The following is a 43,566-nucleotide window of genomic DNA, read 5'->3' on the forward strand; positions in this document are numbered from 1 at the left end:
GGGTACTAAAGGCTCATCGCATGCCGTTTTTTACGGTGCTCCCTATCCTGCGGCCGCCAGTTTCGAAACGGCGGAAATGCAGACTTCCTTTTTAGAAAAAAACCCATCTGCGTTGCAGCGCGGCCAGTTCGCGCTCAAAAGAACAATCGACATTGCAGGGGCGTCCATCGCCCTTGTCGCGCTGGCGCCCGTACTGCTGACGGTTGCGGCGCTGGTGAAATTGGACAGCAAGGGGCCAGTTCTGTTCTCGCAAATCCGCTGGGGCATGAACGGGCGAAAAATCCGGGTCTATAAATTTCGCTCCATGCGGACCGAACTGGGCGACGCCACCGGTGTGGCACAAACGGTGAAGAACGACCCGCGCATAACCCGCATCGGCGCCGTTCTCCGCCGCACCAACATCGATGAATTGCCACAGCTTATCAATGTATTGAAAGGCGATATGTCGCTTGTCGGCCCGCGCTGCCATGCCATCGGCATGCTGGCGGCCGGCCGGCCTTATGAAGAGCTGGTTCCTCATTATCATATGCGGCACCAGATGCGGCCGGGCATTACCGGCCTTGCACAGATGCGCGGGCTGCGCGGCCCGACGGATCGTAGTGACAAGGCGCGGGCACGGATTGTTTCCGATCTCTATTACGTCGACAATTTTTCGGTCTGGCTGGACATCAGGATCATGGTCGGAACCGTGATTTCCGAATTGCGTGGCGGCAAGGGCTTCTGATCGTTTAAGAACTGCCATGCCACAGAATGAAAAAGCCCGGCATCGCTGCCGGGCTTTTTTGTATGAATCAGATTTGCGTCAGTTCGTCGGCGCGGGAGCAGCTGCCGGATCCGGCAGCGGTGCCGGGTTTGCCGACAGCGTACGCAGATAAGCGATCAGATCGGCTCTCTCCGTTTCTTTCTTCACACCCGCAAAACCCATGGCCGTTCCGGGAACGTGTTTCTTCGGAGCTTCGAGAAAGAAGCTGAGATGATCGTAATCCCAATGCACGGAACCGCCCTTGGAGAAATCCTTCATGCCTGCGGAATAGCTGAAACCTTCGTGGCTGGCGATCGGCCGGTTGACGATATCGAAGAGATTGGGGCCGACCTTGTTTGCACCACCACTCTCTCCGGTATGACAGCTCGTACACTTCTTGAAGACCGTTTCGCCCTTGGCAGCGTCGGCGTTCGCAAGCAATTGCGCGATTGGCGTCGCTGCGGCAGCCGTTTCTCCGCCGGCTGCTTCACCGCCGCTTTCTGCAGCAGCAATGGCGTAACCTTCCTTCTCGGGCGTAGGCGCATGAAAAATGCCCTCAGAAGCAATTGACACCGACATCAGGACAAAAACCGTACCCAGCAACGCCCCAACGCCCATATTTACATAAGAATTCATCTATATGCGCTCCCTCGCATCCGCTCCATATAACCGGGCATCTTGAAATTACTCGAAAGCTATGGCTTTTGCACAGCCTGCGCAACTTGAATAATGGTCCCCACTCCGTGACGTTTTGACACTTTTCGGACGGGATTTGAAGGGTGTCGGATGAAGAATCGGGATTTCGAGAAAGCTGTCGTCCTCATACCGGCGCGGATGGCATCCACACGCCTGCCAGGCAAGCCGCTTGCGGATATTGGCGGCAAGCCGATGATCGTTCAGGTGGCGTTGCGTGCGCGAGAAGCAGGTGCGGAACGAATCGTCGTTGCTGTCGATGACGAACAGGTTTTTTCGGCCGTTCAAAATGCCGGTTTCGACGTGATGATGACGCGGGACGACCACCAGTCCGGTTCGGACCGCATCTTCGAAGCGCTGCAAAAGGCCGATCCTCACGGCAACGCCGAATACGTCATCAATGTCCAGGGCGATCTGCCGACCATCGAGGCGGAAACGATCCGCGCCTCTCTGCGCCCGCTGGAGAACCCCGCCGTCGATATCGCCACGCTGACGGTGGAAATCACCGACGAGGATGAAAAAACCAATCCGAACGTCGTGAAAGTCGTGGGCAGCCCGCTCTCCGAAACTCGGCTGCGCGCCCTTTATTTTACGCGTGCGACCGCGCCTTCTGGCGACGGCCCGCTTTATCACCATATCGGGCTTTACACCTATCGCCGCGCCGCACTTGAGACATTCGTGAGCCTTCCGCCCTCGCCGCTGGAAAAGCGCGAGCGGCTGGAACAGCTACGGGCGCTGGAAGCCGGCATGCGCATCGATGCGGAAATCGTCCGCTCCGTGCCGCTCGGCGTCGACACGCCGCACGACCTCGAAAAAGCCCGCAGCATTCTTGCAAGCAGAACTCTCTAACGGATAATGTCATGACCTTGAGCACAAATCGCATTGCCTTTCAGGGCGAATTCGGCGCGAATTCCGACATGGCCTGCCGTGACATGTTCCCGGATATGGAGCCTCTGCCGTGCCCGACGTTCGAGGATGCCTTCAACGCCATTGAAAATGGCGAAGCCGATCTCGGCATGATCCCGATCGAAAATACGCTGGCCGGCCGTGTCGCCGATATTCACCATCTGCTGCCGGAATCGCGTCTGCATATCATCGGTGAATATTTCATGCCGATCCGCTTCCAGCTGATGGTCATGCCGGGTGTAAAAAAAGACGAGATTCGCACCGTCCACAGCCACATTCATGCGCTTGGCCAGTGCCGCAAGATCATCCGCTCCAACGGCTGGAAACCGGTTATCGCCGGCGATACCGCGGGTGCGGCCAAGCAGGTTTCGGAAAAGGGTGACCGCAGCATGGCAGCGCTCGCACCACGCCTTGCGGCTGATCTCTATGGTCTCGATATTCTGGCCGAAAATGTCGAGGATTCGGAAAACAACGTCACCCGTTTCGTCGTGCTGTCGCGTGATGAAAACTGGGCCAAACGCCAGTCTGACGGCAAATCTACCGACGAAATCATCGTCACCACCTTTGTTTTCAACGTCCGCAACATTCCGGCCGCGCTCTACAAGGCCATGGGCGGCTTTGCGACGAACGGCATCAACATGACGAAGCTGGAGAGCTATCAGCTCGGTGGAAAATTCGTCGCGACGCAGTTCTATGCCGACATTGAAGGCCATCCGGATGACGAGCCGGTACGGCATGCGCTGGACGAGTTGCGCTTCTTCTCAGAAAAAGTCCGTATTCTCGGCGTCTACAAGGGCCACGCAATGCGCGGCAAGCTCAACCAGAGCTGAGCCTGCCGCAACGCGGTTCATTTCGTCCATTCCACCCAGTCGCGCATCAGCCGGTGCGCGATGGCGCCGCCCGGAGGGGCGGAAAAGCCTTCGCCCGTCGCCGTCTCCAGCATCGCGGCCACCTCGGTGCGTGTAAACCACCGGCAATCCTCCAGTTCGATCTCGTCACGGGCGATATCGAAAGAGAGCGCTTCGGCATAACAGCCGATCATCAGCGTATGCGGCATCGGCCACGGCTGGGAGGCGTGATAGCGCACGCGGCCGATGTCGACACCGGATTCCTCATGCGTTTCGCGGCGGACGGCCTGCTCGATGGTTTCACCCGGTTCAACGAAGCCGGCGAGGCAGGAATACATGCCCGGCGCAAAATGGGCGCCACGACCAAGCAGGCAAAGATCACGCTCGATATCGATCGTCATCATGATGACGACAGGATCGGTTCGCGGAAAAATAGTGTGGTTGCAGGCGGCGCAGATCCGCTTGTAGCCACCGATTCGCAGCTCCATGCTGCCGCCGCACTTGCCACAAAAGCGATTGTCACCATTCCAGTGCGTGAGACTGACAGCCTGAGCAACTTCACTGAGCAATTCCTCATCGAGCAGATGATCGCGGTAAAGCGTACGGGCGTCGGCGAGCTTGTAATGGCTCGCCAGACGGTCTTCGGCGACGGCAACCGGCACGGCTATTCTCGGCTCGCCGGTCTCACGGTATCCAAGCAGCACGGCATTGTCGAAATCCGGCTGCAACTCGGCCAGTTCATAGGCGGAGAACAGGGGATCGATGACCTGATCATCGTGCTTCAGGACAAGCCGGTTACCGGAGAAGGCGAAAATATGGGTGCCATCGATTTTCAGCGCATCGGCAACGCACTCTTCCGTCCGCTTCTCGGCGAAACGGTCGAGGGCATTTTTTGAAAAGGCTGTCAGCAGGCTTGCTTCGGGATGGGGGGCGTTGGTTTCGAAAATCGTCATTGACATCATCAGAGCGCGCCGGAGATTTTTTTCATCAAAGTTTCCTTTTCACCCGCCGCATAAGGCACCGGCGTTCCGTGCCCCCAGATGGGGCCGGGCCAGCAGGTGTCGCCTTCGTTGCGGGCGATAATATGAACATGAAGCTGCCGGACGATGTTGCCCAGCGCACCGACATTGATCTTGATGGCCCCTGTGACTTCTTTCAGCGCAGCGGCGACGAGATTGGTCTCAAATGTCAACATGGCCTGATCGAGCGGGGTGAGATCGAACAATTCGCTGACACCGTCTCGCTGCGGCACCAGCACCAGCCAGGGCCAGCGGCTGTCATTCTGCAAACGCAATTCGCATAGCCCCAAACGCGTCACAAGCACGCTATCGCGTGCCAGCCTGTCGTCCAGCCGGAATGTCTCCAAGGTGTCCTCCATGTTTGTTTTCATTGTGATAGCAGTTTTTTGAAGGCTTGGCTTGCATTTGCTGTCGATATTGCCGATATGTGGCCCCGGGAGGTTGGTGGTGGACGAGCCACTCGCCAACCGGGTCAGGTCCGGAAGGAAGCAGCCCTAACGAGCCCGGCACGGGTCGCCGTGCCAGCCTCCCACCTTTTTTAAAAGACGTGCTCAGCTTTCGCCGGGCCAGTTCAGCGCCCCAAGACAAACTGGCAAAACAAACTGGCGAGGCAATGAGCGACACCGTACCCACCACCACAAGCGAATCCCAGGTCGGGACCGGCTATCGGGTACTGGCGCGCAAATATCGCCCGAAGGATTTTTCCGATCTGATGGTCGGCCAGGAGCCGATGGTCCGCACGCTGACCAATGCGTTCGAGACCGGCCGCATCGCGCAGGCCTATATGCTGACCGGCGTCCGCGGCGTGGGCAAGACGACCACGGCTCGCATTCTCGCCCGCGCGCTGAATTACAAGACCGACACCATCGACAAGCCGACCATCGACCTGCGTATCCCCGGCGAACATTGCCAGGCGATCATGGAAGGCCGGCATGTCGACGTGATCGAGATGGACGCGGCCTCCCATACCGGCATCGACGATATCCGCGAGATCATCGAGCAGGTGCGATATCGCCCGGTCTCGGCGCGCTACAAGGTCTATATCATCGACGAAGTGCACATGCTGTCGACGCAGGCTTTCAACGGTCTTCTAAAGACTCTTGAAGAGCCGCCGGAGCACGTGAAATTCATCTTCGCGACCACCGAAATTCGCAAGGTTCCGATCACCGTTCTGTCACGCTGCCAACGCTTCGACCTGCGCCGCATCAGCGCTGCCGATCTCGTCGGTCTGTTCACCGCCATTGCCGGCAAGGAAGGTTTTGAGGCTGAGCCGCAGGCACTGTCGATGATCGCCCGTGCAGCCGAGGGTTCGGCGCGTGACGGCCTTTCCCTGCTCGATCAGGCAATTGCCCATGGCGGCGGCCGCGTGGAGGCCGAAGCCGTGCGCGGCATGCTGGGCCTTGCCGACCGGGCGCGCATCGTCGATCTTTTCCAGCATGTCGTCAAAGGCGATATCGCTGCAGCCCTTTCGGAATTCAACGGCCAATATGAGGCGGGCGCGAACCCTGTCGTGGTGTTGAACGACCTTGCCGATTTCACCCACCTTGTCACCCGCATGAAATATGTGCCTGACGCGGCAGACGATCCTTCTCTGTCCGAGATCGAACGTGTGCGTGGCGCGGAATTTGCCGAAACCATCGCGGTGACGGCCCTGTCGCGCATCTGGCAGATGCTGCTGAAGGGCATTCCGGAAACGGAAAATGCTTCGCGGCCTGCGGGTGCTGCCGAAATGGTGCTGATCCGGCTTTCGCATGCCGCCAATCTGCCTGCGCCCGAAGATGCGGCGCGGCGGCTGCTTGAGCTTTCCAACGGTGATGGCGGCTATGCCAACGGCGCGCCTTCGGGCGGCGGCAATGGTGGCGGGGCGCGGGCTTATTCGTCAGCGCAAACCGTGGCTGCGGCAAGACCCGTCGATCTTCCCGCACAGCGCCCGGCAACACCGCAGACATCTGCGATGTTGCGCGCCGTTCCCGACAGCCGCCCGCACGACATGCAGATCGCCACACCGAAGAGCGAAGAACGGCCGGAGCCGAAGGTTCCGGTCAATTCGATGCAGGATATTGCCGATCTCTGCCAGAAAAATCGCGATCCCGTCATGCGGGCGAAGGTGCGCAACTTTGTGCGGCTGGTCCGGCTGGAACCAGGCCGGCTCGATATGCGCCTTGGCGATGGTGCCCCCGGCTCCCTGCCCGGCGAGCTTGGCGTGAGGCTGAAGGAGTGGACCGGTATCCACTGGATCGTCAGCCTCAGCAAGGAAGAGGGCCAGCCGACCCTGGTGGAGGCCGAGGGCAACGCCCGCGACGCCCGCCTTGTCGATGCGAGGCAGGATCCTGACGTCGTGGCCATTCTCCAGCAATTCCCCGGCGCAAAGATCACCGACGTGCGCATCAGGGCTGTCGAACAGGACGAGGCGGACGAGATCGCTCCGCCATCGGTTGCCGAATCGAGCGAAGGCGACATTCTTCCCGGCGACGATATCGAGTTTTAATATACAACAAAAACAGGAGTTTGGCACATGCGTGACATCATGGGCATGATGGGCAAGGTCAAGGAAATGCAGTCCAAGATGGAAAAGGTGCAGGAAGAAATCGCCGCCCTTGAAGTCGAAGGCAGGGCCGGCGGCGGTCTGGTGACCGTCGTTCTCAACGGCAAGGGCGAAATGCGCAGCCTGAAAATCGATCCTTCGCTGTTGAAGGAAGAAGAGGTGGAAATTCTCGAGGACCTGATCGTGGCGGCCCATAAGGACGCCAAGGGAAAGGGCGAAGCACAGGCGCAGGAAAAGATGGCGGGCCTGACCGCCGGTCTGCCGCTGCCGCCGGGCATGAAGTTGCCGTTCTGATATCATATCGACTGACAGGATGGCGAAACGCTGCTGAGCATTCGCCGTCCTCGTCTCAAGGCAGAATTTAGGCCTCCAGCATCGCGCGAAACCGGCTGGCAAGTGGCGTTTCCAGATAGGCCATGCGCTCGGCTGCATTAAGCTGCATGGGGCGAAAGCGCTGGAGAATAGTTGGTATCGGCAGTTTCGTTCCCTGATAGGGTTCGAAGGCGATATCCTCGCCGGCGGCAAGCATTCCGCCTTTCAGCACCCGGCAATAAAAGCCCGGCTGGCCCGCCTGCCTGAAGCGCGGGGCGAAATCGGGATCGCCGATCCGGGCCGAGAGTGTAGCGCAAGGAATGCGGGCAGCGGTTACCTCCAGCATGACTTCGCTGGCTGAAAACCTGTCACCCACATGCAGCTTTGCGCTGTCGACACCCTCCAGGACGAGGTTTTCGCCGAAAAATCCGGGCTCGACCACAAAGCCCAATATCCGCGACCAGAAGTCGAGATCAATGGAGCCCATGACGTAAATCGCCTGATCCGGCCCGCCGTGATGTTTGCGATTGCACACGGCGTCGCTGACAATGCCCTCGGCATCCACCATGACCGGGCCTTGCACGGGATGTTTGAAGATGCCCGTCTTCATCGTCTTTCCCGGCAGTTTTTTGGCCTCGCCCCGGCACACCGCCTGTATTTTCATGAACTGCCCTTCGTGCTTCATGATTCCCGTTTCCCGATTTATGCAGTAGAAAGCGCTCATGGCAAAACGAGTCACCGGTCCGGAAATCGAAAAACTGATCCAGCTTCTGGCAAAAGTGCCGGGGCTTGGCCCCCGCTCGGCGCGGCGGGCGGCGCTGCATCTCATCAAAAAGAAGGAGCAGCTTCTCGGGCCGCTGGGCCACGCCATGGGCGAGGCCTATGACAAGGTGAAAATCTGCTCCTGCTGCGGCAATGTCGATACCATCGACCCCTGCACCGTTTGCGCCGACGACCGGCGCGACCAGTCGGTCATCATCGTTGTCGAGGATGTTTCGGATCTGTGGGCGCTGGAACGGGCGGGCGCCATGAACACCGCCTATCATGTGCTGGGCGGCACGCTGTCGCCGCTCGACGGTGTGGGGCCGGAAGATCTGAACATCAAGGGGCTGATCGACCGTGTCAGCGTCGGTGGCATTCGCGAGCTTATCATCGCCGTCAATGCGACAGTTGAGGGGCAGGCAACCGCCCATTATATCACCGACCGCCTCTCCGATCTCGGTATCAAGATCACCCGGCTTGCACATGGCGTGCCGGTGGGCGGCGAGCTGGATTATCTCGACGAAGGCACATTGACGGCGGCGCTTCGGGCCCGCACGACGATCTGACACCTTCCTTCACTCCCCGCGACCCAAAGAGGAGACCGAATGCGAAACCGATTTGATTGTTTGTCCTGGCGCATTTCCGGACGGAAAACCGAGCTCCACTTTTCCTGGAAAAGCTTCAAGGCACTGGCTGCCATTCTTTCCGTTTTTTCAGCGACGGCGGCCATGGCGCAATCTGTGCCAACCCGTGCAGCCGCCGCCCGATACGACGCCGAATTCAATACATGGCTGAAAAAGGAAGTCTGGCCGGAAGCACGCAAGGCGGGTATTTCGCAAAAGACGCTCGATGCTGCGCTCACCGGTCTTTCCATCAACTGGAAGCTGCCTGATCTCGTCATCCCCGGCCAGAAACCGCCGAAGGAACAAAGCCAGAGCCAGGCCGAATTCTCTTCACCGGGCGCCTATTTCTCCGAGAAGCGATTGCAGGGGCTTGCCGGCACCGGTCGGTCGCTTGCCGCAACCCATGCAGCCACCCTTCGTCGCATCGAAGCGAAATATGGCGTGCCCGGCGATATCATCGTCGCGATCTGGGGCCGCGAATCCGGTTTCGGCCGCGCGAAACTGCCGCATTCGGTGGTCGATGTGCTGGCTACGAAGGCCTATATGTCCACCCGCAAGGAGATGTTCCGCACCGAGCTGATCGACGCACTGAAGATCGTCGAAAGCGGCGATGTTGCAGCTTCACGCATGATGGGCTCCTGGGCCGGGGCGCTCGGTCAGCCGCAATTCATGCCGTCGAGCTACCTCAAATATGCGGTGGATTTCGATGGCGACGGCCGGCGGGATATCTGGAACTCCGTACCGGACGCATTGGCATCCATAGCGAACTATCTTTCTCAGCGCGGCTGGCAGCGCAATCGCGACTGGGGCTTCGAAGCCTCGATCCCGGCCAATGTCTCCTGCGCGCAGGAAGGCCCGGACCTTGCACGGCCGGTGGCCGACTGGGCGAAGATGGGCATCACCCGCATTTCCGGAAAAGCCTTTCCGGCCAATGACCTTACCGCCGATGGCATGATGCTGGTACCAGCCGGGCGGCATGGGCCGGAATTCGTGGTGACGCCGAATTTCTACGTCATCAAGGAATACAACAATTCCGATCTCTACGCCCTGTTCATCGGCAATCTCGCCGACCGCATCGCCCATGGGGCGGGGCCATTCAAGGCGGAATGGGGCAATGTCGGCTCTATGCTGCGCTCGGATGTTCTGGCCATGCAGAAGGCACTGGTTGCCAAGGGTTACGACGTCGGCAAGGCGGACGGGTTGGCCGGCTTCAAGACGCGCCGTTCACTTGGCGACTGGCAGGCGAAAAACGGTCTTTCACCGACGTGTTTTCCCGATGCGACGCTGAAGGCGACGCTGAGATAATCCGCTTTTAGCCCTCGCCTCTCAATGCTGATCGGTATGCGGCTTGTGGAAGATATCGTCGGTCGGCGGAATGGTCTGCCGCTCGATCATCCGGTGCACGCGCGGCCGTGTCTTGCCGCGATGAAGCTCCAGCAACCGGTCCCAGGCCTCGGCATCCGCCTGGGTGCGGCGGTGGTTATGGCGGACATATTCCACCCATGTCGGCACATGGTAGCTCTCGGTCCAGATGTCAGGATTTTCGAGATCGCGCATCAAATTCCAGTTGCGTGCGCCATCCCGGATGCGGATGCGGCGACGCTCGGCCATCAGCGGCAGGAATTCGCCGAGATCCTCGTCATGGATTTCATAATCGATGAGAATGGCGATCGGGCCGCTGCGCGGCTTGATATCAAGCCTCAACGGCGGCTCGACAAAGCGGTTGAGCGGATCGAGATTGAGCGAGGCGAAGGCTGGCATGGCGAGCTTGAGGCCAACGACGACGCCGAGCAGCATCAGCACGCAGGAACAGAGAAGCGAATAGGAAATACCGTAATCTTCGGCCAGTTCACCCCACAGCCAGCTGCCGACCGCGATGCCGCCGAAGGTCAGTGTCTGATAAAGCGACAGCGCCCGGCCCACCACCCAGCGCGGGGTGGAAAGCTGGACGATGGTATTGAACAGGGAAAGCGCCAGCACCCAGCAGGCGCCGGCGACGGTGAGAACCAGCGAGGTGATGATCGCGCTCGTGCTGATTGCCGTTATGCCGGAACTGAAGGCGAAACCTAAAAAGGCGACACGCACGATCCATTCGCTGGACATGACTTCCCGCAGCCGGGCACTGATGAGCGCGCCACCAATGGCGCCAACGCCGAACGCGCCCAGCATGACGCCATAGGTCAACGGACCGCCCTCGACCAGATCGCGGGCAACGATCGGCATCAAGGCTAGGATGGCACTGGCGGAGAGACCGAAGAGAAAGCCGCGCACCAGCACCTTGCCGATATTGGGCGACATCGCCACATAGCGCATTCCGGCCGATATGGCGGCAAGAAGCTGCTCGCGCGGCAAGGTCGAGGCGTGTTTGGGCGGCTGCCAGCGAAACAGGGCGTAAAGCAGGGTGAAGTAGCTGAGCGCATTGACGAAAAACGCGGCAGCGGCACCGGCGGCAGCGACGATGATACCGCCGATGGCGGGGCCGACGCTGCGGGTGATGTTGAAACCAACGCTGTTCAGCGTTACGGCGGCGGGCAAATCTTCGCGCGGCACCATTTCACCGACGGAGGCCTGCCAGGACGGATTGTTGAGCGCCGTGCCGCAGCCGATCATGAAGGTGAAGAACAGCAGCAGCCAGGGCGTGAGCCAGCCGGACCAGGCAAAAACCGTCAGCAGCACGGAGGCCGTCAGCATCAGGAGCTGCGCCGAGATCATAATGCGGCGACGATCAAAACTGTCGGCCAGCGCGCCGGAAATCAGCGAAAACATCATGATCGGCAGCGAGGTGGAAGCCTGCACCAGCGCGATCATGTTTTCAGAACTCGAAAGCGAGGTCATCATCCATGCGGCGCCCACCGCCTGGATCAGTCCGCCGAAATTCGAGGCAAGGCTGGCGACCCAGATTCGTCTGTAAGTCAAATGCCTTAAAGGCGCGAGTGGCGATTTACGGTCAGGCACGCTCTGTCCACTTGATGCAACTGCGATTTGTTAAACGGCAACTATAGACAGTGCCCAGAATGATGCCACCCCTTCCGACACGGTGAAGGTGAAAATGTGGCTGCGGACGCCATTGAAGCAGGAGCGCCCGCGAAAACCTTGCAATCCCGCCCCGATGGGTCTATATGACCCCTGAAATTCTTGATCGCTTGATGAAGAGTGGGGCCGCAAGGCTCCGCTCTTTTTCGTTAGGCGAACCGGAAACCACGGGCCAGGAGCCCGGTGAAAATCAGAGACCGGAAGGCCAGATGGCAGACACCGCACAAGAATCGCGACTGATAACTGAAACGGGCATCGACCAGCGCATTGCCGAGATCATCGAGCCTGTTTTGGCGGGTATGGGATATCTTCTGGTGCGCGTGCGGCTCTCCAACCAGAACGGCATGACGCTGCAGGTGATGGCCGAGCGCGAAGACGGCACCATGACCGTCGAGGACTGCGAAGCGATCTCCATGGCCATTTCACCGGTTCTTGATGTGGAAGATCCGGTCGATAAAGCGTATCATCTCGAAGTTTCCTCGCCCGGCATTGACCGGCCGATGGTTCGCAAATCGGATTTCACCCGCTGGCAGGGTCATCTGGTGAAGGTCGAAACCTCCATTCTGGTCGAAAACCGCAAGCGGTTTCGCGGCAAGATCGTCGAGGTCGATGCGGACGGCTTCAAGCTGGAACGCGACCAGATCGCCTATGGCGAGGAGCCGACAGTCATCGTTCCGTTCAGCGCGCTTTCCGATGCGAAGCTTATTCTGACGGACGACCTTATTCGTGATGCGTTGCGGGCAGACAAGGCGGCAAAGGCCGCCGCCGCAAACCAGAACGATGAAAACGAAACAGACGAAGACTAATTCCAACGTAAAGCCCGAAAACGGGCGATCCCCGCAATTATGCGACTTACGGAGATAGAAAAATGGCAGTGAGTGCTAACCGGCTTGAGCTTCTGCAGATCGCCGATGCTGTGGCGCGCGAAAAGGTCATCGACCGCGAAATCGTGCTTGCCGCAATGGCCGACGCTATCCAGAAAGCCGCCCGCTCGCGCTATGGTTCGGAAACCAACATTCGCGCCGACATCAACTCCAAGACCGGCGAAATCCGCCTGCAGCGTCTTCTGGAAGTTGTCGAGGCCGCTGAGGACTATTCGACCCAGATCCCGCTTGAGCTGGCCCGCGACCGCAACCCGGACGCCAAGCTCGGCGATTTCATCGCCGATCCGCTGCCGCCGATGGATTTCGGCCGTATCGCCGCCCAGTCGGCCAAGCAGGTCATCGTTCAGAAGGTTCGTGAAGCCGAGCGTGACCGTCAGTATGATGAATTCAAGGACCGTATCGGCGAAATCGTCAACGGCACCGTCAAGCGCGTCGAATATGGCAATGTCATCGTCGACCTCGGCCGTGGCGAAGGCATCATCCGTCGCGACGAGATGATCCCGCGGGAAAACATGCGTTACGGCGACCGCGTGCGCGCCTACGTCTACGACGTTCGCCGCGAACAGCGCGGCCCGCAGATTTTCCTGTCGCGTACCCATCCGCAGTTCATGGTGAAGCTCTTCACCATGGAAGTTCCGGAAATTTACGACGGCATCATCCAGATCAAGTCGGTCGCCCGTGACCCCGGTTCGCGCGCCAAGATCGCCGTTATCTCGAACGATAGCTCGATCGATCCGGTTGGCGCCTGCGTCGGTATGCGCGGCTCTCGCGTTCAGGCCGTCGTCGGCGAATTGCAGGGCGAGAAGATCGACATCATTCCGTGGAGCCAGGAGCCGGCGTCCTTCATCGTCAACGCCCTGCAGCCGGCGGAAGTTGCCAAGGTCGTTCTGGACGAAGAGTCCGAGCGCATCGAAGTGGTCGTTCCCGACGAGCAGCTGTCGCTCGCCATCGGCCGTCGTGGCCAGAACGTGCGTCTGGCATCGCAGCTCACCGGCTGGGACATCGACATCATGACCGAGCAGGAAGAGTCCGAGCGTCGCCAGAAGGAATTCAACGAGCGCACGGCACTGTTCATGGACGCCCTCGACGTCGACGAGATGGTCGGCCAGGTTCTGGCTTCCGAAGGCTTCGCACAGGTCGAAGAACTCGCTTATGTCGATCTCGGTGAAATTTCCTCGATCGAGGGTTTCGATGAAGACACCGCCGATGAAATCCAGACCCGCGCCCGCGAATATCTGGAACGTCTGGAAGCCGAGATGGACGCCAAGCGCAAGGAACTCGGCGTTGCCGACGAGCTGCGCCAGATCGACGGCCTGACCTCACAGATGATGGTTGCGCTGGGTGAAGACGGTATCAAGACCATCGAAGACTTTGCCGGCTGCGCCGCGGACGATCTGGTCGGCTGGAGCGAACGCAAGGACGGCGAGACCAAGAAGTTCGAAGGCATCTTCTCCAAGCTCGACGTTTCGCGCGTCGAGGCCGAGAACATGGTGGTGCAGGCCCGTCTTCTGGCTGGCTGGATCACGGCCGAAGATCTCGCTTCCGAAGAGGAAGCCAATGCTGAAGCTGCCGAGGAGGCGGATACCGCCGAGCAGGAATGACATCGCAGGCGCATGAGCCGGACGAACTGCCCGAGACCGATGAGGACGGGCGGCTTGCAGGCAACGTCAATGGACGTATGTGCATTGTGACACGGCAAAGCGGATCACCCGATGAGCTGATCCGCTTCGTCGCAGGCCCGGACGGCAGCGTCGTGCCGGATCTGAAACGCCAATTGCCGGGGCGCGGCTGCTGGGTAACACCCGAGCGCGCCCTGATCGAGAAAGCCATTGCGAAGAAGATCTTCGCACGGGCACTCAAACGCGACGTCAAGGCCGGACCGGAGCTTCTTGCTCTTCTGGACCGGCTGATGGCGCAGCAGCTTGCCGGAATGATGAACATGGCGCGCAAGGCGGGCCAGTTCATCAGCGGCGCGACGAAGGTCGATGCCGCCGTCCGGTCCGGGAACGCGATTGCCGTGTTCCACGCGACCGATGCTGCGGCTGACGGCGTGAGAAAACTGGACCAGGCCCGCAGGGCCTGGGCGTTCGGCAGCGATGCCGACAATGAAATTCCGTCCTTCCGGCTCTTCAGTAGCGCCGAAATGGACGAGTTGATGGGCCAGAATGCTTTTATCCATGCTTGCGCGCTTGCGGGGCAGGCGGGTGAGGGTGTAGTGAAGCGCGCAACGATGCTTGAACAGTACCGCCTTGGCGGTCGATCTCAGGCGGAACGCGACGCTGCCCGGACAGAACAATGACGCGGTTAACCGACATGAACGGTCGCCGCGTTCCGATGCAGCAATTGAACGACGAGACCTGATGGACGTCATCCGGTTCTCGTCCGAAGGAACGGGAACGAATGACCGACAACAACGACGACAAGACACTTAACGCGCCGGCCAAGAAGACTCTCACCCTCAAGCCGGGCGGGATGAATCAGGGCACCGTGCGGCAGGATATGGGTCGAGGTCGCACAAATGCGGTTGTCGTGGAAACACGCAAGCGCCGCCCCCTACGTCCCGAAGACGAGAAGCCGGTTCAGCCGATCGCGGCAGCAGCACCTGCGCCGAAGCCCGCAGCACCGGCACCTGCCCCCGTGGCAGCGCGTCCGCAGGCTCCCCAGCCGCGCATTCATCAGCCAGGCGGCCAGCAGCAGCGTCCGGGTTCTTCCCAGTCGCAGCAGCGTCCCGGCTCGTCCGCACCCCAGCAGCGCCAGCCTGATCGCCCGCGCGGCAACGTTCTGCACGATCTTTCCGCCGGCGAGATGGAAGCCCGTCGCCGTGCGCTGATGGAAGCGCAGGCTCGCGACGTGGTGGAAGCTAAGCAGCGTGCCGAAGACGAAGCCCGCCGCAAGGTCGAGGAAGAACAGCGCATCGCAGCCGAAAAGGTCGAGGCTGCCAACCGCGCTGCCGAAGAGGCCGCGGCTGCCAAGGCAGCGGCAAGCCAGCCTGCCGCTGAAGTGAGATCCGAACCGGCCAGCGAAAAGCCGGCTGCAGCCTTTGCACCGGCCCCCCGCACTGACGCACGTCCTCAGTCCGCCGCCGCTGCCCCCCGTTCCGCTCCTGCAACGCCCGACGCGGCCGCTCCGCGCGGACGTCGTACCGGTGGCGACGAGGAGGATGATCGTGGTGCCGCGCGTCGTGGCAGCAGCCTTCCGGCTCGCGGCAAGGTCACGGCTCCGGTTCCGGCCAAGCCCGCTGCCCGCCTGAAGACGGAAGAAGAACGCCGTCGCGGCAAGCTTACCGTTACCTCGTCCAATCTGGATGAAGACGGCACGCCGCGTGGTCGCTCCATGGCATCCATGCGCCGCCGGCAGGAGAAATTCCGCCGCAGCCAGATGCAGGAAACCCGCGAAAAGGTTATGCGCGAAGTGATCCTGCCGGAAACCATCACCATTCAGGAACTGTCGCAGCGCATGTCCGAGCGCGCCGTTGACGTCATCAAGTTCCTGATGAAGGAAGGCCAGATGATGAAGCCGGGCGACGTCATCGACGCCGATCTGGCGGAACTGATCGCCGTCGAATTCGGCCACACCGTCAAGCGCGTTTCTGAATCCGACGTGGAAGAAGGCATCTTCAACCAGGCTGACGACGAAGGCGAAATGGTTTCCCGTCCGCCGGTCGTGACCATCATGGGTCACGTCGACCACGGCAAGACCTCGCTGCTCGACGCCATCCGTCAGGCAAACGTGGTTGCTGGCGAAGCCGGTGGCATCACCCAGCATATCGGCGCCTACCAGGTTGAGAAGAACGGTCAGAAGATCACCTTCATCGACACCCCCGGCCATGCCGCCTTCACGGCCATGCGTGCCCGTGGTGCGCAGGCGACCGACATTGCCGTTCTGGTTGTTGCCGCAGACGACAGCGTCATGCCGCAGACGATCGAATCCATCAATCACGCCAAGGCGGCCGGTGTTCCGATCGTCGTCGCGATCAACAAGATCGACAAGCACGAGGCAAATCCTGACAAGGTTCGCCAGCAACTGCTGCAGCACGAAGTTTTCGTGGAATCGATGGGTGGTGAAGTTCTTGACGTCGAAGTGTCGGCCAAGAACAAGCTCAACCTCGACAAGTTGCTCGAAGCAATCCTGCTTCAGGCGGAAATCCTCGATCTCAAGGCAGATCCAAGCCGCACCGCAGAAGGCACGGTCATCGAAGCCGAGCTGGACCGTGGACGCGGCGCCGTCGCCACCGTTCTCGTGCAGAAGGGTACGCTGAGACCTGGCCAGATCATCGTTGCCGGTGACCAGTGGGGCCGTGTGCGTGCGCTCGTCAACGACAAGGGCGAACACGTCAAGGAAGCCGGTCCGGCCATGCCGGTCGAAATCCTCGGCCTTTCCGGCACACCGTCGGCCGGTGACCGTTTTGCGGTTGTCGAAAACGAAAGCCGCGCCCGCGAGATTTCCGAATACCGCCAGCGTCTGGCACGCGACAAGGCTGTCGCCCGCCAGACCGGTCAGCGCGGCTCGCTGGAACAGATGATGAGCCAGTTGCAGACTTCGGGACTGAAGGAATTCCCGCTGGTCATCAAGGCGGACGTGCAGGGTTCGGTCGAAGCCATTATCGCTTCGCTCGACAAGCTCGGCACAGACGAAGTCCGCGCTCGTGTCGTTCACTCTGGTGCTGGTGCCATCACGGAATCGGATATCTCGCTTGCCGAGGCATCGAACGCCGCGATCATCGGCTTCAACGTTCGCGCCAACGCACAGGCACGTACGGCGTCCGAACGCGCCGGTATCGAAATCCGCTACTACAACATCATCTACGATCTGGTGGATGACGTTAAGGCGGCGATGTCGGGTCTGCTTTCTCCGGAACGTCGCGAGACCTTCCTCGGCAATGCCGAAATTCTCGAGGTGTTCAACATCACCAAGGTCGGCAAGGTCGCGGGTTGCCGCGTCGTCGAGGGCAAGGTGGAACGTGGTGCGGGTGTCCGTCTGGTGCGCGACAACGTCGTCATCCACGAAGGCAAGCTCAAGACCCTCAAGCGCTTCAAGGACGAAGTCAACGAAGTGCCGGTTGGTCAGGAGTGCGGTATGGCATTCGAAAACTACGAAGACATCCGCGCTGGCGACACCATCGAGTGCTTCCGCGTCGAACACATCACGAGAACGCTCTAAGCGTTCTCGCCGCAAAACAGGATTTTTCTGTCGGGCGCCGGCTTACCGGCGCTCGCTCCGTTTGAGGCATTACCCATGGCAAAAGCAACATCATCGGCCCCTTCGCAACGCATGCTGCGTGTTGGCGAACAGGTGCGCGCCGCCCTTACCCAAATTCTCCAGCGCGGCGAAGTCCGCGACGACCTGATCGAAGGCACCGTCATTTCCATCTCGGAAGTGCGCATGTCGCCTGACCTCAAGATCGCGACAGCTTACGTGACGCCGCTTGGCGTTGCGGATCACACCGACATCATCAGCGCGCTGAACCGCCACGCGAAATTCATGCGCGGCCGTCTCGGTCCGCAGCTGCGGCAGATGAAATACATGCCGGAACTGCGTTTCCGCGACGATACGAGTTTCGACAATTACCAGAAGATCGACGCACTCCTGCGGTCACCGGAGGTGCAGCGCGATCTTGGACCTTCAAACGAAAAAGACGACGAACAGAACTGAAGCATGTCCAAACCACGCAAACAGCAGCACCGCAAACCCAAGGGCCGCCCGATCTCGGGCTGGCTGATCCTCGACAAGCCGCTCGATTTCGGCTCCACCGAAGCCGTTTCCAAGATCAAGTGGCTGTTCAACGCCCAGAAGGCAGGCCACGCCGGAACGCTCGATCCGCTGGCTTCCGGCATGTTGCCGATCGCCCTCGGCGATGCCACCAAGACCGTGCCTTACGTCATGGACGGCCGGAAAATCTACGAATTTACCGTCACCTGGGGTGAGCAGCGCGCAACCGACGATCTGGAAGGCGAGGTCGTCAATTCCTCCGATCAGCGCCCGGACGAACAGGCGATCCGCGATCTTCTGCCCAATTATACCGGTGTGATCCTGCAGACACCGCCGCAATTTTCCGCGATCAAGATTGCCGGCGAGCGCGCCTATGATCTGGCGCGCGACGGCGAGACGGTGGAAATCCCGGCACGCGAGGTGGAAATTCACCGCCTGACGCTGCTTGCCTGCCCCGACGCCAATACCGCGCATTTCGAAGTGGAATGCGGCAAGGGCACCTATGTGCGGGCGCTGGCACGTGACATGGGCCGCGATCTCGGCTGTTTCGGCCATATTTCGGAACTGCGCCGCACGATGGTCGCCCCGTTTGGCGAAGACATGATGGTGCCGCTTGAAACGTTGACGGCGCTGGAAGCCATCGAAGACCGCGACGAGCGGGTCGAGGCGCTGGACGCCTTTCTGATCGACACGGCGCAGGCGCTTTCCTCGCTTCCGCATCTCATCATCAACGACGACCAGGCGCATCGGCTGAAGATGGGCAACCCCATCCTGCTGCGCGGGCGTGACGCGCCGGCCAATCATCCGGAAGCCTATGCCACCGCGCAGGGCAAGCTGGTCGCGATCGGCGAAATCGGTGAGGGAGAGTTTCGGCCAAAGCGGGTTTTTGGCTGAAATAGACTGTCTTCATGTATTTCCGGACGGAAAACCGCATCCGTTTTTCTCGGAAATGCTCCGCGAGGCCCAGTCAATCACCTCTTTCAATTGTACCCGGAATAGTTTATAGGCAGCGCCAGCTTGGGCTTTGCCTATGCTGCTGAATGGCCAGAGCTGGACGACATCCCGGCTCTAGGCGTCCCCGTTTTTCCTTAAAACAAGAAAGGATCGTACGATGTCGATTACTGCAGAGCGCAAAGCCGCCCTCATCACGGAATATGCCACCAAGGCAGGTGACACCGGTTCTCCGGAAGTTCAGGTCGCAATCCTGACCGAGCGGATCAACAACCTCACCGGTCACTTCAAGGACCACAAGAAGGACAACCACTCCCGTCGTGGCCTTCTGACGCTGGTTTCGAGCCGTCGTTCGCTTCTCGACTATCTGAAGAAGAAGGACGAAGCCCGTTACACCAAGCTGATCGGTGCTCTCGGCATTCGCCGCTAAAACTTGTGCCCGGCGGGTTTCACCACGATACCCGCCGGTTTTTATATTGGGTCTTCTGAAGGCCGCATGAATTTCCGGGCGTTTGCCGCAGCTGTGGCCCCCGGACGACAAGGGTGACCCGGATGGGCCGGTGCCGCCTTTTCAACCGCAGACCTGTCATGGGGCAGGATTGCCGGATGCTTGCACCTTAAAAGCCTCCCGCTGTCTTGCCCGTGATTGCGTCGTTCTTCGCCCCCCATAAGGCGGCAAGTACAAACAAGGACAAGATATGTTCAATAAGCACTCCGTGGAAATCGAATGGGCAGGCCGCCCGCTGAAGCTCGAGACCGGCAAGGTTGCCCGTCAGGCTGACGGCGCCGTCATCGCAACCTACGGCGAGACGATGGTTCTCGCGACCGTGGTTTCCGCAAAGTCTCCGAAGCCCGGCCAGGACTTCTTCCCGCTGACCGTCAACTACCAGGAAAAGACCTATGCAGCCGGCAAGATTCCCGGCGGTTATTTCAAGCGCGAAGGCCGTCCGAGCGAAAACGAAACCCTCGTTTCGCGTCTGATCGACCGCCCGATCCGCCCGCTTTTCCCTGAAGGTTACAAGAACGACACGCAGGTTGTCGTGACCGTCATCCAGCACGATCTGGAAAACAACCCCGACATTCTGTCGATGGTCGCCACTTCGGCTGCGCTGACCCTTTCCGGCATCCCGTTCATGGGTCCGATCGGCGGCGCGCGCGTTGGCTACATCAACGGCGAATATGTTCTGAACCCGCATCTGGACGAGATGGAAGAATCCACGCTTGATCTGGTTGTTGCCGGCACCTCCGACGCCGTTCTGATGGTTGAATCGGAAGCCAAGGAACTCAACGAAGAGATCATGCTCGGCGCCGTCATGTTCGGCCACAAGGGCTTCCAGCCGGTTATCGACGCGATCATCAAGCTTGCCGAAGTTGCCGCCAAGGAACCCCGCGAATTCGAACCGGAAGATTTCTCCGCGCTCGAAAACGAAATGCTGGCTCTGGCCGAAACCGAACTGCGCACCGCCTACAAGATCACCGAAAAGGCTGCCCGCTACGCTGCCGTCGATGCCGTGAAGGCGAAGGTCAAGGCCCACTTCCTGCCGGAAGAAGGCGAAGCCAAGTACAGCCCGGAAGAAATCGGCGCCGTCTTCAAGCACCTGCAGGCGAAGATCGTTCGCTGGAACGTTCTCGACACCAAGAGCCGCATCGACGGCCGCGACCTGTCGACCGTTCGTCCGATCATTTCGGAAGTCGGCCTGCTGCCGCGCACGCACGGTTCGGCGCTGTTCACCCGCGGTGAAACCCAGGCGATCGTTGTTGCGACGCTCGGCACCGGCGAAGACGAACAGTATGTCGACTCGCTCACCGGCATGTACAAAGAACGCTTCCTGCTGCATTACAACTTCCCGCCCTACTCGGTCGGTGAAACAGGCCGCATGGGCTCCCCGGGCCGTCGCGAAATCGGTCACGGCAAGCTCGCATGGCGCGCGATCCGTCCGATGCTGCCGACTGCGGAACAGTTCCCCTACACGCTGCGCGTCGTTTCCGAAATCACCGAGTCCAACGGCTCTTCGTCGATGGCAACGGTTTGCGGCACCTCGCTTGCACTGATGGATGCCGGCGTTCCGCTGGCAAAGCCGGTTGCCGGTATCGCCATGGGCCTTATCCTTGAAGGCGAGCGCTTTGCGGTTCTCTCCGACATCCTCGGCGACGAAGACCACCTCGGCGACATGGACTTCAAGGTTGCGGGTACGGCCGACGGCATCACCTCGCTGCAGATGGACATCAAGATCGCCGGTATCACCGAAGAGATCATGAAAATCGCTCTGGAGCAGGCACAGGGTGGCCGCAAGCACATTCTCGGCGAAATGGCCAACGCCATCACCGAGAGCCGCAGCCAGCTCGGCGAATTCGCACCGCGCATCGAAGTCATGAACATTCCGGTCGACAAGATCCGTGAAGTCATCGGCTCCGGCGGCAAGGTCATTCGCGAAATCGTTGAAAAGACCGGCGCCAAGATCAACATCGAAGACGACGGCACCGTCAAGATCGCTTCTTCTTCCGGCAAGGAAATCGAAGCGGCCCGCAAGTGGATCCACTCGATCGTTGCTGAACCGGAAGTCGGCGCCATCTACGAAGGCACGGTCGTAAAGACCGCTGACTTCGGCGCTTTCGTCAACTTCTTCGGCGCCCGCGACGGCCTCGTCCACATCTCGCAGCTCGCTTCCGAGCGTGTGGCCAAGACCTCCGACGTCGTCAAGGAAGGCGACAAGGTCTGGGTCAAGCTGATGGGCTTCGACGAGCGTGGCAAGGTTCGCCTGTCCATGAAGGTTGTCGACCAGGCAACCGGCCAGGAAGTTGCTGCCGACAAGAAGAAGGAAGACGGCGAAGCCGCTGCCGAATAAGGTCGCGCCGCCAGACCCTATCGAGGCGCGGGTTCTGCCCGCGCCTTTTTTCTATCCCGCTTAGATCCTTTGGCTTTCCTTCTCACCGCCAGAGAGATCTAACTCTTTGATTTAACGCATTGTCCAGATGTAAAAGCAGTCCCGCTTTTCCTGGAAATGCCCTAAGGACGCTCCCATGAGCCGCGACGCTGTTAAAACCCTTTTCCACCCCTTTGCCGCAGAAATGCTCGATATGCCGAAAGAGGGCGAACGCGTTCTGTTTCTGGGAGCGGAGGCTGGCCCGCGGCTGGATGGTTTTGACGCGGAGATCATTGCCGTTCAGCATCTTCGGCCACTTTACCGGGCTCTGCAGGCGCAGGGCGCGCAGGTCACCCCGGACATTTCGGGCGAGGATTACGATGCGGCACTGTTGCTGTGCGGTAAACATCGTGGCGAGAACGAAAACCGCGTCGCGGAAGCACTGTCCCGCGTGAAAGCCGGCGGCCTGATCGTCGCGGCGGGATCAAAGGAAGACGGCATCGTGACGCTGCGCAAGACGCTGGCAAAGCTTGGCATCGAGGCCGACTCGACGCCCAAATACCATGGTGTCGCGCTTTGGTTCAAACGTCCGGACGATGTTTCCTCGGCTCTCTCGAAGCTTGCCCAGAAGCCCGTGACGGTTGAAGGCCGCTTCACCGCCCTGCCCGGCATGTTCTCACATGACCGCGTCGATGACGGCTCGGAGCTTCTCGCATCGCGCCTGCCGACCGATTTTGACGGCAACGCCGCTGATTTTGGCGCGGGCTGGGGTTACCTCTCGGTAATGCTGGCGGAAAAATCGCCGCGCACGGCCCGCATCGACCTGTTTGAGGCGGACTGGAATGCGCTTGAATTTGCGAAGACCAATCTTCTTGAAAACAATCCGCGACTGACGGCACGTTTCTTCTGGCAGGATCTGGCGAACGAACCGCCGAAGGAAAAATACGATCTCATCATCATGAACCCGCCTTTCCACGCGGCGGGACAGGCGGCAGAGCCCGCTCTCGGTCAGGCTTTCATCAAGACGGCAGCCGGCGCGCTTCGCAGCGGCGGCAAGCTGCTGATGGTTGCCAATCGCGGCATGCCCTATGAGCCGGTACTGGCAGCGGAGTTCCGCACCAGCGCCGAGGTATGCCGTAACGCCCGCTTCAAGATCCTCAGCGCTCAGAAATAATCAATTCAGCAGGGCGGTCAGCTCAGCAGCCAAGCCCACAGCGACACGGAAAGAACGCCGGTCGCCGTGGAAATGCTGATGGTGGAGGCCGCGACGCTGTGGCCGATGCCAAAGCGATTGGCGATCAGCCAGGCGTTCACCCCCGTCGGCACCGACGAGGTGAGCACAAGGGCCGCAGTCCATTCCCGGCTAAGGCCGAGAGCGTGGCCCATAGCCCACACGCAGGCGGGCAAGAGCAGCAGTTTAAACACCGTCATGGTAACGGCAATGCCAAGATTGCCGCGAATGGTGTATTTCGTCAGCGCCATGCCGAGCGAGATGAGCGCCGCTGGCCCTGCCATTGAAGCAATCTGATCGACCACGGTTTTGAGGATGGGTGTCAGCGTCACACCGGAAACATTGGTTGAAAGGCCAATCACAAGGCCAATCACCAGCGGATTGGTAACGAGGTTGCGACCGACCTGTTTGAAGACCGCAGCCATGCTTCGCTTTTCACCCCCGACGGCCTTGTGCGTGGCGTTCTCCATCAGGATCGTGCCGGCAATCATCATGACCGGCAGGTGGATGGCCAGCAGAATGGAAAGCGCCACCAGCCCCTCATCGCCAACGGACCGGCCAACGAGCGGTAGGCCGATGAAGATATTGTTGGCGAAGGCCGAGGAAATCCCGGCAATGACGGCGATACGCACATCCTGCTTGAAGACGTAACGGGTGACGATATGTCCGATTGTCCAGGTCACGGCCACGCCGGCGAAATAGGTAATCCAGAGCCGGAAGGGCGACGCACCGTGGAAGTTCGCTTCCGCAAGCGTGCGAAAGATCAGTGTCGGCACGGCGATCTTGAACACGAAATCGCTGAGAATCTCGCCGGCATCGGCACGGAACAGACCGGCCTTGACTGTAAGCCAGCCAATCAGGATGAGAATGAAAATCGGAGCGACGTTAGCGGCAACGGCAGACATGGAGGGAAAGCTTTCGCGGCTTTGCGGGAGATACTCCGCTTTAGAGCGTTTTCCACTGGAATGGAATCGCGAAAACGCTGAGCGTCTTTGTTTTCGCCCGATTGCGGATCGCATGCCGCGGGAGCCAGCCCGATCAAGCGCCGTCACCGGGAATGGTCTTCGCTGCCCATAACCCCGCATTCCGCGGCGTCAGCGCAAAGAAAAAGCGGGGTTTCCCCCGCCTTTTATGTCCGTTATACGCCGCCAGTACATCCGTGGCGGAGATAACGGTTGAGCCAGAAGACCATCATGTCTTCCATTCCGGTACGCATTCACACACCTTTTGCTCTGGAAGGAGCAATAGCTTAACCACATTACAGGCAGATGACGCGTTTCTTCCCCCCCAGGAGAGAACCGCATATTTTCCCTTTGGGCTTTTCTTGCCGCCAGAAATGTTTAAGACCGTTTGAAAATACGCACACGCCTCGTGCGAACCGGATAGGGCCCCATGACGAAATTCGACGTACTGACTGTCGGCAATGCCATCGTCGACATCATTTCCCGCTGCGACGACCGCTTCCTCAACGACAATGCCATTACCAAAGGCGCGATGAACCTCATCGATGCGGAACGCGCCGAGCTGCTTTATTCGCTGATGGGTCCAGCTCTCGAAGCCTCCGGCGGCAGCGCGGGTAACACGGCGGCCGGTGTGGCGAATTTCGGCGGCAAGGCCGCCTATTTCGGCAAGGTCGCCGAAGACCAGCTCGGGGAAATCTTCCAGCACGATATCCGTGCGCAGGGCGTCTATTTCGAAACGAAGCCGGAAGGCACGTTTCCGCCCACCGCCCGTTCGATGATCTTCGTGACCGAAGATGGCGAGCGTTCCATGAACACCTATCTCGGCGCTTGTGTCGATCTCGGGCCGGAGGACGTGGAAGAAGACGTCGTGGCGCAGACCAAGGTCACCTATTTCGAAGGTTACCTTTGGGATCCGCCGCGCGCCAAGGACGCCATTCGCGAATGCGCCCGCATTGCGCATGAAAACGGCCGCGAAGTTTCCATGACGCTGTCCGACAGTTTCTGCGTCGGCCGTTACCGCGAGGAATTTCTCGACCTGATGCGCTCCGGCACGGTGGACATTGTTTTCGCCAATAAGCAGGAAGCGCTTTCGCTTTACGAGACCGATGATTTCGAGCTGGCGCTGACGAAAATTGCCGCCGACTGCAAGATCGCGGCGGTGACGATGAGCGAAGAAGGTGCCGTTATCCTGCGTGGTACGGAACGGGTGAAGGTAGAAGCCTATCCCGTGCATGACGTGGTCGACACGACGGGTGCAGGCGATCTTTTCGCCGCCGGCTTCCTGTTCGGTTATACGCAGGACCGATCGCTCGAAGATTGCGGCAAGCTCGGCTGCCTTGCGGCCGCGGCCGTCATTCAGCAGGTAGGGCCGCGCCCGATGTCATCGCTCAAGGCGCTTGGCGCAAAGCACGGCCTTATTTAAAGGCCTCTCCGGGATAAGCACCCCAGATTTCGCCCTGCGATACCCAGCCCGAGGCCTGACCGGCCTCGGCGCGGCACCAGTCGCCGTTGCATTCACCGATCCTGAAGACGACGCCCGGCTCCAGCCTGGCGATGACCGAAGCACCCGACTGCGCTTCGCGGCGCATGTTTACGTAAACTTCCTTGCCCTTGCCACGCATCCATGGGGCTGCGACGGCCGTGCGCTCGCCGGACAGCAGCGCCTGGTTGACCCAGCCTTCCGTGCCATCGGCATCGCGGATGCGCCGCCAGTTTTCATATTCCTGGATGATTTCGACAGGCATTCCCGATTTCAGATACATCCACGACACGGCATAATCCGTGCTGGGGCCGATGCGCATATTAACACGCTTGGACTTCAGGCTGACGAAACGCGGCAGGGGCAGACCACTTGCGCCCTTGGCGGCACCCTGCGCCATGGCTTCGGTGGCCGCGCCGAGGAGGCCCAGAGACAATGCAATGCAAACGATAGAAACCACACTGCGCATGCCCATTTCCGTTTCCCGCCTTCTACAAACCGGATGATATTTTAAGGAGGCTCGGTTCCACATGCCTCGAGCCTCGGCGAGTTTTGTTTGTCTTCGCCGGCGGGTCTGGTAGAAACGCCCTGATTGAAAGAAATTATCGCTCTTTCTGGTTAATGACTTCTGAACAAGGCAGCGGCAAACGATGACCCACAAGAAGAGACCGACAGTCTATATCACCCGCAAATTGCCTGACGTCGTCGAGACCAGAATGCGCGAACTCTTCGATGCTGAACTGAACATCGATGATACGCCGCGCAGCGAGGCAGAGCTTGTCGCCGCCATGCAGCGGGTGGATGTGCTGGTGCCGACGGTTACCGACCGCATCACTGCGGCCATGATCGAGAAGGCCGGACCGCAGCTGAAGCTGATCGCCAGCTTTTCCAACGGCATAGACCACGTCGACGTTGATGCCGCGGCCAGGCAAGGCATTACCGTTACCAATACGCCGAATGTGCTGACCGAAGACAGCGCCGATATCACCATGGCGCTGGTGCTGGCCGTGCCGCGCCGCATGATCGAAGGCACGCGCGTGCTTGCCAATGGTTCGGACGAATGGCTGGGCTGGTCGCCGACCTGGATGCTGGGGCGGCGCATTTCCGGAAAACGCATCGGCATTGTCGGCATGGGCCGCATCGGAACCGCGGTTGCGCGGCGCGCCAAGGCCTTCGGCCTTTCCATTCATTATCACAACCGCAAACGCGTTAACCCGGCGACTGAGACGGAGCTTGAGGCGACCTATTGGGACAGCCTCGACCAGATGCTGGCGCGCGTGGATATTGTCTCCGTCAATTGCCCTTCGACACCCGCTACCTACCACCTGATCTCGGCGCGGCGGCTGGCGCTGATGCAGCCAACCAGCTACATCGTCAACACGGCGCGCGGCGATATCATCGATGAAGCGGCGATGATCCAGTGCCTGCGCGAAGGAAAAATCGCCGGCGCCGGTCTCGATGTCTATGAGAATGAGCCTGCGGTGAACCCCAAGCTCATCAAGCTCGCCAAGGAAGGCAAGGTTGTCCTGCTTCCCCATATGGGCTCGGCGACGATCGAAGGGCGCATCGAAATGGGTGACAAGGTCATCATCAACATCCGTACGCTGTTCGATGGACACCGTCCGCCGAACCGGGTGCTTCCGGGGCGTAGCTAAATCAGCTAAAGAAATCCTCGTCTGATTATCGCGTGGAGGGAAGGTCAATGGGAATCCCGGCAAAGTTTTTGCTGCTCATCTCCGCCTTGCTTGTTCTGGGCAGCAGCCCCGCTCAAGCCGCTTCACTCTCCCCCGAAGAGACAGCAGAACTTTATTATCGTGCCTGGCTGAATTTTGACCGCAGCAGCATGGCTCGACTGGATAAAGAATGGGGTTCTGCAAATGGCGGTCCGCGTTACGTCGATATGGAACTGGTTGCCGATCCGGTCGCCTGGCAGCTTAAATATAAGAGTTCCAACGCGCCAAATGGGACCACAAGCGAACAGCAGACTGAGTTTGCAAAATTGTGGGTGGCAAGCACGAAGCGCGCGCGCTGCCAGGCTGAACCAGCACGCATCGGAGCGCAGTTGCCCACGGGTGTCTTCCTGGCGCGGATCAAGATGAACTGCGTCGTTCCGGATGCCGAACCGGCCTTCAAAAAGCTGAAGGCGGGCGCAAAGCCGGATGACCTCGGTGACGGTGGCCGCATGCCGTCAGCGGACCTTATGAAACAGATGGCGGAAGCCGCGATGACAGCACCGGTGACGCATAAGGTCACGACGGAAATTCAGCTCGTCAGCGGAGCGGACAAGCGCATCTGGCGGGTCGGATCAGGCGACGTTCAGCCCGAAACGGGCATTGACCAAGTTTCCGCTGTCTTTATCGCGCAAATGCTGCAATCCGGCCTGCTGCGATAGGCCTTTTCGCAATACCGGTTTTGCTGCAACGATTGAAAGGCCTCAACCGAGGAATTTCGTCATTTCAATCGAGGTTGTGCGATCATAACCGGCATGGGCATTTTCAGCGGTCCTGACGAAACCCCAGGCGGCGAATTTGGCGTGATTGGCACCAAGCTCGATGCGCGTTTCCAAGCGTAGCGCCGGAAGCGCCAATTCGCCAGCCAGTGTTTCAGCTCTTTCAAGCAACATCCTGCCGATGCCCTTTCCCTGCGCTTTCGGGGAAACACAAAGCTTGCCGACATAAAGGCAGGCCGGCGGCTCCGGCCGGCAAAACAGGCAGCCCAGCAGCTCATCGCCGTCAAGCGCCACGAAAGCGATCTCTGCCCTCGCCTTCTCGGCAAGATTTTCCAGTGTCAGGAGATGGGCCGACGACGGCGGATCGATGACGCCATCCATATAGGCGAAGGACGCCATGATGAGCGCCAGCAATTCCTGCCAGCGATCGAATTTTTCGCCGACCCTTGCGATTTCGATCATGGTTTCTTTCCCGCTGGCCGGCGCTTGTAACGAACGGTTTCGAAACGGGCCGACAGGGCATCATAGAGAAGCAGGCGGCAGATCAGGGGCTCACCGGCACCTGTTATCAGCTTGATCGCCTCCATGGCCATGATGGTGCCGATCACCCCCGTCAGCGCCCCGACGATGCCGGTTTCGGCGCAATTGGGAATGAGGCCCTGCGGCGGTGGCTCCGGAAACAGATCACGATAGCCCGGCAGAAGAGCGCCGTCGGCGTTGGTTTCATAGGGTTTCAACACGGTAACCGAGCCATCGAAACGGCCGACGGCGCCGGTGACCAACGGCCTCTTCGCCGCTTCCGCTGCATCGGCAGCGGCATAACGCGTATCGAAATTATCCGAACCATCGATCAGCAGATCGAAGGACGGCAGATGGTCATGCGCCCAGACCTGCGAAAAGCGCTCCTCATAAACCAGCGCTCGGACATGTGGATTGAGACGGGCGATGGCCTTGCGGGCGCTTTGCGTTTTCAGCTCGCCGATCGTGCCGCTATCGTGAATCACCTGTCGCTGGAGGTTGGACAGGGAAACGACATCGTCGTCAATCATGCCGAGCGTGCCGACACCGGCGGCGGCAAGGTAATGAAGGACGGGCGCGCCGAGACCGCCCGCGCCAATGACCAGCACGCGCGCCGCTTTCAGCCGTTGCTGACCGGCACCGCCGATTTCCGGCAGCAGGATGTGGCGCTTGTAGCGTTCGATCTCTTCCGGGCTCAGCGGGTCCATCTTGCCCTCCATCTCTCTATCGTCATCCCGTGACGCTCCCGTGGGAAACATTGAAGAACTGCGCCCGCTCGCCAAGGGCGGAGAACATGGCCGCATCCGTTCCGGTCATGAAACTCTGGCCGCCGAGCGCATGGATGAGATCGAACAGGGCGGCACGTCTGCCCTCGTCCAGATGAGCGGCGATTTCGTCCAGGAGCAGAATGGGCGCATGTCCGGTCATATTGGCTGTCAGCTGCGCATGTGCAAGCACCAGCCCGACCAATAACGCTTTCTGCTCTCCGGTCGAGCAGCGTTCCGCTTCCATGTTCTTTTCCGCATGGCGCACAAAGAGATCAACGCGGTGCGGGCCATCCAGCGTGCGGCCTGCCGCCGCGTCCCGATACCGGCCCTCCCGCAGCATCAGACCATATTCGTCTTCCAGATCGACAGCCGGCCGATGAAGCCCGCCGTCCATGAAGCCGGAGAGCGCAAGCGCCGCCGACGGGAAAGCAGCGTTGCCGGCCCGGCCCTCAATCAGGGTCTTCAACAGGCCGAGCATTTCATAACGGGCAACCGCCATGGAAATGCCGAGTTCGGCCATCTGTTTTTCGATGCCGTCCAGCCAGACCGGATCAAAACGGCCTTCCGACAGCAGGCGATTGCGGCCGCGCATGGCCTTTTCGAAATCGCTTGCCCGCCTGCCATGGGCGGGATCGAGCGACAGCACCAGCCTGTCGAGAAAACGCCGACGGTCCGATGACGAGCCGGTGAAAAGGCCGTCCATGGCGGGCGTCAGCCACAGCACGCGCAGATGATCAGTCAGTTCGTCAACGGATTTTACCGATGTGCCGTTCAGCCGCAGGCGACGTGACACCACTTCGCCATCGCCTTCAATCCCGGTGCCGATGGCAACTTCGCCATCCATGCCTTCGACATCGGCGAAGATCGAGAACCCGGCGTCCGCGCCGACGCGGGTAACATCGGACAGGGTGGCCCGGCGAAGGCCCCTGCCGGGTGAAAGAAACGAGACGGCCTCCAGCAGATTGGTCTTGCCTGAGCCATTATCGCCGGTCAGCACAACATGGCGATCATCAAGTGTGAGCGCCGCCGCCGCATAGTTGCGGAAGTCCGTGAGTTTCAGCCGTAAAAGCGACACCTTGTTCGTCATCTGTACGGCCTAAAACGAACATGGCCGGATGGCAAGAAGGGGAATGCCCATCCGCATGAAAGACCGTCACAGCAAGGCAATTCATTCTCCAGTAGCAACTTTTCGGACGGCCGGTTATTTATGAGCCGTTCCTTATCATCGGTAGCCCATTCATGCGCCTGATCTTTTCGCTGTTTCTCACTCTCGGTATTCTTTCATCCTGTGCAGGCAGGCCGGGGGCGGACGTGCTGCAGGCCATAAACACCAAGGCCCACGGCACGAAAATCGTGACGGCCTATGTGGTGAGCACACGGGAGAAAAACACCGACGCGAAAAAGGGGTTTGGCACGGAGCGGGCAATGGAGCCGAATTATGCAAGCTTCGACATTTCTATTCCTCCTACTCATAAAAGTGGAAAAATCGAGTGGGCCAGCGGCAAGCCGGATCCGAACAAGGATTTCGTCGTTACCCGCGCCGATACGCTGACGAAGCCGAGCTTCAATGCCGATCTTGGCGACGTCGCCCGGTCCGGCAAGCAGATCGCGCTTTTTGTGCATGGTTATAATTACAGCTATCAGGAAGCCCTGTTCCGCGCGGCGCAAATGGCTGCCGATGCCAAGATGGATGGCGTACCGCTGGTGTTCTCCTGGCCATCGCAGGCCAACGTCACCGGTTACGTGGCCGACAAGGAATCGGCGACCTTCTCGCGTGATGCGCTGGCGGGTGTGCTGATCGACCTTACCCGGCAGACCCCGCGAAAAAGCGTTGTCGTGTTTGGCCACAGCATGGGTGGCTGGCTGGTCATGGAGGCGCTGCGCCAATTGCGCTTGCAGGGCAGGAACGACGTGCTCGCCAAGCTGCAGGTGGTGCTGGCAGCACCTGACATCGATGCCGATGTGTTTCGCAAACAGATCGAGGTGGTGGGCCGGCTCAACCCGCCGCTCACCGTTCTCGTTTCCAAGGACGACCGCGCCCTTAAGGCATCCTCCATTTTGGGCGCGGATGTCACCCGCATCGGCGCACTTGACGTGACCGACCCACAGGTACAGGAAGCCGCCCTGAAGGAGGGCGTGCAGTTCATCGACATTTCCAAACTCGAGGCTTCCGATCCGCTCAACCATGACCGCTATGCGGCGCTGGCCTCGATGGTACCGCAGCTGGAATCCAGCAGACGCGAGGGCGACATCAACAGTGCGGGTGCCTTCGTTTTCGATGCGATCGGCGCGACCGTCTCCAGCCCCTTCCGCCTTGCGAGCCAGGTGGTGAACCCGCAGTAGTTTCTGCGGGTTCTTACCGTTCTCCGGTCTCAGAAATCCCAGTCTTCATCTTCGGTGGCAACGGCTTTGCCGATGACATAGGACGAGCCGGAACCGGAGAAGAAGTCGTGGTTTTCATCGGCATTGGGTGAGAGTGCCGAGAGGATCGCCGGGTTGACGCGGCAGGCCTCGGCCGGAAACAGCGCTTCGTAACCCAGATTCATCAGGGCCTTGTTGGCATTGTAATGCAGGAACTGCTTGACGTCCTCGGTCAGGCCAACGCCGTCATAGAGGTCTTCGGTATATTTCGCCTCGTTGTCATAAAGCTCGAGCAAGAGATCGAAGGCGAAGTCCTTGATTTCCTGTCTCTTTGCCTCGCCCAGACGATCCACCGCCCGCTGGAATTTGTAGCCGATGTAATAACCATGCACAGCCTCGTCGCGGATGATCAGACGGATCAAATCCGCCGTGTTGGTGAGCTTGGCGCGGCTTGACCAGAACATCGGCAGGTAGAAGCCGGAATAGAACAGGAAGCTTTCCAGAAACACGCTGGCGATCTTCTTCTTCAGCGGGTCACCGCTGTCATATTCCCGCATGATCAGCGCTGATTTGCGCTGCAGGAACTCGTTTTCCTCAGACCAGCGATAGGCGTCGTCAACGTCAGGCGTGAGGCATAGTGTCGAAAAGATCGACGAATAGGAACGGGCGTGCACGGCCTCCATGAAGGAGATGTTGGAAAGCACCGCCTCCTCATGCGGCGTTGCCGAATCCGCCATCAGCCGCACGGCGCCGACACCGTTCTGGATGGTGTCGAGCAAAGTCAGCCCAGTGAAGACGCGGATCGTCAGCTTCTGTTCTTCGGGCTTCAGCGTTCCCCAGGAAGGAATGTCGTTGGAAAGCGGCACTTTTTCCGGCAGCCAGAAATTCGAGGTCAGGCGGTTCCAGACTTCGAGGTCCTTGTCGTCCTCGATGCGGTTCCAGTTGACCGCGCGGATGCGGGACGCGGTTTTTACGGCGATGTTCATTCTCTTGTCCCTCAAATCAGAGCGTGCAGGAAACGCAGCCCTGAACCTGCGTGCCTTCCAGCGCCATCTGGCGCAAACGGATGTAGTAGATGGTCTTGATCCCCTCCTTCCAGGCGTAGATCTGCGCCCGGTTGATATCGCGTGTCGTCGCCGTATCGCGGAAGAACAGCGTCAGCGACAGGCCCTGATCGACATGCTGGGTAGCCGCCGCATAGGTGTCGATGATCTTTTCAGGGCCGATCTCATAGGCGTCCTGATAATATTCGAGATTGTCGTTAGAAAGATAGGAAGCCGGGTAATAAACGCGGCCGATCTTGCCCTCTTTACGGATTTCGATCTTCGAGACGATCGGATGAATGGAAGAGGTGGAGTGGTTGATATAGGAGATCGAACCGGTTGGCGGTACGGCCTGAAGGTTCTGGTTATAGAGACCCGATGCCATCACGTCCTGCTTCAACGCCGTCCAGTCTTCCTGCGTTGGAATGGCAATGCCGGCTTTTTCGAACAGCTCACGGACCTTTTCCGTCGCGGGCAACCATTCCCGATCGGTATATTTGTCGAAATAGTCGCCCGAGGCATATTTGGAGTTCTCAAAGCCCTTGAAGCTCTGGCCCCGTTCCACGGCCAGCCGGTTGCTGGCGCGGATGGCGTGATAGGTCACGGTGTAGAAATAGATATTGGTGAAATCGACGCCTTCTTCGGAACCATAAAAGATGCGTTCGCGCGCCAGATAACCGTGCAGGTTCATCTGGCCAAGCCCGATGGCGTGGCTCGCATCATTGCCCTTTTCCACCGAAGGAACGGAGGAAATGTGGCTCATGTCCGATACCGCCGTCAGCGCCCGGATGGAGGTCTCGATCGTCTTGCCGAAATCCATCGAATCCATCGCCGAGGCGATGTTCAGCGAGCCGAGATTGCAGGAGATATCCTTGCCCATATGGCTATAGGAAAGATCGGCATTAAATTCGCTTGCCTCGCTGACCTGCAGGATTTCCGAGCAAAGATTGCTCATGCTGATACGGCCGGCGACCGGATTGGCGCGGTTCACCGTATCCTCGAACATGATGTAGGGATAACCGCTCTCGAACTGGATTTCGGCGATCACCTGGAAGAATTCGCGCGCCTTGATCTTCTTCTTGCGGATGCGGCTATCCGCGACCATCTCCTGATATTTTTCGCTGACAGAAATCTCGGTCAACGGTACGCCATAGACCCGCTCCACGTCATAGGGCGAGAACAGGTACATATCCTCGTTGTTGCGGGCGAGTTCGAAGGTGATGTCAGGGATTACCACGCCGAGCGACAAGGTCTTGATGCGGATTTTTTCGTCAGCATTTTCGCGCTTGGTATCGAGGAAACGCATGATGTCAGGGTGGTGGGCATGCAGATAGACTGCGCCCGCGCCCTGACGCGCGCCAAGCTGGTTGGCGTAGGAAAAGCTGTCTTCCAGCAGCTTCATGACAGGAATGACGCCGGAAGACTGGTTTTCGATGTGCTTGATCGGTGCGCCGAATTCGCGAATATTGGTCAGGGACAGCGCCACGCCGCCGCCGCGCTTTGAAAGCTGCAGCGCCGAATTGATGGAGCGGCCGATGCTTTCCATATTGTCTTCCACGCGTAGCAGAAAACATGAGACCAGCTCACCGCGGCTCTTCTTGCCAGCGTTCAGGAACGTCGGGGTCGCCGGCTGGAAGCGGCCGGAAATGATCTCATCCATCAGGTCGCGGGCAAGCTGTTCGTCACCGCGCGCGAGAGCCAGCGCCACCATGCAGACGCGATCCTCATAACGCTCCAGATAACGTTTTCCGTCGAATGTCTTCAGCGTGTAGGAGGTGTAATATTTGAACGCCCCGAGGAAAGTCGGAAAGCGGAACTTCCGGGCATAGGCTTCGTCATAGAGATCGCGGACGAAATTGAAGGAATACTGATCCAGTACCTCCTGTTCGTAATATCCCTCCGTTACCAGATAATCGAGTTTTTCCCTGAGGTTATGGAAAAACACCGTGTTCTGGTTGACGTGCTGGAGGAAATATTGCCGGGCGGCAAGGCGATCCTTGTCGAGCTGGATCTTTCCGTTCTCGTCATAGAGGTTCAGCATCGCGTTCAGCGCGTGGTAGTCCAGTCCCGTATCAACCGGTTTCTGGCTTGCAGCTACCGGCTGTTTGGCGTCCTTGCGCAGCGCGCCTGAGGTCAGCGTGTCCAAAATCGTTCCAATCCATGTTTGACGTTGGCGACATCTTCCTCCGTGCCGAGAAGCTCGAAGCGATAGAGAAACGGCACGGCACATTTGCGCGAGACGATATCTCCGGCGGATGCGAAAGCTGCGCCAAAATTCGTGTTTCCCGCCGCGATGACGCCGCGAATGAGATTTCGGTTGGAGGGCTCGTTCAAGAACCGGATGACCGGCTTTGGCACGGCCCCTTTCGTGCCGCCGCCCCCATAGGTGGGGGTGACGAGCACATAGGGCTCAGACACATGAGGCACATCCTCCTCGGCGCCGAGTGGCAGGCGCAATAATCGCCGCCCCAGTTTCAGAAGGAAACGATGCGTGTTTTCAGAGCGGCTGGAATAATAAACGATCAGCCCCATCACGCTGCCGCCTTAGCTGATCGCGCCGATCATATCCGGCCGGAAACCCGCCCAATGGCGTTCGCCGGCGACGACCACGGGAACCTGCATGTAACCAAGGCCGCGAACGTGATCGAGCGCATCCGCATCTTCGGAAATATCGACGATCTCATAGCTAACGCCGATGCGGTCGAGTGCGCGATAGGTGGCAGTGCATTGGACGCAGGCGGGCTTGCTGTAAACGGTGACGGTCATAATTTCCTCTTTCGAAGCCGTTCTTGGACACGGCTCAACATTGCCGATTGCAATCGCAATCGGGTGGCGATGGATTTGTCATTCAGGTGGGGCGCACGGCTTAGAGGGTTTGTCACATTTCCGGACGGAAACCGTTTGTCCCGGTTATCCTGAAAACGCTTCTGGCCGCGTAAAATCACTCTCTACGCCGACGAGCGCAGGAACTTAAAAAAATGCACTGGCATGACTTCACCCCGAAGCTTGTTCTGGAAGGGGTCAGAAAAGGGCGAACGCAATTCATTTGCGCCATACCTTCCTTCCGGACACCCCGCCCGTGGACGTTTTCGCTCAAGGCAGGTCTCCTGACTTACGGGTCACAACATCTATCCCGGCCTTCCCGGAGCTTTTGGCTCCAGTGACCCAAATCGGAACGATGCTCGCCGCTTACAGTTGCGGGGGCAGTTTCGGCATTGTTCCGCCATGATGGCGTTGCTCACCGAATTCCCGTCTTAGCTCCCGACGCTTGCGAATCGGGAGAACCTTGAACACCACATATAGCATATGAGGAAATTTTCTCGTCAATAAATAGACACACAAAAGCCCCACCCTGTGGATGAAAAAGATTCAACACATGGTCAACAAAGGCTTAACGGCAAATGCGCCTTGCCGCTCAGTGACGAGAAAGCGTTAACCTATTCCCAGATATCGATGTGAATATCGGCAGGGCGGGCGTTCTCGATCACCCTTTTACCGTTGGGAAGATCGTTTTCAAAAAGTTTGGCGTGGATCGCAGCTGCATCGAGGCCGTAGCCCTGCCATCTGCTCCGCAACCTCTCTTCAAGCACGTTGACCGACGGCCCAACGAAAATAGTAAGGTCGAAGCTCTCGGAAAGCGCCGTCCATGGGGCCTCATTCAGCAGCAGATAATTGCCTTCAGCCAGAATGAAGCGTGTCTCCGGCGCGATGGCGCGGGCGGACGCAATGGCGATTTCGCGGGAGCGGTCGAAAACCGGGACAAGCACCTCCTGCCCGCCCCTGCGGACGGCAGAGACGATATCGAGGAAGCCACGCACATCAAAGGTTTCGGGCGCGCCCTTGCGCGGCAGCAGCCCACGCTCTTCAAGGATGCCATTGTCCATATGGAAGCCATCCATGGGCAGCACGGCGGCCGTTTCGCCCCGCGCCAGCAAAGCATCACAAAGCGCGTCCGCCAGCGTGGATTTGCCGGCCCCAGGGGGACCGGCAATGGCAATGATAAAACGGGATTTGCCCTCTGCCCGCCGAAGAACGTCTTCAGCGATCGTCTCAAGCTTCAGCGTCATGCGGCAAGCGTTTCCTTCGGCGCTTCCTTGGCGCCGGTCATGAAGGCGACGGCGTCGGACATGGAATAGTCCTTTGGATTGATGACGCACAGGCGCTTGCCCAGCCGGTGAATGTGGATGCGGTCCGCCACCTCGAACACATGCGGCATGTTATGCGAGATCAGAACGATCGGCAGACCGCGCGAACGCACGTCAAGAATGAGTTCAAGAACACGCCGGCTTTCCTTCACGCCAAGTGCTGCCGTCGGTTCGTCGAGGATGACGACCTTGGAGCCGAAAGCCGCCGCGCGTGCTACCGCCACACCCTGCCTCTGGCCGCCAGAAAGGGTTTCCACCGCCTGATTGATGTTCTGGATCGTCATCAGACCCAGTTCCGAGAGTTTCTCGCGGGCGAATTTTTCCATGGCCGGACGATCCAGCGCCCGGAACACGCTGCCCTGAATGCCGGGTTTGCGGATTTCCCGGCCGAGGAACATATTGTCGGCTATGGAAAGTGCCGGCGAGAGCGCGAGGTTCTGATAGACGGTTTCGATACCCGCCTTGCGCGCCTCGATCGGCGAGCGGAACTGCACAGGCTGGCCTTCAAGCCTGATCTCTCCCTCATCCGGTGTCACCGCACCGGAAATCGCCTTGATGAGCGAGGATTTGCCGGCGCCATTGTCGCCGATCACCGCCAGGATTTCTCCGGGATAGAGATCGAAATCGGCATGATCGAGGGCGGTCACGCGGCCATAACGTTTGACGAGATTGCGTGCTGTGAGAATAGGTTCTTTTGCCATCAGCCTGCTACCTTTCTGATCCACTGGTCGATTGCGACAGCCATGATGATGAGGACGCCGATCAACAGATAGGTCCATTGCGGGTCGGTTCCGATGAGCCTGAGGCCGAGCGAAAAGACACCGACGATCAGGGCGCCGAAAATCATGCCCATGATCGAGCCGCGCCCGCCGAACAGCGACAGGCCGCCGATAACCACAGCCGTGATGGATTCGATATTGGCAAATTGGCCGGCGGTCGGTGAAACCGAGCCGATGCGGCCGATGAGAGCCCAACCGGCGAAGGCACAGATGAGGCCGGACAGGGTGTAAACGGTCGTCAGCATGCGCTTGACGTTGACGCCGGCCAGTTCGGCAGCATCCGGATCGTCACCCACGGCATAAAGATGGCGGCCCCAGGCGGTGCGGTTGAGCACATACCAGAGCAGAGCAACGAGCAGAACCATGGCGATGACGCCGTAGGTAAAGACCGCACTTCCCAGACGGATGTTATTTCCGAAGAACTGCAGAATGGGCGCCTGCTGAGCGATGTCCTGTGCGCGGATCGTTTCATTTGCGGAATAGAGGAAATTCGTCGCCAGTACGATCTGCCACATGCCGAGCGTGACGATGAAGGGCGGCAGGCGCATGCGCGAGACCAGAATGCCGTTGATGAAGCCGCAGAATGCGCCGACAGCAAGACCACAGAGAATGGAGAGTTCCGCCGGCAGGCCGTAACGGAAGGTAAACTGCCCCATGATGACGGAGGAGAGTACCATGATGGCGCCCACCGACAGATCGATACCCGCCGTCAGAATGACCAGCGACTGCGCTGCGCCGACGATGCCGACGATGGCCACCTGCTGCAGGATAAGGGTCAGCGTGAATGCCGAGAAAAACTTGCCGCCAAGGGTCATGCCGAAGACAGTCAACGACAGCACCAGTACGATCAGCGGCACGGCCGCCGGGCTGGAATGCAGAAAGTACTGGAATTTTTCCAGAACACTCTTGTCGTGCGTGTCGAAAGCGGCGACCTGCGTCGAACTTCCCGAAAGCACATTTTCAAATTCATTATGCGGCTGAGCCCGCACCGGCTGATCGCTCATGGATTTTCCTCCCGATCGCTCTATCGCATCCGCCCTTGAAGCAAGGGTCTATTTTTCAATAAAATGACGCGTAGATTCAAAGTGTTGTGAAGCGGGCCAATCTCGTGTCTGCGGGACGCGCGGCGCGCTCGTTTGTTCCTTTGTCCGATCCCCCGGATCGTGGCTGAAATTATTCTGGTCCAAGGGCGGGGGGCAAGAATGCCCCCGCGGGTTTCAATGGCGAGGCATCAGCCCCAGCACTTGTTGAGACCTTCCTTCGTGTCGATCGAGTCGAGGCCCTTGACTGGCTTGTCGGTCACCAGCGTCACGCCAGTGTCGACGAAGCTCTTGCCTTCGGTCGGCTTCGGCTTTTCACCCGTATCGGCGAACTTCTTTACGGCTTCCACGCCAAGAGCCGCCATCAGCAGCGGATATTGCTGCGAGGTCGCGCCGATTACGCCTTCCGCGACGTTCTTGACGCCAGGGCAACCGCCATCGACGGAAACAATCAGAACGTCCTTCTCACGACCAACCGCTTTCAGCGCCTCGTAAGCGCCGGCAGCCGCAGGTTCATTGATGGTGTGAACGACGTTGATGGTCGGATCCTTCTGCAGCAGGTTTTCCATGGCCGAGCGGCCACCTTCTTCGTTACCATTGGTAACGTCATGGCCAACGATGCGCGGATCGGTTTCATCACCGATCTTGTTGATGTCTTTCACGTCGATGCCAAAGCCCTTCATGAAGCCCTGGTTACGAAGCACATCCACTGTTGGCTGGGAGGGGGTGAGGTTAAGGAAGGCGATTTTTGCGTCCTTGGCCTTGTCGCCAAGGGTGCCGGCGGCCCATTTGCCGATCAGCTCACCTGCCAGAAGATTGTCGGTGGCAAAGGTGGAATCGGCGGCATCAACGGGCTCCAGAGGCGTGTCGAGAGCGATCACCAGAAGGCCGGCATCACGTGCCTTCTGCACGGCCGGAACAATGCCCTTGGTGTCCGATGCGGTGATCAGGATACCCTTGGCGCCATCGGCGATGCAGGTCTCGATGGCTGCAACCTGGCTTTCGGAATCGCCGTCGATCTTGCCGGCATAGGATTTCAGCGTCACGCCAAGTTCTTTGGCCTTGGCGGTCGCGCCTTCCTTCATCTTGACGAAGAAGGGATTGGTGTCGGTTTTGGTAATGAGGCACACCGATGTGTCTGCCGCGGACGCGACGGAAGCGAAAGAAACGCCAAGCGCAAGCGCGCCCAGAAGAGCGGAAACAGTGGTCTTCATGAGATCCTCCCAATGGATATTTGAGCACCGTGACGGTTACCCGACGATCTCGTCTCCTCCGAGAACAACGACCGTTGGCCCAGATGGAACCACCAAAGGAAACGCCTGTCAATAAATAAATCCGATTGAATTATTAATTCGGTATGGCATTCTAATATGCGGCAGGGAGGAATATCGCCACCGTTGTTTACGTTGCGATAGCAAGATTGCCATAAAGCCTGCAGGTATCGGTCGTGACGGATATAGCGGGCGGGAGGATGACATTATGAGACGATCTGTCGAGACGGCGCCGCCTGCGCCGCCCACCATTATGGATATCAGCGGCGGTGCCAACCAGATCGGGGTGCGCGCTTATAATGAGCGGCTGGTGCTGTCGCTCGTTCGCCGCCATGGCGGATTGTCGAAAGCCGAAATATCCAGGCTTTGCGGCCTTTCGGCGCAAACCGTATCGGTCATCATGCGCTCGCTGGAGAAAGACGGCCTTCTCATTCGTGGTGAAAGACTGCGCGGAAAGGTCGGGCAACCATCGACACCCATGCGTCTCAATCCCGACGCCGTCTTTTCGTTTGGCGTGAAGATCGGCCGGCGCAGTGTCGATCTCGTGCTGATGGATTTTGTCGGCCGGATCAAACTCAAGCTGCGCAAGACTTACCCTTACCCCCTGCCGGAATGGATATTGCCGTTCGTGATCGAAGGGATCACGGAGATCGAATCGAAATTGTCCCCGGCGGAACGGCAAAAAATCACCGGAGTTGGTATCGCCGCCCCATTCGAACTGTGGAACTGGGCCCAGGAAGTGGGCGCGCCGCAGGCCGAAATGGAACGGTGGCGGGATGTTGATATCCGCTCCGAAATTGCCGAAGGCGTCAGCTACCCGGTCTTTCTGCAGAATGACGCGACCAGTGCCTGCGGTGCAGAGCTGGTTTTTGGCGCTGGCCAGAACTACCCGGATTTTCTCTATATCTTCATCGGCTCCTTCATCGGAGGAGGCGTCGTTTTGAATTCGGCGCTGTTCTCCGGAAAAACGGGCACCGCCGGTGCAATCGGCCCTCTACCGGTGCAGGGGCAGGATGGCAATACGGTTCAGCTTCTGAAAATCGCGTCGATCTTCGTTCTGGAGAACATGCTGCGCGAAAAGGGTATCGATCCACGTCCCCTTTGGTTCTCACCCGACGAATGGATCGATTTCGGCGAACCGCTGGAAAGCTGGATCAACAAGACGGCCGCCGCGCTGGCGCAGGCCGTCATCGCCGCCGCCTCCATCATCGACTTTTCCAGTGTCATCATCGATGGCGGTTTTCCCGATTGGGTCAGAGCGAGGATCGTCTCTGCCACCCGGCTTGCTCTCAAACACCACGACCTTCAGGGCGTTACGCTGCCGGAGATCATCGAGGGCGCGGTCGGCAGCCAGGCCCGGGCGATCGGGGGGGCAAGCCTGCCCCTGTTCTCCCGTTATCTCATCGATCAGAACGTTCTATTTAAGGACACGACAGGCTAAGTCTTTACCCTTTACCTGACTATCCCCAACGCTGGTCTTGGCCGAATTAATCTGCCAGTCACTCGCCAGCGGCGTGCTGCATGATCGCCTCCAGAAAGGCGGGGCCGTAGCGCTCCAGCTTGGTGTCTCCGACGCCGGGGATTTGCGCCATCTCCCTCGCCGAGGCCGGTTTCGCAGCAGCGAGTTCGATCAGGGTCTTGTCGTGAAAAATCACATAAGGCGGGACGTTCTGCGTGCGGGCAATTTCCATGCGCTTCGCGCGCAACACCTCGAAGAGACCACGATCCGCCTCCGGCAAAGCTGTCGATGCGGCATTACGCGGCGTCTGCTGTCGGGTCGAGCGGGGCGCAGACGGTATTCTCAGCATCAGGGATGGCTTTTCGCGCAGGAACCGCCTCCCGTCTTCGGAAATCGACAATCCGCCATGTCCGGACAGATCCACCTCGATCAGGCGAAGCGCAACCAGTTGCCGTAAAATCGCGCGCCAGGTGCGATTATCATGCTCTTTGCCGATCCCGTAAGTGGTGATCTGATCGTGCCCGAAGCGGGAAATCCGCTCGTCCTCGACGCCTAGCAAGACGCGGATGACATAGGCCTGGCCGAAACGTTCCCCAGTGCGGTAAATGCAGGAGAGCAGCTTTTGCGCGGCTATCGACCCGTCAAACAGATCCGGCGGCTCGGCGCAGGTATCACAATTACCACAGGGCTCGCATCGATCGCCAAAATAGGAGAGCAGGATCTGCCGGCGGCAGCCCGCCGTTTCCGCCAGACCGAGCAGGGAATCAAGCTTCTGGCGCTCCATATGTTTGCGCTGGTCCGCGGCGTCCGATTCTTCAATGAAGCGGTTGCGCAAAGCGATGTCTTCATAACCGTAGAGCATAAGCACGTCTGACGGCAGACCATCACGACCGGCGCGGCCGGTCTCCTGATAATAGGCCTCGATGCTGCCGGGCAAATCGATATGGACAACGAAACGCACATCCGGCTTATCGATGCCCATGCCGAAAGCGACGGTCGCGACAATAATCACCGCCTCACCATGTTGAAAACGGGTCTGGTTCTCTTCGCGGGCGGCCTTGTCCATGCCGGCGTGATAGGGCAGCGCATCTCGCCCCTCTTCCCGCAACCACGCCGCCGTCTCATCCACCTTGCGTTTTGACAGGCAATAAACGATTCCGCTTTCATTTTCCCGGCCGTTGAGAAAACGTTTCAGCTGGGCGCGAGGATTGTCCTTCTCCATGATCGCATAGCGGATGTTAGGACGGTCGAACCCGGCGATGAATGCATCTTTGTCATCGATGCCCAGATGGCCGAGAATCTCGGCGCGGGTGGGTTCATCCGCCGTCGCCGTCAGGGCCATGCGCGGCGTGTCGGGAAAACGCTCAATCAATGTGTCGAGCTGACGATAAGGCGGGCGGAAATCATGTCCCCATTGCGACAGGCAATGCGCCTCATCGACCGCGATCAACGACAGGTCAATGGATTGAAGCGCGTCGAGAACATCGGGTTTGAGCAGGGTTTCCGGCGCGGCATAAAGAATATCGACCTCGCCGGCCCGCATATCCTGCCAGAGCGCACGGCGCTCTTCCAGAGAAAGATCGGAATTGAGCGCCTCGGCCCGCACACCAGCCTGACGCAGGGCAGCCACCTGATCGACCATCAACGCTATGAGCGGCGATACGATAAGCCCCATTCCCGCCCGGGCAAGCGCCGGGATCTGGTAACAAAGCGACTTTCCTCCACCCGTGGGCATGAGTACGAATGCATTATGTCCTGCCATGACATGCTGGATGATCTCGCCCTGGCGTCGGCGGAATGTATCATAGCCGTAGATGGTCTTGAGTATCTGCAAAGGTTCGGCGGTCACGGCGTCTTTCTTCTGCGTTGGATGATTTGCGCATCATGGCCAAATCCGGATTTATGGCAATCTCGAACGGCTGGATCGGCACAGAAAGAGAGGCAGATTACCAGCCAGAAGATGCATAGGTTTGAGTGCTTGGAACGCAAAAGCCCTCCGCGGCGGGAGGGCATTTTATTGTATGATAGTCTTTGTAGGGGATTTGGTTGCGGGGGCAGGATTTGAACCTGCGGCCTTCAGGTTATGAGCCTGACGAGCTACCGGGCTGCTCCACCCCGCGTTACCAGCGCAAGTTCGCAGAACTTGTCGCGAGAGCGTAACCGCATGGC

General features: G+C 59.3%; 40 protein-coding genes, 1 tRNA gene, 1 other RNA gene and 1 riboswitch (1 of these 43 cut by a window edge). Of the genes, 22 read left to right on the forward strand and 20 right to left on the reverse strand.

Annotated elements, in window-relative coordinates; all coding sequences use genetic code 11:
* Positions 1 to 724, forward strand: partial view of a sugar transferase gene (locus M0412_RS12470; protein WP_269700575.1) — the 3' portion only. 5 nt of this gene lie to the left of the window's left edge; only the last 724 of its 729 coding nucleotides appear in the window; the start codon falls outside the window, past its left edge; the stop codon is at positions 722 to 724.
* 78 nt (positions 725 to 802) lie between these two features.
* Here M0412_RS12470 and M0412_RS12475 read toward each other — a convergent pair whose 3' ends face one another.
* Positions 803 to 1,378: a cytochrome c family protein gene (locus M0412_RS12475; RefSeq protein WP_142840742.1), complete on the reverse strand. Its 576-nt coding sequence runs from the start codon at positions 1,376 to 1,378 to the stop codon at positions 803 to 805.
* A 150-nt stretch (positions 1,379 to 1,528) separates the two neighbouring features.
* Here M0412_RS12475 and M0412_RS12480 point away from each other — a divergent pair, with 150 nt between their 5' ends.
* Together M0412_RS12480 and M0412_RS12485 are read left to right on the forward strand one after the other, a co-directional pair.
* The gene (locus M0412_RS12480) at positions 1,529 to 2,284 is read left to right on the forward strand and encodes a 3-deoxy-manno-octulosonate cytidylyltransferase (protein ID WP_142840741.1); all 756 of its coding nucleotides are present in this window, start codon (positions 1,529 to 1,531) and stop codon (positions 2,282 to 2,284) included.
* 11 nt (positions 2,285 to 2,295) lie between these two features.
* On the forward strand, positions 2,296 to 3,171 hold the full coding sequence (locus tag M0412_RS12485) for a prephenate dehydratase (RefSeq protein WP_269700577.1): 876 nt from the start codon (positions 2,296 to 2,298) through the stop codon (positions 3,169 to 3,171).
* 17 nt (positions 3,172 to 3,188) lie between these two features.
* Here the strand turns inward: M0412_RS12485 and nudC are convergent, their stop codons facing one another.
* Positions 3,189 to 4,148, reverse strand: a complete 960-nt coding sequence (gene nudC, locus M0412_RS12490; protein ID WP_269700659.1) for an NAD(+) diphosphatase — start codon at positions 4,146 to 4,148, stop codon at positions 3,189 to 3,191.
* 2 nt (positions 4,149 to 4,150) lie between these two features.
* Positions 4,151 to 4,579 carry an HIT domain-containing protein gene (locus tag M0412_RS12495; protein WP_175414535.1) on the reverse strand — a complete coding sequence of 143 codons (429 nt, stop codon included), beginning with the start codon at positions 4,577 to 4,579 and terminating at the stop codon, positions 4,151 to 4,153.
* 65 nt (positions 4,580 to 4,644) lie between these two features.
* On the opposite strand from M0412_RS12495, the gene ffs reads away from it, so the two are divergent.
* The 3 genes from ffs to M0412_RS12510 all read left to right on the forward strand — a co-directional run bounded on the left by ffs (position 4,645) and on the right by M0412_RS12510 (position 7,047).
* Positions 4,645 to 4,741, forward strand: an RNA gene (ffs, locus tag M0412_RS12500) — signal recognition particle sRNA small type.
* An 80-nt stretch (positions 4,742 to 4,821) separates the two neighbouring features.
* A complete protein-coding gene (locus M0412_RS12505; protein WP_269700583.1) occupies positions 4,822 to 6,696 on the forward strand; it encodes a DNA polymerase III subunit gamma/tau in 1,875 nt (624 codons plus the stop codon).
* A gap of 27 nt (positions 6,697 to 6,723) precedes the next feature.
* Positions 6,724 to 7,047, forward strand: a complete 324-nt coding sequence (locus tag M0412_RS12510) for a YbaB/EbfC family nucleoid-associated protein (RefSeq protein ID WP_269700585.1) — start codon at positions 6,724 to 6,726, stop codon at positions 7,045 to 7,047.
* 67 nt (positions 7,048 to 7,114) lie between these two features.
* Here M0412_RS12510 and M0412_RS12515 read toward each other — a convergent pair whose 3' ends face one another.
* Positions 7,115 to 7,750 (reverse strand): MOSC domain-containing protein, encoded by a 636-nt coding sequence (locus tag M0412_RS12515; protein ID WP_269700587.1) that lies wholly within the window; start codon positions 7,748 to 7,750, stop codon positions 7,115 to 7,117.
* Positions 7,751 to 7,787: 37 nt separating this feature from the next.
* Here M0412_RS12515 and recR point away from each other — a divergent pair, with 37 nt between their 5' ends.
* Positions 7,788 to 8,393 carry a recombination mediator RecR gene (recR, locus tag M0412_RS12520; RefSeq protein WP_137085629.1) on the forward strand — a complete coding sequence of 202 codons (606 nt, stop codon included), beginning with the start codon at positions 7,788 to 7,790 and terminating at the stop codon, positions 8,391 to 8,393.
* A 123-nt stretch (positions 8,394 to 8,516) separates the two neighbouring features.
* Positions 8,517 to 9,755 (forward strand): lytic murein transglycosylase, encoded by a 1,239-nt coding sequence (locus M0412_RS12525; protein WP_371338224.1) that lies wholly within the window; start codon positions 8,517 to 8,519, stop codon positions 9,753 to 9,755.
* A gap of 21 nt (positions 9,756 to 9,776) precedes the next feature.
* On the opposite strand, the gene M0412_RS12530 is transcribed toward M0412_RS12525, so the two are convergent.
* Positions 9,777 to 11,405 carry an MFS transporter gene (locus tag M0412_RS12530; protein ID WP_142840735.1) on the reverse strand — a complete coding sequence of 543 codons (1,629 nt, stop codon included), beginning with the start codon at positions 11,403 to 11,405 and terminating at the stop codon, positions 9,777 to 9,779.
* Positions 11,406 to 11,692: 287 nt separating this feature from the next.
* Between M0412_RS12530 and rimP the strand changes: the two genes are divergently transcribed.
* From rimP to M0412_RS12575, 9 genes are all read left to right on the forward strand, one after another.
* The gene (gene rimP / locus M0412_RS12535; RefSeq protein WP_142840734.1) at positions 11,693 to 12,289 is read left to right on the forward strand and encodes a ribosome maturation factor RimP; all 597 of its coding nucleotides are present in this window, start codon (positions 11,693 to 11,695) and stop codon (positions 12,287 to 12,289) included.
* 62 nt (positions 12,290 to 12,351) lie between these two features.
* The gene (nusA, locus tag M0412_RS12540; protein ID WP_142840733.1) at positions 12,352 to 13,968 is read left to right on the forward strand and encodes a transcription termination factor NusA; all 1,617 of its coding nucleotides are present in this window, start codon (positions 12,352 to 12,354) and stop codon (positions 13,966 to 13,968) included.
* A complete protein-coding gene (locus M0412_RS12545) occupies positions 13,965 to 14,666 on the forward strand; it encodes an RNA-binding protein (RefSeq protein ID WP_269700593.1) in 702 nt (233 codons plus the stop codon). The genes nusA and M0412_RS12545 overlap by 4 nt, the downstream gene beginning before the upstream one ends.
* Positions 14,667 to 14,767: 101 nt before the next feature.
* The gene (infB, locus tag M0412_RS12550; protein ID WP_269700595.1) at positions 14,768 to 17,527 is read left to right on the forward strand and encodes a translation initiation factor IF-2; all 2,760 of its coding nucleotides are present in this window, start codon (positions 14,768 to 14,770) and stop codon (positions 17,525 to 17,527) included.
* A gap of 75 nt (positions 17,528 to 17,602) precedes the next feature.
* On the forward strand, positions 17,603 to 18,019 hold the full coding sequence (gene rbfA / locus M0412_RS12555) for a 30S ribosome-binding factor RbfA (protein ID WP_006309910.1): 417 nt from the start codon (positions 17,603 to 17,605) through the stop codon (positions 18,017 to 18,019).
* A 3-nt stretch (positions 18,020 to 18,022) separates the two neighbouring features.
* Positions 18,023 to 18,970 (forward strand): tRNA pseudouridine(55) synthase TruB, encoded by a 948-nt coding sequence (gene truB, locus M0412_RS12560; RefSeq protein ID WP_269700597.1) that lies wholly within the window; start codon positions 18,023 to 18,025, stop codon positions 18,968 to 18,970.
* Positions 18,971 to 19,187: 217 nt separating this feature from the next.
* Positions 19,188 to 19,457, forward strand: coding sequence for a 30S ribosomal protein S15 (rpsO, locus tag M0412_RS12565; RefSeq protein ID WP_006309908.1), 270 nt, complete (start codon positions 19,188 to 19,190; stop codon positions 19,455 to 19,457).
* Positions 19,458 to 19,725: 268 nt separating this feature from the next.
* Positions 19,726 to 21,873, forward strand: a complete 2,148-nt coding sequence (pnp, locus tag M0412_RS12570) for a polyribonucleotide nucleotidyltransferase (protein ID WP_142840729.1) — start codon at positions 19,726 to 19,728, stop codon at positions 21,871 to 21,873.
* A 175-nt stretch (positions 21,874 to 22,048) separates the two neighbouring features.
* Positions 22,049 to 23,065 (forward strand): class I SAM-dependent methyltransferase, encoded by a 1,017-nt coding sequence (locus tag M0412_RS12575; protein ID WP_142840728.1) that lies wholly within the window; start codon positions 22,049 to 22,051, stop codon positions 23,063 to 23,065.
* A gap of 17 nt (positions 23,066 to 23,082) precedes the next feature.
* On the opposite strand, the gene M0412_RS12580 is transcribed toward M0412_RS12575, so the two are convergent.
* Positions 23,083 to 24,027 (reverse strand): AEC family transporter, encoded by a 945-nt coding sequence (locus M0412_RS12580; protein WP_269700598.1) that lies wholly within the window; start codon positions 24,025 to 24,027, stop codon positions 23,083 to 23,085.
* 487 nt (positions 24,028 to 24,514) lie between these two features.
* On the opposite strand from M0412_RS12580, the gene M0412_RS12585 reads away from it, so the two are divergent.
* A complete protein-coding gene (locus M0412_RS12585) occupies positions 24,515 to 25,507 on the forward strand; it encodes an adenosine kinase (RefSeq protein ID WP_269700599.1) in 993 nt (330 codons plus the stop codon).
* Here M0412_RS12585 and M0412_RS12590 read toward each other — a convergent pair.
* Positions 25,500 to 26,033: an SH3 domain-containing protein gene (locus M0412_RS12590; RefSeq protein WP_193559512.1), complete on the reverse strand. Its 534-nt coding sequence runs from the start codon at positions 26,031 to 26,033 to the stop codon at positions 25,500 to 25,502. The two genes, M0412_RS12585 and M0412_RS12590, sit on opposite strands and share 8 nt — an antisense overlap.
* Positions 26,034 to 26,214: 181 nt before the next feature.
* Here M0412_RS12590 and M0412_RS12595 point away from each other — a divergent pair, with 181 nt between their 5' ends.
* Both M0412_RS12595 and M0412_RS12600 read left to right on the forward strand, forming a co-directional pair.
* The gene (locus M0412_RS12595) at positions 26,215 to 27,219 is read left to right on the forward strand and encodes a D-glycerate dehydrogenase (RefSeq protein ID WP_142840724.1); all 1,005 of its coding nucleotides are present in this window, start codon (positions 26,215 to 26,217) and stop codon (positions 27,217 to 27,219) included.
* A gap of 47 nt (positions 27,220 to 27,266) precedes the next feature.
* Complete coding sequence (locus tag M0412_RS12600; protein WP_269700601.1) at positions 27,267 to 27,956, forward strand: hypothetical protein; 690 nt, start codon at positions 27,267 to 27,269, stop codon at positions 27,954 to 27,956.
* A gap of 42 nt (positions 27,957 to 27,998) precedes the next feature.
* Here the strand turns inward: M0412_RS12600 and M0412_RS12605 are convergent, their stop codons facing one another.
* From M0412_RS12605 to recF, 3 genes are read right to left on the reverse strand one after another with little or no spacing between them, the layout of a single operon-like run.
* Positions 27,999 to 28,475, reverse strand: a complete 477-nt coding sequence (locus tag M0412_RS12605; RefSeq protein WP_269700602.1) for a GNAT family N-acetyltransferase — start codon at positions 28,473 to 28,475, stop codon at positions 27,999 to 28,001.
* The gene (locus tag M0412_RS12610) at positions 28,472 to 29,239 is read right to left on the reverse strand and encodes a molybdopterin-synthase adenylyltransferase MoeB (RefSeq protein ID WP_269700604.1); all 768 of its coding nucleotides are present in this window, start codon (positions 29,237 to 29,239) and stop codon (positions 28,472 to 28,474) included. The genes M0412_RS12605 and M0412_RS12610 overlap by 4 nt, the downstream gene beginning before the upstream one ends.
* Positions 29,240 to 29,261: 22 nt before the next feature.
* Positions 29,262 to 30,386, reverse strand: coding sequence for a DNA replication/repair protein RecF (gene recF / locus M0412_RS12615; RefSeq protein WP_269700606.1), 1,125 nt, complete (start codon positions 30,384 to 30,386; stop codon positions 29,262 to 29,264).
* 152 nt (positions 30,387 to 30,538) lie between these two features.
* On the opposite strand from recF, the gene M0412_RS12620 reads away from it, so the two are divergent.
* Positions 30,539 to 31,642 carry an alpha/beta hydrolase gene (locus M0412_RS12620; RefSeq protein WP_283159137.1) on the forward strand — a complete coding sequence of 368 codons (1,104 nt, stop codon included), beginning with the start codon at positions 30,539 to 30,541 and terminating at the stop codon, positions 31,640 to 31,642.
* Between the two features lie 29 nt (positions 31,643 to 31,671).
* On the opposite strand, the gene nrdF is transcribed toward M0412_RS12620, so the two are convergent.
* The 8 genes from nrdF to M0412_RS12660 all read right to left on the reverse strand — a co-directional run bounded on the left by nrdF (position 31,672) and on the right by M0412_RS12660 (position 39,881).
* Positions 31,672 to 32,646: a class 1b ribonucleoside-diphosphate reductase subunit beta gene (gene nrdF, locus M0412_RS12625; RefSeq protein ID WP_142840718.1), complete on the reverse strand. Its 975-nt coding sequence runs from the start codon at positions 32,644 to 32,646 to the stop codon at positions 31,672 to 31,674.
* Between the two features lie 16 nt (positions 32,647 to 32,662).
* Positions 32,663 to 34,849: a class 1b ribonucleoside-diphosphate reductase subunit alpha gene (gene nrdE / locus M0412_RS12630; protein ID WP_269700611.1), complete on the reverse strand. Its 2,187-nt coding sequence runs from the start codon at positions 34,847 to 34,849 to the stop codon at positions 32,663 to 32,665.
* On the reverse strand, positions 34,837 to 35,235 hold the full coding sequence (nrdI, locus tag M0412_RS12635; RefSeq protein ID WP_142840716.1) for a class Ib ribonucleoside-diphosphate reductase assembly flavoprotein NrdI: 399 nt from the start codon (positions 35,233 to 35,235) through the stop codon (positions 34,837 to 34,839). The genes nrdE and nrdI overlap by 13 nt, the downstream gene beginning before the upstream one ends.
* A 12-nt stretch (positions 35,236 to 35,247) precedes the next feature.
* A complete protein-coding gene (gene nrdH / locus M0412_RS12640; protein WP_142840715.1) occupies positions 35,248 to 35,469 on the reverse strand; it encodes a glutaredoxin-like protein NrdH in 222 nt (73 codons plus the stop codon).
* Positions 35,470 to 35,782: 313 nt separating this feature from the next.
* Positions 35,783 to 36,007: riboswitch (cobalamin riboswitch) on the reverse strand.
* Between the two features lie 133 nt (positions 36,008 to 36,140).
* Positions 36,141 to 36,770, reverse strand: coding sequence for a nucleoside triphosphate hydrolase (locus tag M0412_RS12645; protein ID WP_142840714.1), 630 nt, complete (start codon positions 36,768 to 36,770; stop codon positions 36,141 to 36,143).
* Positions 36,767 to 37,549: an ATP-binding cassette domain-containing protein gene (locus M0412_RS12650; RefSeq protein WP_142840713.1), complete on the reverse strand. Its 783-nt coding sequence runs from the start codon at positions 37,547 to 37,549 to the stop codon at positions 36,767 to 36,769. Before M0412_RS12650 ends, M0412_RS12645 begins: the two co-directional genes overlap by 4 nt.
* Positions 37,549 to 38,631: an ABC transporter permease gene (locus M0412_RS12655; protein WP_142840712.1), complete on the reverse strand. Its 1,083-nt coding sequence runs from the start codon at positions 38,629 to 38,631 to the stop codon at positions 37,549 to 37,551. The genes M0412_RS12650 and M0412_RS12655 overlap by 1 nt, the downstream gene beginning before the upstream one ends.
* Before the next feature lie 227 nt (positions 38,632 to 38,858).
* On the reverse strand, positions 38,859 to 39,881 hold the full coding sequence (locus M0412_RS12660) for a sugar ABC transporter substrate-binding protein (RefSeq protein ID WP_142840711.1): 1,023 nt from the start codon (positions 39,879 to 39,881) through the stop codon (positions 38,859 to 38,861).
* A 265-nt stretch (positions 39,882 to 40,146) separates the two neighbouring features.
* Here M0412_RS12660 and M0412_RS12665 point away from each other — a divergent pair, with 265 nt between their 5' ends.
* A complete protein-coding gene (locus M0412_RS12665; RefSeq protein ID WP_269700616.1) occupies positions 40,147 to 41,379 on the forward strand; it encodes an ROK family transcriptional regulator in 1,233 nt (410 codons plus the stop codon).
* Between the two features lie 58 nt (positions 41,380 to 41,437).
* On the opposite strand, the gene recQ is transcribed toward M0412_RS12665, so the two are convergent.
* On the reverse strand, positions 41,438 to 43,246 hold the full coding sequence (gene recQ, locus M0412_RS12670) for a DNA helicase RecQ (protein WP_269700618.1): 1,809 nt from the start codon (positions 43,244 to 43,246) through the stop codon (positions 41,438 to 41,440).
* A 194-nt stretch (positions 43,247 to 43,440) separates the two neighbouring features.
* Positions 43,441 to 43,517: transfer RNA gene (locus M0412_RS12675), tRNA-Met, on the reverse strand.
* Positions 43,518 to 43,566 lie beyond the last annotated feature (49 nt).

Source organism: Agrobacterium sp. O3.4 (assembly GCF_041414895.1).
Lineage (GTDB): Bacteria > Pseudomonadota > Alphaproteobacteria > Rhizobiales > Rhizobiaceae > Agrobacterium > Agrobacterium cucumeris.

Bases quoted from the DNA above. Each gene is read 5' to 3' on its own strand.
- M0412_RS12475 (WP_142840742.1), bottom strand. From the start codon at position 1,378: ATGAATTCTTATGTAAATATGGGCGTTGGGGCGTTGCTGGGTACGGTT.
- M0412_RS12480 (WP_142840741.1), top strand. From the start codon at position 1,529: ATGAAGAATCGGGATTTCGAGAAAGCTGTCGTCCTCATACCGGCGCGG.
- M0412_RS12485 (WP_269700577.1), top strand. From the start codon at position 2,296: ATGACCTTGAGCACAAATCGCATTGCCTTTCAGGGCGAATTCGGCGCG.
- nudC (WP_269700659.1), bottom strand. From the start codon at position 4,148: ATGTCAATGACGATTTTCGAAACCAACGCCCCCCATCCCGAAGCAAGC.
- M0412_RS12495 (WP_175414535.1), bottom strand. From the start codon at position 4,579: ATGAAAACAAACATGGAGGACACCTTGGAGACATTCCGGCTGGACGAC.
- M0412_RS12505 (WP_269700583.1), top strand. From the start codon at position 4,822: ATGAGCGACACCGTACCCACCACCACAAGCGAATCCCAGGTCGGGACC.
- M0412_RS12510 (WP_269700585.1), top strand. From the start codon at position 6,724: ATGCGTGACATCATGGGCATGATGGGCAAGGTCAAGGAAATGCAGTCC.
- M0412_RS12515 (WP_269700587.1), bottom strand. From the start codon at position 7,750: ATGAAGCACGAAGGGCAGTTCATGAAAATACAGGCGGTGTGCCGGGGC.
- recR (WP_137085629.1), top strand. From the start codon at position 7,788: ATGGCAAAACGAGTCACCGGTCCGGAAATCGAAAAACTGATCCAGCTT.
- rimP (WP_142840734.1), top strand. From the start codon at position 11,693: ATGGCAGACACCGCACAAGAATCGCGACTGATAACTGAAACGGGCATC.
- nusA (WP_142840733.1), top strand. From the start codon at position 12,352: ATGGCAGTGAGTGCTAACCGGCTTGAGCTTCTGCAGATCGCCGATGCT.
- M0412_RS12545 (WP_269700593.1), top strand. From the start codon at position 13,965: ATGACATCGCAGGCGCATGAGCCGGACGAACTGCCCGAGACCGATGAG.
- infB (WP_269700595.1), top strand. From the start codon at position 14,768: ATGACCGACAACAACGACGACAAGACACTTAACGCGCCGGCCAAGAAG.
- rbfA (WP_006309910.1), top strand. From the start codon at position 17,603: ATGGCAAAAGCAACATCATCGGCCCCTTCGCAACGCATGCTGCGTGTT.
- truB (WP_269700597.1), top strand. From the start codon at position 18,023: ATGTCCAAACCACGCAAACAGCAGCACCGCAAACCCAAGGGCCGCCCG.
- rpsO (WP_006309908.1), top strand. From the start codon at position 19,188: ATGTCGATTACTGCAGAGCGCAAAGCCGCCCTCATCACGGAATATGCC.
- pnp (WP_142840729.1), top strand. From the start codon at position 19,726: ATGTTCAATAAGCACTCCGTGGAAATCGAATGGGCAGGCCGCCCGCTG.
- M0412_RS12575 (WP_142840728.1), top strand. From the start codon at position 22,049: ATGAGCCGCGACGCTGTTAAAACCCTTTTCCACCCCTTTGCCGCAGAA.
- M0412_RS12580 (WP_269700598.1), bottom strand. From the start codon at position 24,027: ATGTCTGCCGTTGCCGCTAACGTCGCTCCGATTTTCATTCTCATCCTG.
- M0412_RS12585 (WP_269700599.1), top strand. From the start codon at position 24,515: ATGACGAAATTCGACGTACTGACTGTCGGCAATGCCATCGTCGACATC.
- M0412_RS12590 (WP_193559512.1), bottom strand. From the start codon at position 26,033: ATGCGCAGTGTGGTTTCTATCGTTTGCATTGCATTGTCTCTGGGCCTC.
- M0412_RS12595 (WP_142840724.1), top strand. From the start codon at position 26,215: ATGACCCACAAGAAGAGACCGACAGTCTATATCACCCGCAAATTGCCT.
- M0412_RS12600 (WP_269700601.1), top strand. From the start codon at position 27,267: ATGGGAATCCCGGCAAAGTTTTTGCTGCTCATCTCCGCCTTGCTTGTT.
- M0412_RS12605 (WP_269700602.1), bottom strand. From the start codon at position 28,475: ATGATCGAAATCGCAAGGGTCGGCGAAAAATTCGATCGCTGGCAGGAA.
- M0412_RS12610 (WP_269700604.1), bottom strand. From the start codon at position 29,239: ATGGACCCGCTGAGCCCGGAAGAGATCGAACGCTACAAGCGCCACATC.
- recF (WP_269700606.1), bottom strand. From the start codon at position 30,386: ATGACGAACAAGGTGTCGCTTTTACGGCTGAAACTCACGGACTTCCGC.
- M0412_RS12620 (WP_283159137.1), top strand. From the start codon at position 30,539: ATGCGCCTGATCTTTTCGCTGTTTCTCACTCTCGGTATTCTTTCATCC.
- nrdF (WP_142840718.1), bottom strand. From the start codon at position 32,646: ATGAACATCGCCGTAAAAACCGCGTCCCGCATCCGCGCGGTCAACTGG.
- nrdI (WP_142840716.1), bottom strand. From the start codon at position 35,235: ATGGGGCTGATCGTTTATTATTCCAGCCGCTCTGAAAACACGCATCGT.
- nrdH (WP_142840715.1), bottom strand. From the start codon at position 35,469: ATGACCGTCACCGTTTACAGCAAGCCCGCCTGCGTCCAATGCACTGCC.
- M0412_RS12645 (WP_142840714.1), bottom strand. From the start codon at position 36,770: ATGACGCTGAAGCTTGAGACGATCGCTGAAGACGTTCTTCGGCGGGCA.
- M0412_RS12650 (WP_142840713.1), bottom strand. From the start codon at position 37,549: ATGGCAAAAGAACCTATTCTCACAGCACGCAATCTCGTCAAACGTTAT.
- M0412_RS12655 (WP_142840712.1), bottom strand. From the start codon at position 38,631: ATGAGCGATCAGCCGGTGCGGGCTCAGCCGCATAATGAATTTGAAAAT.
- M0412_RS12660 (WP_142840711.1), bottom strand. From the start codon at position 39,881: ATGAAGACCACTGTTTCCGCTCTTCTGGGCGCGCTTGCGCTTGGCGTT.
- M0412_RS12665 (WP_269700616.1), top strand. From the start codon at position 40,147: ATGAGACGATCTGTCGAGACGGCGCCGCCTGCGCCGCCCACCATTATG.